Source organism: Bacillus sp. AR13-1, assembly GCF_008042285.1.
Classification (GTDB): Bacteria; Bacillota; Bacilli; order Bacillales; family Bacillaceae_G; genus Bacillus_A; species Bacillus_A mycoides.
In genome coordinates this window covers 1-57,671 of sequence record NZ_QNUA01000034.1, presented here as the reverse complement: position 1 = coordinate 57,671, position 57,671 = coordinate 1, and the positions used below count along the sequence as shown (strand labels likewise).

Genomic DNA, 57,671 nt, shown 5'->3' with positions numbered 1-57,671 from the left:
TGTACCAGCAAAGTATTTCATTGAAATTATTAAGAAAATGCCAAGTGAGATTTTAATAAAAAGTATGAATGAGCAGTTGATTACAATTCAATCAGATGAAATTACTTTAAACTTAAATGGACTCTCGGCAAATGAATTTCCTAATGTACCATTTTTAGACTCACATACAGAAATACAAGTAGAAACGGAACAGCTGATTGAGGTATTCAAACAAACTGTCTTTGCAACTGCTAAAAATGAATCTAGACCAGTTCTTACTGGCGTACATTTCGTTATTGATCATAACAAATTAATTTGTGCTGCTACTGATTCGTACAGACTGGCTTTACGTGAAATACCCATTTCTTCACATGCGAAATTAAATTGCATTGTACCAAGTTCCACTATTAGTGAACTACTAAAATTAATGAGCAGTAATTCAAATTTAGTATACATATATCTTTCAGAGAGTCACATTATTTTTAAATTCGGTACAATTACGTTGTATTCAAGGCTTATTGAAGGGAAATATCCTAATATATCCGGCCTAATTCCAAATGAATCCCAAACGATTATTAATATAGATAGAAAAAAGATTTTACAAGGTGTAGATCGGTCAAGTTTATTGGCTAGTGAATGGGCAAACAACAACGTTAACTTAGAAATCATCGACGAATGCACAATACAAATTTCTTCCAACGCTTCTCAAATTGGTAAAATATCCGAGACACAACAAATAGATGCGATTCACGGTGAAAAGCAATTAAATATATCTTTCGACGGACGATATATGGTCGATACTTTAAAAGCAATAAAAGAAGATAGAGTTACTTTAAGTTTTGGCGGTTCCATGAGACCGATATTAATTGAAGCAGGTGAACAATCTGCAGCAGTATATTTAATATCGCCTGTTAGAACTTATTGAGAACAAAGGAAGGAATTAAATTATGTACAAGCACACTTTATGTTTTATAAAAAGAAATGAAGAAATACTTATGCTAAATAGAGAATATGATCCTGTAAAAGGATTATGGAATGGTGTAGGAGGGAAGATAGAAAAAGGAGAAACACCGTTAGAAAATGCAATTCGTGAAATAAAAGAAGAAACAAATATAGATGTTGAACAAAATCAAATTCAATTTAAAGGCATTATTAAATGGGAGGATTCCTCATATTCTGGTGGCATGTATGTCTATTTAGTAAAGCTACTTAATGAATTTACATATCACACTCCAAAAAAAGTCTCAGAAGGAATTCTAGATTGGAAAGAGGTATCTTGGATTCTAAGTGACTATAATTACGGCGTAGGAGAGATGATACCTAAATTTTTAACTGAAGTACTTTATAATGAATTAATATTAGAGCACTCTTGCGTTTTATCAAATCATAAATTAGTAGAGTATAAGAATAAAGAATTAGCTAAGCAGACCAGCCCAATAGATTCAATACATAAATTAGTGTAAGCAGTAACAGAAAATAGCTAATGTAGTCGAAGTGAAACTAAAGATAAAATTTAACGTGAGGGAGAGTATTTTAAATAGCAGGAAAGCAAATATAGTAAAGTAGTAATTAGGGGAGATTAGTATGTAATAGAAGGAGGAGCTCATGAAAAAAGGAAATCAATTATTTTGGATATATATAACTAGTATTACTATTATAATACCTTTAATTATTTACTTAGCATTGGCAGCCTCTAGCGAAAAAGATACTCTTACTCAAGTGAAAAAAGCTCCCAATATCCCATCGGCTATTCAAGATTCAAACGATATGGAAGACCCTACAGGATATTGGACAACAGAAAAGATGAAAAATGCAATTCCAGTAGATAAAACAAAGAATTTTAATAGATGAGTCATAAATGAATAAAAAGCGAACCATCAATATTAAATTGGTTCGCTTTTTATTATACTTACACTTCTCGCCACCAAGCAGCCGTAGGATAATCTTTAGATTGTAACGTAATAGCTTCACCGATTTGTGGCGTTGCAATATTAACCCCTAAACGATTTGCTTCTTTCGTAACACGTTCAATTGGATCACTCCATTCATGTAATGCTAGCGTAAAAGCACCCCAATGAATAGGAACAAGCAATTCTCCTTTAACGTCAATATGAGCTTGTACTGTTTCTTCTGGCAACATATGAATAGCAGACCATCTCGTATCGTACTGCCCGCATTCCATTAAAGTAAGATCGAATGGACCATATTTCTCACCAATTTCCTTAAAGTGAGGCGCATAACCGCTATCACCGCTAAAGAAGACTTTAGTTTCTTGACCAAGAATAAGCCATGAACACCATAAAGAACGATCTTTATCTGTCATACTTCGTCCAGAGAAATGCCTTGCAGGAGCGCAAACTAACTTAATATTATCAAACGTAATTTCATCCCACCAATTATGTTCACTAATTTTATTAGGTGAAACACCCCATTTAATAAGATAACGCGCAACTCCAATCGGGACATAAAAATGCTTCGCATAATCTTTTAACCGCATAATACTTTTGTAATTTAAATGATCATAGTGATTATGAGAAATGATAATCGCATCAATTTCTTGAAGTTCATCATGTTCTAAAGAAAAAGCACCACTATACCGCTTACTATTAAACACAGGAAATGGGGAAGAGGCATCTCCAAACATAGGGTCTAATAACAATTTTTTACCTTCTATTTTCAAAAGAGAAGCAGAGTGCCCAAACCATGTCACACTCTCTAAAGATTCATTATTTTTATTCGATAAAACAATAGGTAAATTCTTTACAGGACGTAGCTTTGTTTTCATTTTAAAGTAATCAGTCATTAAACCGATAATATCTTTCGGATTAAAACTTACATCAGTCGGAATTTGATTCATATATTTCTTTTTCATTAGTTCTCCTTTTTACGTTTAACAATATACGTATGTTGTTATTGTAGCTAATTGTAGTTTAAACGAAATCATTTTACCTTTCATCTTAAATGCAGTACATTTCATAAATTCTTCAAATTTATTATTTATATATAAAAAATAGAATTCATTTAGCAGCAGCTAAAACTAATATTATGTATTTGTGAATTGTTTTGTTTAAGTACATTCTTTCTTATAAACAACAAAGACCGTATGTTTCTTTATATGTTATAGAAGCAGATAGGTAACTAATTATCCACAGGAAGGAGAGTCTATAAATGCTAGAAGAAAGAAAAAAGAAGTCTAAATATAAACTATTAAATAGCAATAATTAAATAAAGAATTCTAGATAACCTTAGTATAGGTATCAACATAGCTATACTAAGGTTTTTTATTTGAAATCATTAAAGGATACTAATTTTTATTTATAGAACATAGTAAATACATAGGTTTTACAATTAAATTACTAAAAAAGAAGGTATTTTAAAATGCTTGCTAATTATACTCCGGAGAAAATACTTAAAACAACTTATGAGACAAAAATGATTTCATAAGTTGACAATTATCCAACTTTAAAAATAAGCGGAACAAACCTTCAATATTTACTTGTAATGCTCCATCTGGGCATAGAATCAAATACTATAAAAACGAAGCTAAATTGGACTAACGAGGAATTCGAAAAACAAATGCACGCATTAGAACTAGGAGGTTTATTGAATGAGACAGAAGGGAGTTACTATCCAACATGTATGGTTATAACAGCTAATGAAGGAGAAAAACTGTATAACCTATGTGAGCCTCTAATTAAAACTGCACTTAACATAATTGAAAAGCATTCTAATCAAATTGATGCTATGTCTAAAAGAATCGAGACATTTAATCATTTACCTAAAGAATCGTATAGTCTTTTACTATATAGTGGTGTGTTATTAGATTTTGGACAAATAATTAACATTGAGGAAAACTATTTAGAAACAGAACGGCCTTTGAGAAACAATAAAAGATATTATTATGCGATTATAGAACAAGAACAAACAGACAAAGAGTCCTTTGGAATGTATGGTAATACGTATTTGGATTTAGGAGAATATCAAATTGGTCTTTATGGAAACACTCGATATACAACTTTGAATTTAATAACTGCGAATAAAGAAACGTTTGAAGAAAATTTCACGATGCTATTACTGATATTAATTATACAAAAAACAATTAGTTAAAAATTTTGTAGCAGTAGATAGACAAGTAGACTTAAATTCAAATGTATTATACGAAAAATTAGGCTTATATAAAAATTCGCAATGAATTATCCCAGTGTTTAAAGCTAAAGATTTATCTATACTTAACGAAATCGCGAACACAATCAGTAAAGATTTGATCTTATTATGTAAAGAAAATGAGAAACCTTTAAAAGAATACTTTGCAAGCAGCAGATACGCAAAAGAAATAACTTACGAAGAATTTTTTATTTGGTGGTATCACTTTTTCTATACAAAAATAACTGAAGAATTAATAAAACAAGGCATAATTAGTATCAGCACTCAAGAAAATCAAACATATATAATCTATTAAATACCTAATTTTATAAATATAAGCAGCGTATTATAACTCCACATATGTAGCAGAAGGATATGTGAAAAATCATTTGTAAAATAGATATTCATCTAAAATCAAACATGAAGAAAATACGATATAAATAGGGGAGATGCACCTTGCAAAAGAAATTTATCAACCCGGAAACTATGCCAGCAACTTTTGGATACTCACATATTGTTGAGGTTAGTAACGCTACACGGACAATTTACATATCAGGACAAGTAGCGATTAATGTTGATGGTCATATAGTTGGGCATGGAGATTTAGGTACACAAACGCGCCAAGTATTTGAAAATATTAAAGTAGCATTAGAAGCTTCAGAATTAAATTTTAATGATGTAGTAAAATTAACATTTTTCTTAACAGATATTTCTCAAATGGCCATTGTTAGAGGTGTTCGAGATCAATACATTGATACTAAGAATCCACCAGCAAGTTCAGCTGTAGAAGTTAGAAAGTTAATTAACGATAACTTATTAATTGAAATCGAAGCAATTGCTGTAGCAAACTAATTTTAAAAACTTATTCTTAATCATGTCAACGCAATTCGTTCACTTTAAACGAATTGCGTTTTTTATTAACTAAAATATAAATTATACACGGAAACATTCTTATCAATAACACAACATAAATAACTTAAAAAACAAATAACCACACAATCTACAACACATTATGAACCAAATTAAAAAGGGGAGCCTAACAACCATAACTAATATATAATAGGTTTATTACTTTTTACTAGTTAACATAATATATATTATACGAAGTTATATAGAGTAAGTGTTTATCTGTATCAAAAACCAAGTAAACTATACTTAATGAGACGAAACGGGGATTTTTAATGAGATTCACATAAAATCTTATCTAAATGAATTTCTACAGTTTTTATCGTTTATTTTGCTATAAATTAATCACAGCAAATCTTAATCGATTAATTATCGTTTAACGAATCAAAAATAATTTTGATTAGCACGGAATTTTTTTATGCGAAATAAATTTTTCTATACAAATGATAAATTTCATTTTATGTTTTGCTTTATAGATTTATTGCTAATTACATATGTTTTATTATTTTATATTTTTGTTGTTATTTCTTTTATTTACGCTTGACTTTCATTGTATTCTTCATTCTAGTTAACATAACGTTTATTTTTAACGTAAAGAAATCCTCCTCACCTTCAGGAAGATTTCTTTTGCTAGTTAGTAATCCATTTATCTATTTTTAGTAACAATCCCAATTGTAAATAACATTGGAAAAATCTAGATTTAATAAATCGTCTTTCTTTATAAAGAAATTAGCAACACCAGAATCTCCCCACATAATATTTAATGAATCATCTGTATCGATTTGCAGCAATAATATATCATGTTGCTGGTATTTTTCTTCCCATTCCCTTGGATCTGTCTGTGTGAAAAATGGATAACCACCAATTTTATGCCCTTGATCTTTACATAAATCATCATACAGTTCGCCTAATTCTGTATTATTTTCTTCATCAACAATTTCTTCCCAATCAATTTCCTCACTAAACATCTTTTCAAATCGATAATCCCTTGATGTTACGGGCTGATAACCCAATTCAAACTTTAATTTCGCTGCTTCAGGTATGATAAAGTCCTCTAATTCTGAAGTGTTTAAATAACTAAAATCAGTAATAACCTTATTTAAATCTTCTATAATTGTAGAATGATAAATAATTCGAAAGTCTTTTTGGATTGTTGGATGATCAAAATCTGCTCCGTAAAGCTCATCTTCAGCACTTACGAAAAATTGTAGCATACCCTTTTGAGGCATATATTCAACATGCGGCATTTCTTCAAAGCTTAGCTGCGCAAGTAACATCATAGGTTGTCCATTTGAATCTTTAGGATGCTCTTGATCTATAGGTAAATACGGATAACCACCAAATTTACTCTCAAAAAGCGTTGTCTCTGCTAATGTTCCAGACGCTTTAATATAAGGTTTCACACTTTCTTCTAAAATACTACGATACTGCTCTAGTTCTTTCGGAATTTGAAGTTGATACGTATTCTTCATTACATTTACCTCCCCTTAATAATGAATTGAAAATGCCCTACTTAATTATATAGCAACAGATAACTTCATTGAAAATCGTTAAATATCCGTTTTAACCCTCATTTTTTGCGCACTTGGCGGACAAAGTAAATTATGTTCTGAGACCTTTTTATTAATAGTTGTAATTAACATAGCTGCTTCTACATTATCCGTTAGTTCTTTTAAATTTTCTTTTAGATGATCTATTTCCTTTGAAAGTTCAATCCACCTAGACAAAACATGATTATTTTTCAAAGTTCTATAAAGTTGCTTGTCAGGATTATACGAAAGATCTTTATCAAGATTAAGAGGTTTCCCTTTCCCAGGTAAATCATTAAACGCTCCTGTCTTTTCTGCCTGTTTAACGATAGAGCTAATATGATCCTCATACGTGAACGACCAAACTTTTTCATCTTTAACTAAAATTTCTTGTTTTTTAAGTTTTTTATCTAGCTCATCTTGATTCATAGATTCTCTCTCCTTTTTATTTTATAGTGTGGTTTTTGTATATTTTAATGCTTTCAACCCATCAAATAACTTTTCTCGCCACCAAACACCGTCATGACCACCTTGAAACTCTTCATAAGTAATTTGGTATCCTTTTTCTTTTAAAGCTTTATACAGGCGTCTATTAGCCGTTAAAAGAGGTTTGTTTTCAAGTTCTCCTGCTGCTATGTAAAAATGAGGTTGACTCGTATTAGAATCTATAGATGAAATTTGATTTTCAATCCAAGGAATTTGATTTTCATAACCATCCTTTTTCCAATGCACGGATCCAGACATTGACAACACGTTTCCGAAAACATGTGGATTTTGAAGCGCTGCATAAAAAGCTGCTAAGCCACCAAGACTTAAACCAGCAATTGTTGTATGATTCTTTTCTTGATATACGTGATACCTAGCTTGAATCCATGGAAGTAGTTCCTCCGTTAAAAATGTATTCATTTTATCGTTATAAGTTAGCTCTTCTAGTCGATCAACGGGTTCTATTGCAACAGCAATACAAGATGGGATTTCTTTTTCGTATATTAAATAATTGAGTGTTCTTGCGATTGAAAGGTTATTAATGAATGAATTCCCATCAAACACAATGAGAAGTTCTTGAAGATGTGAAGTGTGAGAATAGTCATGAGGCGTATAAATATAAATTTTACGTGTGTCATTTAAAATCGTACTATGAAAAGAATATGTTTCAATTTTTCCAGATGGATAATGATCTGAAGGAAAACGACTGCTATACTGTACTTCCATTCCTATGTTTAACACAGACGCTTTATTGGCATCTTCTCCAAATGTATTTTTATTAAATCGATCTAGTTGGTACTTTTCACTGCGCTTTATCCAATCATTTTCGAAAAAATCGTTTACTGAAAAATAGTACGTTGAAATAAAACTCTCATCCGTCCTAAACGTTACATACCAAATATCTGTCTGTAACAACCGTTGTAGTTGATTTACAGACAGATCCCAACCAGGAAAACTACCGAATACATAAACGTTTTCAGTTTTTTGATCCCCTAACCATATATACGTTATAAGCTTATACTGATTTTCTACAGGACATTGTTCTATTAGTGGCGTATTATTTGACTTTATTTCATGCAAAAAAGTAGAAATTGCTTCTCGTTTCCTTTTTTTAATTGATTATTAAGCTCCTCTAACTTAGGACTAATTATTGAAGTCACCCATCTGCCTCCTTTGTATTTCTTTCTTTTCACTAGATTGCTTTTATAAAATTTAGGATTAGTATGTTATGTATTTAGATGAGTTATTTATTTAGAAGGTTTATCAATTGCCTGAATAGAAAGTTCCAACGCTTTTATTCTTCTTTCTAAAAGTGTTCTTTGAGGACTACCAGCCTTAGACTTATCATAGGCTCTCTCAATTGATGGAAGCAAACCAGCAAGGATATTACAAGCTTCTGCTAACTCTTCTTGGCTATACCGATGACTTTCTTGATTCCACACGTTCTCTAACACTGCTAGCCCTATACAAACGGCTTTAAGCCTTTTTTTCACTAAGGTAGTATTTGCTCCCTTTTGAGTCATCTGTGAAAAAGCATTTTCAAGTTTACGAATTGTCGATTGTAAAGATTTTATTGATTCCAATTTATCTATATTTGACACGTTTTCCATGTTACTATTGTTCCTCCTGGCTTAACTTATTTAATACTGGATATAATAAGTACTTGATTTCACTCGAAATATTTTATCATAAATAACTAACTATATTCGAATTGGATAATGGATTAAAGGAAAACGGTATCTAAACGCCTCTCCCTCCTTTACATCATTCTATATGTACTTCTTTCTTCGTATTAGAATCCCTATATAAACAAGGTATTAAAATTGTATTTTTTATGAACAAAAAAACGCACAAGCAGCATAACTTGTACGTTTTTATTTTTATTCAGTAAGATAATACAGTAATAGTTTCCGGGCCTTCTCATAATTCATGAAATCTCTATACAAAATGGGATACTTCACAATTTCTGTTTCTATAAAACGATATTGCGGAAACCATTCAAAAAACGATTTCTTTAGCCACTTTATTTGATCAAACACAATCTCCTTTTCGTTGTTATTAAGTATGTAACTTAAAGTACCTGCTGTATGCATCCAATAATAATTTAAATCAGCGCTTATGCAATCATCTTCTGTAAACATATTATTAAAATCTTTTCGTATTTTTCGAAGGTCACAATTCGGAATCGGTTTAAGCAGCGGACTATGCATTTTCTGCAATTCATTAAAAATAACCTTTTTACCTAATAGCAACTTTCCACCCCTTTATTTCTCTATCCAATTTAATAATTTTTCATAATGATATTGAGCATCTGTATAGCCAAGATTATATAGGTTAACAAGTTTCTCTTTATTTCTTTCTATTCCGCTTATAGGAAGCTGTGCGCTTGGCTGAATTACATAAAAATTATCTTTTTGTTCGTTGTGATTCATATAAGATACAGTTTCATTATAAAAACGATAATGTTCTACTAAATGCTCTGCGATTTTTGGATATCTTCTATATAAAATTTTAGCTAGTCCAGAAAATTTATTACGCTGCTTCTCGTATCCTTCTGGCTTTGTCATTATAACAACGTTTTTTAAATAACCATCATTTTGCGCTTTAAAAACTGGAATAGGATCTAAAATTCCTCCATCTAACAATTTTCGATTATCATATTCTACAGCAGGTGCTATAAACGGCACAGAGCTTGATGCACGAATAATTTTTAAAATATCATTTCCATGTTCTGTTTTATTATAATAAACTGCCTGTCCTGATTCACAATCAGTCGTTCCGATTACAAACTGTTCATTTGAATTTAGGAATGTTTGAAAATCAAACGGTACAATTTTGTTTGGTACTTCATCAAATAAAAAATCCATTCCAAATAATTCACGTTTTTGAATTAAGTTTCGATAAGATATATATCTGTGATCTGCTACTAGCTCTGTATTCACTTTTTTATTTCTTCCTTTTTGACGTGACAAATATGTTGCTCCCATACACGCTCCGGCGGATACACCGACTACATACGGAAAGAATAAGTCCCTTTCCATAAAATATTCGAGTACTCCTGCAGTATATAATCCTTTCATTCCGCCGCCTTCTAATACTAAACCGATATTTTTCATGCTATATCCCTCTACTTCTGTTTTCTTAATTATATGTTAGCACAAGATTTTAGGATGAGGTTATATAAATTGGTTGCAATAATAACAAAAAACTATTGAAGCAATGTCATAATCTATTAGCCATTCGCATGGTACAATATAAGAAACTCATTCCACATATTATAAAGGAGGAATTTCATATGGGTTTATTTAGTGGTATTTTAGGAAATGCATCAAGTGCGAGTACAGAAAGCGTTGAACGTGATTTAGAAAAGATTATGCTAGACGATGAGAAAGTTGAGCATGCTTATAAATTAATTCGTGATTTAATCGTATTTACAAATCGTCGTCTTATTTTAGTAGATAAACAAGGAATATCAGGTAAAAAAACAGAGTATCATTCTATTCCTTATAAAAGCATTACACAATTTAGCATTGAAACAGCTGGGCATTTTGATTTAGATGCAGAGCTTAAAATTTGGGTATCTAGTATGGATGATCCAATTACGAAAGAATTTAAAGGTGACGATAGTATTTTAAGCATTCAAAAAGCGTTAGTAACATATACGACGAAATAACGCCTTTCCGTATATTTATTCATTATCGAAATTACTAACCCGAGTATTTTGGAAGAATATGCGTTGTTTTTGTATATTCAATCTAAAATAACATGAAAAGGTAAAGCGTATTTCAAATGCTTTACCTTTCTTTTTTGTAATAAATAAGTGTAGTTTTATCATTTAATTTCTTTATTACTTCTGTTCTTTTATACCCCATTTTTTCGTATAGAAAACAATTTCTTTCTTCTTCTAAAATCGTAGCAAGTTCAAAACTCCGTGCTTCTGGAAACATCTCTTCAATTAAAATAAGTACCTTCTTAGCGATTCCTTTCCCTTGATAGATTGGATGAATGAACATTGGACTGATCCAAAATTTATAAGGTCTTTCTTTTTGGGATATACATATCGCTCCAACAAGGTTCGAATCTATTATCATCTTATAAAAGTTGTTGCTCGGATTATTTATTCTTAAAATAGTTTTTTCAATAGATTCATTTGCTGGATTTGTTTCATAGTCTTTATATTTATTTAATAAAGGACTAAATGAGTCTATTTGCATTTGAAATAAAACTGCTGCATCAATTTCTGTCGCCTTCTCTAATGTTACCAATTTAAACGCTCTCTTAAAGAAGTAATATGAGCTGTATGATGACGACCGTGCCATGCATATAGTCCAATTGCAGCAGCAAGTTTTGTTTCTCCTGATTCAGGATGATTAAATGTCTTTTCTAAATCTGCCGGTTCTAAAGAATATAATAAGTTAATCCATCTTTTATGTAATGAATCTAGCATTACAAGTGAAACATCTACTGGTAATTTCGAGTCAGGTAGCTCTGCCCATTTTTCTTCTTTGTACGGTTTAATAGTTGGATTCTTTTCTGTCAGTGCTAATTTAAAGCGTATGTAGCTATTCATATGACTATCAACAACATGATGAACAACTTGGCGAACAGTCCATCCACCGACGCGATACGGTGTATCTAACTGCTTCTGATCTAAATCTTTTATCGCTCTTGCTAGTTCATTAGGTAAATCCTCTATTTCTTGAATCCATTTATCAATTATTTCTTCTGTAATAGTTCCTACGTAAGTAAATTGACCTATTGGATAACGTAAATCCTTCATGTACATGTCCCTCCCTATTATTTTTAACCCTTAGTAGTCCTCCAAATATAATGTACGAAATTTACGTTTTCTCCGTTTAAATCTACAGTAGTTGTCTCCGCTTGCTTTTCACGAGAAAATCCGTTCTTTTCTAATACAATTTGTGAAGCTATGTTATTTGTTGTTGTCATAGCATGTATTTCATTAATTTCATAGACTCTTGCTTGAGCCAAAATCAATTTTACAGATGATGCTGCAACTCCTTTTTTAGTAAACTTCTCTCCAACTCGGTAGCCTAACGACCCAATTCGTTTTTCCTTATCTACATCAACTAAATTGATACGTCCTACAATTTCTTTTTCTGTATTACGTATGAGATGAAAATAAGAAATCCCCTCAGTTTGTTCTTTTAATAGTTCGTCAAGTTGCTTTTGAAAGTATTCATACACGTAATAATTAGAGCCACGACTTGGTACCATTGTTTCAAAAAATGATTTGTTCGTGAGTTCAAAATTAAATAAATCTTCAGCGTCTTGATTCTTTAATTGTTCTATGTATATTTCCATCCCGTTTACCCCTTCTTGATTTACTAACTGTTATACATTCTTTTTTAAACGATAATTTTCCTGCTATTTCTTTCGTCTGAGTAATACAGTAAGTAATACTCTAGGATGAAAAAGATGAAATGGACTACGAATTAAGTTCATAACTCTGACTAACCGAATATAAATATCAGAATCACTTGCAGAAAGTTGATATATTTGTTTCGTATACCATTGCTGAAATTTTTGTTTCGTAGTTAATTCTTTCTGTAACTTAGGATGACGTGCTATCTCCGTTGTGGTCATTTCCCAAGGTGTTTTGATAATCATAGCAGTCTTCCTATAAAACTCTCGAGTTAATGTTTTATCAAGCCTTTTTCTCCCTTGAAGAATTAGTTGCAATTGGTGAGCTTCCATAGCTGCAACTGAAACACCTTGTCCGAAAACTGGATCAAAACGACAATGCGCATCTCCAACTACTAACAATCCTTCAGGCAAATTATTAACTAGATCAAATCGCCTGCGTACTTGATATGGAATTTTGTACGTTTTTATATCGGTAATCGCCTCAGATTTGTTTAGAAACTCTGTAACATTAGTGATTGATAGGTTTTCAGCAAAATCATAAAATTCATCATCTGTTTGCGGTGCTTTTTCATTCGCATATCCACTAAAAGTAACAAAATAACGATCATCTTCAATCGTTTGAATTAGAACACCATAAGGATTCTCAGGAAAACTTGGAGACATAAGCATATTACAGCAGTCTAATTTCTCTTTTTCTTTGAGCCTAAACATTCTAGTTGCGTAAAACAAATCAATTCTTACTTTCTCTTCTTGTACTTCGAAATTGTATTCTTGTAACCAATCTATACTTTTCGAACCAAATCCACTTGCATCAACAACAAGATCTGCATGAAATTCTTCTTTCATTCCTGTTTTCAAACATTTAGCTGTTATTCCATAGACTTTATTAAGTTTGTTATCTACTAGTAATCCTTCAACCAACATTTCATACTTCGAAGTAACATTTGAAACTTGTTCAATTCGTTTTTGAATATGCGATTCTAACAGCAGACGACTTTGTTGAATCATATTTATTTCGCCTTTGAAAGGCTGCTTCCATAGGCCGAACTGATGCCATTTTAAATCGCGAGTAAAGTTATTTACGATGCTACCTGCTTCAATTAATTCATTAGTAATGTTAGGAAACAACTCCTCAAGTGCTTCTTCGCCGCCTTTTAATAACACATGCGGATGATTACTTTGCGGAACTCTTTTTCGCGGACCATTTCCATCCCATTCTTCACCAGCTTCTACAATGATTACTTCTTCAAACGTATTTGATAAAGCCTTTGCGGCGAGTTTTCCTGCGATACTTCCACCAATAACAATAGCCTTAGTAAACATTTTTTCCCCCTTAATGAAAAGAGATCCTGTCGTGTATGAATGGAACAGGATCTTAACTAATAATTCCTTGATAATTATATTTAAAACACCTGTGTGAATTGCAACATTAAAATTAAAATACCTAATCCCCATACGTAATACGCGAATACTTTTAAAGAATGACGTTTTAAATATTGAATCATCCATGAAACTGCTATGTAACCAAAGAACGCTGCTGATAATGTTCCGACAATTAGTGATGTACTAGAAATAGATTCAGCTTTCCCTTGAAAAACATCTGCAAATTGCAAGATGATAGCTCCGACAATAGCTGGTGTTGATAATAAAAAGGAAAAGTACGCCGCTGTTTCGCGGTCTAACTTTCTCCATAATGCAGCGACAATTGTCATTCCAGAACGGGAAATTGCTGGAAATATAGCTACTGCTTGAAATGAACCAATTATGAATGCATCTTTATATGTAATATCATTCATTTTTTTACGACCGTTCTTTTGTTTATCGGCCATATAAAGAAATAAACCCGTCACTAAAAACTCCCAACCTATTGTTATACCTGTTTTTGAAATATCTTCAAAAAAGTCTTTAAATAATAAGCCGATTACAACCGCAGGTATCGTCCCGACAATAAGTAATAGCATAAGCTTTGAAAATGGATTTTTTATTAAATAAATAAATTCTTTTCTATAATAAATAAACACCGCAAGTAACGTCCCTATATGCAGCATCGTATCTAAAAACAAACCTGCCTCATCTAACTGAAAAATATGTCGCCCTAAATATAGGTGACCTGTACTGCTTATAGGTAAAAACTCTGTCAGCCCTTGAATAATTCCTAAAATAAAAGCTTCTAGCCAATTCATGATGATCTCCTTTCTCATTTGCTTGTACCAATATATGATGCTTTAATTTTTGTTATGAAAGAAAATATATTTCTCTTGGGGATTTACTTTAACCTTTATTTAGAAGTTATGGATTGCGATAAAGATGGATATATATGTAAAAAAGGAGGGTTTACATGGAGAAACACACAAAATTAGGCAACATATTACTTTGGATTGGACCAATTCTTGTGTTCTTAGGCTTATGTATGACAAATGTAATTACAGACATACCTTTCTTCGAAGGAAAGCATAAAACTTTTGGAATTATTATGTTATTTATAGGGGTACTTTGTTTAATTACCGCTCATTACTTTAAAATACGAAAAAATTCTGCCGATTAAATAATCTATTCCCTTATAAGGAGGAACAAATGCGAGGAAAATCATTACGGACAAAAATTACAAAGCTATATAAATAAAAACAATCCTAGTGTATGTACTAGGATTGTTTCATTTCGCTAATGTTGTTTATTTATAAAACACTTTATCAACGTTATATTTCGCTTTGTACTTATTAATGATGTATGTTTCGTAAATTTCTCTTTCAGTTGGATCTTCTACGATACATGCATCGATACGGTATACTTCATCACGATTATTTTTGATTGGTGAAACATTATCTTCAAAATGCTTTTTAATACGTTGTCTAATTTTACGAGCTTTACCTACGAAAAGAAGTTCGTCATTAATATTGTAAAACATAAAAATGCCGCCTTTATCTCTAGGGAACAAGTGGAAATCGATAAAACCGTTAATTGGAGTAATTAATGGCTCGTCTCCTTTAATAACTTGGTTACGTTCAGTAATTGAAACATCAGCTTCAGGAATATTAATTTTAATCAAGTTCATTCACGTCCTCTTTTATTATAAAGATAAATAATAGCATAAGTATGTAAGAAAAGCTATGTTAAGAGAGATATTTCATTTTATAATTCAAATATTATAGGTATATCATGTAAACTTTTTTTCCAAATCATATGATCGTTTGATTCGCCCCAATAATCCTTCAGCACATAACTAGGTTTTCCAAACTTTTTTGTCCATATACTTTGTGCTTTTTTGTATCCACTATCTAAACAGCATTCGATTATTCCTCTGCTAAGTAATGTAAGATACATTGTATTTAGTAGTAAACTCCCTATACCTTTTCTTTGATACTCCGGAAGTATAAATACAGTTCCTATTTCATACAAATCCTTAAGTACACCGTCTGTACAACTATTAATCAATGCACTTGCTGGACCGATTTCAATCGTTCCAATGATTTTATCGTTACTTGTATCTATTGCTAATAAAAAGTAACGACTTTCTCCATTACTATCAAAATCATTTTTTAAATATTTCTTTTTCGAGTTAATTTCATTTTCTATGTCATCTAATAGATGTGATAACCCTTCGTTTTTAAATGTATTAGTAATAACAAGACGAAAAAACAAATGTAATTCATCTAAATCATTCGAATTCGGCCTTCTAATTTCAATGTTATACATGGCTTACATCTCCAATTTTTAAAAATATATGAGAAAGTGTATTTGTTCAAAAAGATTTTATGCAATTGCTAAGACCATACTTTATATACTCTATTCATTATTATTCTACACAACTCTGCATAGATCCAGCAGTATAAAAAACTCAGTATAAATATTAATGTAATAACTTTTATATCCATAGTCGTATGAATAGTAGGACCAAGTACAGGAAAACGGAAGATATCGAGAATGATCATAATTCCTATAAGTAGACATATCGCTGAAAAGGAAATTACCCAAATCCTCCTCTTGAATTGTAAAAAGGATACTCCTAACGCTACACCTAATAAGCCTGTAGTAAAGGGAAAGACAATTAGTTCACTTGGCTCAATAATGAATAATAGGAAAATAGTAAGAATATAAGAAAGTACTCCCTCACGAATAGAATAACAAATAGCCAGAAAAATCGGTAGCGTCGCGAAAGGACTAATAAATAACCCAATTCCAGGGATTAAGTTCCCCGCAGATTGAAAAATAGCAGCAAATGAACCGAGTAATGCTGTAATGACTAACCTACTTGCAGGCGTCACCTTTCTTTTATGAACAAAATTCACATCCTGCTCTATCATCCATTGATACCAATAGCTTCTAAAGCGATTCATCAAATTCCCCCTAAAGAGACTTAATTCAACACTTTCTATTTTTATTCAAATACTTATTGGTTATGTTTTACTTTCTGCTTGTTAGGAATCACTATACAATAGATGTTTATCCATAGAAGGTTTTTTAAGAGGCGCTAAGTCGTGCGTTTGAAAAAGTATGAATTCCATATATTTTTAGACTAAGAGTTTATACCGTATCATGGAACAATTTCAAAAATAGTACCTTTGTTAAATTCAGTTACTTTCATAGAACCATAAACTCCTAAATATAATCTAGTTTGATCTAAGTTTGTTCCTAAACTAACATAATAAGCTGCTTGAGTCCCAAAATCATAAGTGGTTTCAATAACATGAAAATCATTACGTTTCCCGTCTAGAGCTGCTCTAGTAAAAGCTAACACTCCCTTTACTGGAGATTGAAATTCTTCTTTCTTAGCAAGATCAGTAAACACGATACTACCAGTTAAACTAGGAATTGTAGTTCCCATATATGGTTGTACTCCTGTAAGTGAGGTTCCTCCAAACTTATCTGCTCTGGAATCTTTATGAAAATAACTAATTAGGGGCTGTATGCGCCTCACTGATGTTTCTATTGTTTCATTATAATAAGCCATTGTTCTCTCATCCAAAGTAGGATTCTCAGAACAGTGCCTTATAAAAGAAGTAGGAAATTCTCCTTCCCATCCTCGCCAACCAAAATTAATAAATCCATCTTGATTGGGAGTGGATCTCATTAAATGCGTTTGAACAAGTTCGGTAACCGGTATGGGTTTATAATAAACAAACGAAAAAATAGACTCTACAATATCCTGCCCGACATTTCCAGCATTTTTGATATATTGATTATAAAACCTTTGAAATGAAATACCTGTTATATTCCGAACTCCTTTCGCAATTACTGTAAGTGTTTCTTGTATAGATAAAGGAAACTCATTAAAGCGTGTAACTACTGGAGGGTTATTTATGAATGTATTTTTACTTACATCAATTTCAATTATTTTGCCCGCTATTTCTAAATCATCCTGGCTTAAATTAAATGGATCATAACCCGATCCACCATCTCCATTTGTAAAAACAAGTTTTCCACTCTCAGGTGAAAAGTTTAAACTATTGACTCCGTTATGATTAAAAAAGGGCCTTCTTATGTTAAGTAATGTCCGTCGTTTTTGAGGTTGACTATGTGATTGTAAAATCCATTCCTCAACCGTATCAATATGATCATATTGAGTATCTCTATTTACCCACTTTAAGTTTAAAGTTTTCGGATCACACGGATTAGGTTTAAAAGGTTCAGAAAGGGCACCCGGACCTTGAGTGCCAGCTACTGAATAATGAAGGTAAAATAAACCGTTTTGATAAAATTGTGGATGAAACGCTAGTCCTAGCAATCCTCGTTCATCATAACCGCTACTAGAGACACCTTCTTCAAACGTGCCTAATTTGATAATTCGCGGGCGAATATCTAAAAAAGTCCTTATAACTCCGTCTCCTATGTAAAAGATTTCTCCTACCTGGGTTGCAATAAATAACCTTTCAATTGAGTCACCTGGTAGTATAGTTGTTTTCAAAACAGTAGGTAAATTGAACTTACTTGCAATGGGTCGTAAACTAACCTTAACTTTTGTCAACTTACTTTACACCCCTTTAATTGCGTTTTATTAAAAGAATATGATTAGAACTGTTCAATTAGTATCCAATTAGGGACTAGGGAATTGGATACTAGTTCTGACTGCGCTGCTTTTCCTGCTTCTCCATATAACTACGCATCCGTCGCATATATTCAGGTGCGTCCATTCGATTCCCTGCGATCATTTCAATAATACAGAGTCTTTTGGCGCTTTCCTTTTCAGCATGGATTATAGCCTGATCAAGCTCTCCATAGGTCCGGACCGTAACGGTAAACGCGTTACCTCCAAAAGCTTCGGCTAGCTTGGTGTAAGACCATTGAGGGATTTCGTTGTACTTTTGATCCTCTGTTTTGACATTTAAATATCTCTCGATTGTATAACCATCGTTGTTCAAAACAAAGATTATAGGCTTGCAGCCGTAATAGAGCATAGAACTGATTTCCTGTGCCGTTAGCTGCAGGGCACCGTCACCTGTAAACACCAATACTCGGCGTTCCGGCGCGGCCATAATAGCACCTAACGCCGAAGGGATTGCGTAACCGATAGACTGCCATCCACCTTGTCCAATATATGTTACATTGCCCGGCAGTCTGACCTCTCCCATTCCATAATAAAGCGTTCCGGTCTCGGCGATTACAATATCCTCCTCTTTCAGCATGCGCTGAAAACGTGGATAATAGCCGTCCGCCATTAGAGGTCCGTCGGCAATAGTTGTGAATTGCTCATAAGGGAATGACAATTTTTTTGTCAAACCTTTGCCTGTATAACTCAACTTCTGCACAGCAAGTAGCATGTCGGCTGCAAGAACATTCGGATATTCCGCCTCAGCGATTTTAACTATATCTGGTTGAATATTGACAGTTATCAGTGGGTTCAGCTTTGCGGTAAAACTTGCGGTGTTTGTATCCGCCCATACCATACCAATCGCAATGATACAATCTGCATTCTCCACTGTACTTTGGACTTCAGTCCTCCCGAAAGAGCCTAAATACATTCCGATATAATTTGGATGGTTCTCGTCGAATCCGCCCTTCCCGTACATCATCGTTACAACAGGCACATTCATTGCATCGGCTAGCTGCCGAGTCGCTGTCTGAAGGCCGAATCGCATCGTTTTCACATCCACCAAGATAACTGGTCGGTGGGAACGTTCCAAAAGCAGACGGACATTATTCACTGCAGCCTGAAGGGTATTCGGGTTGGATGTTGGACGTGGTGGTGCCGGTTCTGTCCAGACTTTAATCGGCTTGATCACTAAATCATTAGCCACAACCAGGTATACCGGCTTTTTCTTTTCCTTAGCAATGCGAATCGCAGTCTGAATCTCAATCTTGGCATTTTCTGGTGTAAGCACGGCAGTATAAGCCGTTATCTGCTCATACACCTTGCGAAAGATGTCAAAATTTCCATCCATTAAGGTGTGGTGCATCAGCTTATGCTCTTTTTGATCCTTCTCAGGAGGGGCACCCACAATGTGTATTATTGGCACATGCTCGCTGTTGGCTCCCGCTATCGCATTGCATGCACTGAGCTCCCCGACCCCAAATGTCGTAATAAGAGCCGATATTCCTTTGATTCTTGCATAGCCATCTGCAGCGTAGCCCGAGTTTAGTTCATTTCGTCCTTCTATAAAACGGATGCCGTTATAACATTCCAAAGTATCAAGAAGTGTAAAATTATAGTCCCCTGCGACACCAAAAATTTCGGTTATGCCCTCCAGTTTCAGGCAATCGAACAAATACTGGCCAACCGTTTTTTGATCAGGTCCCCTTTGTAAACCAAAGCTGCCCGTATTAATCATGTTGTCCATCGCTTGCTCACTCCTTATCTATTTCTTTGGCTTGTTCTATTTTATAGTACCCTTTTTGATAATTCCCTTTAATTAAACCGGTTATCCGTTGTGCAACAATTAATGGAGAAGAAATAATCATTATCTCTGGAGAAAGTCATAAAACAGGAGAAGGAGAAGAAATACTAAAACATTACAGAATTTACGATACGGGAAAGCCCACGCAGGACTTTAGTCCGTCTTTAGACGTGGGATGAAAGCATCGTTTGTACATAGCAAAACATGGTATACTTTATTCATAGTCATGCAAAAGACGTAAAAACATTTGAGAACCTACAATCTGTACGGTATGGTAACAGTACCGTAGCCCACGAACCTATATGGTCTGTTGTGGGAGTGGTGATGACACACCGCAATCTTGCACGTCAACGATACCAGAAATGGGCTTCGCCTTTGGCCTTTGGTAGCAAGAATCCCGCTGACGTTAGTCAGCTGGCCCCTTTAGGGGTGGGAGTGTCAAACTGGACAAGATTCCTTACATCGGTGAAATCACCTCTGGTCAAAAGAATGTATTAATTAATACTCTAATGCTTTCTTTAACTCTTCTCGATCACTTTTAGCCCACTTTGTTTTACGGTGAAGATTTTTGTACAACCATATATTACAACTACATTCTTCGTATTTTATATATTATCAATAAAGAGTTCAGAAAACCCATAAATAAAAAAACGAGTGCTGTGAAGAAACGCACTCATTGAAAGAAATTTACCAATCTCGACGATTATCGCAATCACAGTCACGATCATGATTACGTCTACGACGACATTCATCACAATCACAGTCGCGGTCACGTCTACAACGACGGTTATCACAATCTCTATGTCTGCGTCTGCAAAACATTAAATCATCCCAAAATCTATCACAATCTCGGAAACGTCTGAAATTACCATTACATCCCATAAATATAATTACCTCCTCTTAACTTTAGGATTCATCATATTCTATGCTAAAAAACAAAAATAGCTTGTTTACTAGCCTGCTTTCTGCATTTTAAAGTAATAATATTATTATCTAATCTTTAAGTTTCAAATCTATTTCATCCCTTAACAACAAACAAGACGCTAAACCGATCACGGCAGCGCCTAAAACAGTAAATATAAATTTAATCAAAAATCATTTATCCTCGCATTTACTTATTCCTTTACTTCCATAGCTCATTCATGAAGTCAGCTGTATTACTAGGAACGCTATATTTCTCATTCTTTTGCTTAGCCTTTTTCTTCAGCCTTTTCTCTTCTTGAAAAGCTTGCAAATATCATGCTCCTCACTCTGTTTTGCAAATGTCTAGCTTACTTTTAAAAACTTTGTAACAGAACCTTAAAAATGATAAAAACCCACGAAGAAAATGCATTTTCTTCGTGGGTTTAGTTATTTAAATGGACTTTCACCTAACTCAAGAAGCATCCGCACCTTCAAACTGACTATTATAAAGCGAAGCATAGAAACCATCAGCTTTCAATAACTCTTCATGATTACCTTGTTCTACAATATCTCCGTCTTTCATGACAAGGATTAAATCTGCATCACGTATTGTTGATAATCTATGAGCGATAATGAAGCTTGTTCTACCTTCCATAAGGTTTTCCATCGCTTTTTGAATCAGTACTTCTGTACGAGTGTCAATGGAGCTTGTTGCTTCATCGAGTATTAATATTTTCGGATCCGCTATAAGGGCACGTGCAATTGTTAGTAGTTGCTTTTGTCCTTGGGATACGTTGCTTGCTTCTTCGTTTAGTTCCATTTGATATTTATTTGGTAATGTTTTTACGAAGTTGTGAACGTGAGCTGCTTTCGCTGCTTCAATTACTTCTTCGTCTGTAGCATCGAGTCTACCGTAACGTATATTTTCCATGATGGAGCCGTTAAATAGCCAAGTGTCTTGAAGTACCATACCAAACATGTTGCGCAGGTCTTCTCGCGTGAAGTCTTTTATATCGTGACCGTCGATACATATTGCACCGCTGTTTATGTCATAGAAACGCATTAACAGTTTTACAATCGTTGTTTTACCAGCTCCGGTTGGTCCGACGATTGCTACCTTTTGTCCAGGTTTAATGTTAGATGAGAAATTATTGATGATGATTTTATCTGGATTGTATCCAAATTGAACATCTTGGAAGGTAACTTCTCCTTGAACTTTTTGCAGCTTCACTGGATTTTCTGCTTCTGGTACTTCCTCTTCTTCTTCTAAAAATTCGAAGACTCTTTCTGCAGCAGCTGCAGTAGATTGAAGTACGTTCGCGATTTGTGCTACTTGAGCGATTGGTTGCGTAAAGCTTCTAACATATTGCACAAAGGCTAAAATGTCTCCAACTGCGATGGTTCTCTTTACCGCAAGCCACCCGCCTAAAATAGATACAGCGACGTAACCGATATTACCGATAAATGTCATAATCGGCATCATCATTCCAGATAAAAATTGAGATTTCCATGCGGAATGGTAAAGGGTATCATTTACATTTTCGAATTTTTTCACTTCTTCTTCTTCTTTGTTGAAGGCTTTTACGATATTGTGACCACTATAAATTTCTTCGACCTGACCGTTTACGTGTCCTAAATATTCTTGCTGGGATTTGAAGTATTTTTGTGATCGTTTTACGACTGCCATGATGAGAATCATCGATACTGGCAATATTAAAAGCGCCACTAATGTCATTTGCCAGCTGATTGATAACATCATGATAAGTACACCGATGATTGTAATAACGGATGTGATGATTTGCGACATACTTTGGTTTAAAGTTTGGCTCACCGTATCTACGTCATTTGTAATTCTCGATAATACTTCGCCGTGCGTTGTTTTATCAAAGTATTTCAGCGGCATACGGTTAATTTTTTCATCGATTTCTTTTCTGAAGTTATAAGATACTTTTTGAGCTACTCCAGAAATAATGTACCCCTGGATAATACCAAACACAGTGCTCAGTATATATAATCCAAGGAGTAAAATGACAATGTTTCCGATATAGGTAAAATCAATGGCCGCACCGGGTGCTCCTGATACTTTGCTTACGAGTCCTTCGAAAAGTTTTGTTGTCGCGTTTCCTAAAATTTTTGGACCAACGATTGTAAAGGCTGCACTGCCGATTGCGAAAAGGATAACGATTAAGATTGATAATTTATAGGGCTTCAAGTATTGAAGGAGTTTATTCATCGTTCCTTTGAAGTTTTTTGCTTTCTCAATCTTTCTCATGCCGCCGCCCATAGGACCGCCACCGCCACCGCCAGGACCAGGGCCGCTTTGTTTTCTATTTTCTATTTTTCTATCACTCATGATGACAACTCCTCTCTTGAAAGTTGTGATAAAGCAATTTGCTTATAAACTTCACAGTTTTCCATAAGCTCTTCATGAGTACCAGTTCCAATTATTTTTCCTTCGTCAAGTACAATAATCTTATCGGCATTCATGATTGTACTGATTCTTTGGGCAATAAGTAAAATAGTACTTCCTGTAATCTCATTGTTTAAAGCTCTGCGCAATGCTGCGTCTGTCTTAAAGTCAAGAGCTGAGAAACTATCATCGAATATGAAGATTTCCGATTTTTTCGTAAGAGCACGCGCAATAGAAAGTCTTTGTTTTTGACCACCGGAAACGTTCGTACCACCTTGTGATATTTCTGTGCGGAAGCTTTCAGGTTTCGCGTTAATAAATTCCATAGCTTGCGCGATTTCCGCCGCTTTTTTGAGTTCTTCTTCAGTCGCTTCTTTTTTACCATATTTTAAATTACTCTCGATTGTACCCGAGAAGAGAACTCCTTTTTGCGGTACATAACCAATTTTCTCTCTTAATTCCTTCTGAGATACTTCTCTAATATCCGTGCCATCTATTAATATTTGGCCACTTGTGACATCGTAAAAGCGTGGAATTAAGTTGATTAATGTTGATTTACCACTACCTGTACTTCCGATGAAAGCTGTCGTTTCACCAGGTTTTGCAGTAAAGGTGATATTGGAAAGCACATCTTCTTCTGCACCTGGGTATCTAAAGCCAACATTTTTAAATTCAACGTAACCTTTCTTGTCTGAAGCAAATGTTTTCGGCTCTTTTACATCACTAATGGTAATGTCAGTATCTAAAACTTCTGCGATACGTTGTGCGGAAACTGAAGCACGTGGAACCATAATAGATACCATTGAAATCATTAAGAAGGCCATGATGATTTGCATTGTATATTGCATAAATGCCATCAAATCACCAACTTGCATATGTCCCATATCCACTTGGTGTGATCCAACCCAAATAATAAGTACAGTAACGGCATTCATGATAAACATCATCATTGGCATCATAAATGACATTAAACGGCTTACAAATAAATTTGTTTTTGTTAAATCTTGATTTCCTTTTTCAAATTTCTTTTCTTCATGTTTTTGAGTATTAAAAGCACGAATAACTAGCATACCGGTTAAAGATTCACGAGTGATTAAGTTAATTTTATCTACTAACTTTTGGATACGCTTAAACTTAGGAATCGCGATGCTAAATAAACCAATGACTAGGCTTAAAATCGCAATTACCGCAACTGCGATAATCCATCCCATTGAAAGGTCTGTAGTAAGTACTTTAATAATGCCGCCGATACCTAAAATTGGTGCATAGAATACAATGCGAAGCATCATAACCATAAGTGTTTGAACTTGTTGGATATCATTTGTACTTCTTGTGATTAGAGATGCAGTGGAAAACTTATCAAACTCCGCATTCGAGAAGTTTGTAACTTTCCGGAATACTTTCTTTCTAAGGTCTCTGCCGAGTCCTGCAGCTACTTTTGCAGCAAGTAAACTCACGATAACGGTAGCTGCCATACTTACTAAGGATAAAAGTAGCATTTTCCCGCCGGAAGTAAGGATGAAATTGGATTGAAGCTTATCTATATTGATACCGATCTTTTTATACTCATTCTCAATGAATGAAACGGCTGATTGAGTTATCATGCTGCCTGGCATATTCTTAAACTTTTCATCTGCCTTTTCTTTCATTGCATTGATTTGATCTTGAGGAAGTTTCGCAATGATTGCAAAAGGATCTGTATTTGGCGGAAGTTTCGCTGGTGTGTTGTTGTCACCTGTCGCAGCAGGAGAGAAAGCAGATGAGCCACCTTTTTCAATTCCTTGTGTAATTAACATTGGTTTCCCAAAGATATCGTTAAGTTCGTTAATTATTTTTTTATCTTCTGTATGTAACTTATAAAGTGGCTCTTTATCAAGCTGCGGATAATCTTTTAAGTCATTTTTTAGTTCACTTTGAGAGAGGCTGTTCTTATCTAAATGTACATAGTTGTCAGCAACTTTTTTCTTCTCATTTTCATTCATAAAGAGCGTAAGTTTATCCATTTCACTTTTACGAATAACCTCAGGTACTGCATTTTCTAGACCTTTTTGTTGAATCCCTACATTGACAATGTTAGACATGTAGTCTGGCAGTGATAGATCGCATACTGCCTGTACAGTTAAAAGACATACAACTGCAATGATGGAAGCAATAAATGGTTTTAAATGTTTGATGATCTTTAACATTTAGTTCATCTCTCCATTTTCTTTGTCTAATTTTTTTAGTTTTTACTCCGCTTCTCTCCTTTATTCTTCGTATTCTCAGTAATTCATTCTAGCAGCTCTTTACGTATTTTCGACTACAGATTAATTTTATGACTATATGAAGATATGATGCACCGAAAATAGGCTCTTTTTTTCAAAAACGTTTTTTATATTCGGCAAATTAGCAGTAATAGACTTACCTTTGATCAAACATGTTTATAAACCAACATAACGTACAGGAAATCGACTTTTCTCTTGTCGAAATTTACTTAGCATACAGTGGTCATATATTTTCAAGAATAACGGAAGAATATATAGAAAATGCTACGATCAACTTAGGGGGGACAACCTTGTTCAATCAAATAGTAAAAGCTGTACCCAATTTATTTACGATTGGAAATTTATTGTGCGGTGTTTTTTCAATTACCATGAATATGAGTGACTATTTGGAAGTAGCCTCCATTTTTATTTTCTTTTCAGCTGTTTTAGATCTCCTTGATGGAAGAATTGCGAGAAAATTAAAAGTGAACAGTGAGTTTGGTGTACAATTGGATTCCTTAGCTGATATTGTTAGTTTCGGAGTTGCTCCTGCACTTTTATTTCATTCGATAGCAACACCATCTATTTTAACTTCTTTGGCATTTATCCTTTTCCCAACGATGGGTGCTTTAAGATTAGCTAAATTTAGTGTAAAACCAACCATTGGATATTTTAAGGGATTACCTATTCCAGCTGCTGGATTACCATTGGCCGGTATGGGATTGTTTTCATATAGCAATGCATGGATTACATTAATCCTCGCTCTCTTAATGGTAAGTCCAATTAGGTTTAAAAAACTTTAATTGGGATCCCGTCTATCGCTTTAATTTCATTTGTGGAACGGTTCGCTAATATCCATCAAGTTGAGGGTTTTGATGTTATTCATCATTTTACGAATGCAGCGATGGGACAGACTTTAAAGAGCTTACCTATTGTAATTGCTCATAATAGATTGTGAAATTGAATAGCCTCCAGTTTTTGAGGCTATTGTTTATATTTCTGATATGTATTTCCGCCTCTATATTGAACGAATCCACCTTTCTTCTCTAATACCTCAAACGATAAAAATGCTCTTCGTTGCTATAAAGGGAAAAAAATTTTCGTTTTGTGGGTTATCTATTTTCTTAGCTTGATAACGATGTGGTGGTACCCCTTGTTTAAAAGAACTCCTACCTCCCAAAATACTTAGTTACGCCCAAATAACATAACAAAAAGACTAGGAAATCACTCCTAATCTTTTTGTTTATTACTATTCCATTGCCCCAGCAACATTATAATCATTTAAATCTAATTCAATCGGTTGCCCTAACGCAAGTTTCGCAAGTTCTGATCCTAAGTATGGACCTGCTGTTAATCCTGAAGCACCTAATCCGTTTGCAATGAGTATGCCTTCAAAATTAGGGAGTGGGCCAATAACAGGTAAGAATCCTGGCGTAAATGGCCTGAAGCCAACTCTAGTTTCAAGCATTGTACCATCTTCTAAACCAGGCGCTACTGTTAACGCTTTATGGAATACTTCATGTAAACCACCAGCTGTTACACGGTGATCGAAACCAATATCATTCTCATGCGTTGCACCAATTACAACATGGCCATTCTCAAATGTTAAAATATATTGATCGTTCGGCGGCATAACAACTGGCATATTTTCTGTTGCTGTATTTTCCATTTGCAAATGAACAATTTGTCCTTTTTGGAACGTAACTAAGAAATTAATTCCTAATGGATTCAAGATTTCGTTCGCCCATGCGCCTGCAGTTACCATTACCTTTTCCGCTACAATTGTTTCGTCATTTACTTTAACTCCCGTAATATGATTCCCTTCACGGACTAATACTGCATCACCTTTTATGAAAGTTGCACCATGTTTTTTCGCAGCGCTTATTAATGCGTTGCGTAATAATCTTCCATTTACTCGTGCAGCGCCACTAATATGAACAGAACTATATTCTTCCGATAATGCTGGGAATAATTTTTTCGTTTCTTCAGCTGATAAGCGAGTGATTTCACCAATCTCTGGTGCATCTTCACGGCGTTTATACGCTCGCTCTTCCATTTGATCTAGTTTTTTCTCATCAGTATGTAAACTAATTGCACCTACACGGTTGTAACCTGTATCCGTTTCACCGTCTTCTTCTAATTGCTGAATTAACGAAGAATAGTAACGTGCACCGCCTTTAACGATTTTATACCATGCTTTATTACGACGTTGCGACAGCCACGGACAGACAATACCTGCTGCTGCATCAGTTGCTTGACCTAAATCTTGACGATCTACAATAGTAACCTTCGCACCAGCCTTAGCAAGATGATAGGCAGTAGATGCCCCTAAAATTCCAGATCCAACTACAATATACGATTTCATTTCAAACACCTTTTCTCTTTTGCTAATTATTTAAATATAAGAACATACTTTAGTATACTGAAAGGAATCCTTTTTTCAATGTGCAAAGTGTAATTAATTGTTGCATCATTGTGACGTTCCTAATCATTATTTTTTCTTCTTACGGAATAATTCAATTGTTTTATAGCCTTGTGAAAGGATTTCAATCATTTTCTCAAGACGTTTATCGCGTGTTTTTTCTTGTTTCACAGAAAATAAATTACGTGCCCAATCTTTTTGATAACCAGGAGTTAAACTTTGATAAAACTTAAGTTCAGCTGGATGATTAGCCAATAATGCTTCAACATCTTGAATACGGTCTGCATAATCAGCAACACATTGACTCGCTGCAGGTGTTTTCTTCGCTTTTTTCTTTTCACGTTTTAAACCTACAACTGTAAAGACATCATCCATACTTACCATTCGCGCAAATTTAATTTCACTTTCCCCCACATATCCATCATCTCCAACGTTTAATGCCGGAAACATCTCATCACGGTGAATAAACGTACTGTAACGAGCATTACCTTTTTTCGGATATGCGAAAAACACGTAACCTTTTTCAATTAGTAATTCTTCATTACTAATAATAAAATTCGTTTGTTTCACCATTTCATCAAGTGTTTCAACAAAAATAAAAATAGCATCATGTTCTTTTGAAAATGAGGTTTCTTTACCTGTGAAAATGTCATAATCACTTGGTTCGTTAATTACGACCATATTTGTATACTTATTTAGTTTCAATTTATCAATAACTGACATTATAATCTTCCTTTGCATCCAATATTCATTTTATATACTTCTTTATACTGTTCTAGTGTATTATATCTATTAAGAAAATTAAACTTGAAATCGTATCATTCTGTTTCAATAGACCATAATTTTTTACTATAAGTAGTGGTTTTATGCCGTATGTAATCCGAGATGAAGGGCTAGTTTTGCAAGGAGATAATCTTTCATACATATGAAGAAGCTGAGGAAACGTTAAAAACGTTAACTATACCGCAGTTTCCGAAACATATTAGACGAAAACCATTTAAACCAAAAATAATAAAAATAGCCGATTCTGAATAAGAACCGGCTATTTTTATATTCACAACTCAATAGCAAATAAAGTATATAAAAGCTCTTTATATTGATTTTCTGTAATTTCACGCTTCGTTTTTTCTCCATAAATAATTTCAGTTAAAATAGTATTCGTTAATGAGACATGGCCAAAGTTCGTCAATTTTACTGCAATGGGTCCTTTATTGAAAATAGATTTCTCATCTTCTATCACTCTTCTTTGAACATCGTTTACTACTGTCTCATCAATAATATGTTTATAAAAAGCATGACAAACTTTCCATTCTCCATCAACATCTATTCTTTCTAGAACATAGTTTCCTTTACTCGTATCTTTTTGTCTTACTCGATACGAACCGTTTTTAGAAGAAACAAGTTCGCCAGTAAACGGTACTGGCACAAGAGGTACTAATGAAGCAATACCTACATCAATTAAGTACCTTACGTTTTCGTAATTTAAAATAATTGTTATATGCCCATCTTCAAGTGCCCAAGCGTTTATATCATTTTTATATACGGTACCTAGTGCGAGTTGTACATCATAACCACTATCTTTTAAAAAATAGTAAAAAAGAGTATTTAATTCATAACAAAGCCCACCTCGAGAACTAGTTAAAATTTTCTCTTGTAAGTTTTTCATAGAAATTGTATTCGCATTACTTGCTATTACATTTAAATTCTCAAACGGGATTGTGTGGGCAAATACAAAGAGTATTGTACTTAATTCTTCAAATTTTATTTCAGTACGTTTTTCAAGGTTTAATCTTGTGAAAAGTTGATCTTGTAACTTTGTCATATTCAGCACCCCTTAATAAGTTATAAATTAAAATAATATATGCTGATTGTAAATTTGAAGGGATATAGTAACAATGTACATTTGCAGTTACTGTACCGGTACAAAATTTAAATTTGAAAAACATATTTATATAAAAATACAAATAAGAGGCACCTTCACGGATGCCTCTTTCGAATTACATTTTATATCTTTATTTCAATGAGCTTAATTTTTCAATTGCTTGTTGCTCAGTTGCTAAGAAAAAAATATCCTTACCTTTATTACATTCATAAATGAAATCTTTTAGGCTTTTACTAGTGTACATAGAAAAATCCCCGATGATAGCAATTTTCACGCTGTAATTAATAAACTTTTGAAGAATATCACCCGCAAGACGTGTTTTTAAGTCAAAGAAACTTTCACTTATTAATGATTTATTGATAGCAATCCGCTTTGAATCCGCTTCATATTGAACTGTTGCCATGAGATCTAATGCAGATTGAACGTCGGATATTAATACTGTATCGTTTCTGACGACGGCAATATTTATTCCGCCAATTACTACTTTCTTTATTTCCATAGTCTCACCCCTCTATAATTTATAAAGTATATATTAAACATGCTGTGTAGATCTTCATTAACACACATAAATGATTTGCCCCTGGCTCGATAACCTCTATTTCATCGTAAATAAATATTGTTTTAAAACTTCTCATACGGTCAATGAAATTAAGGGTAATCTATCTTTTTACTATTTTTGGAAATTTATCTCTCCACAATAACTTAATAAATTATCAAAAGAAGTAATCTCGGCATATGGTTTAGTATCGGTATTATTCTTAATCATATTAGGATTGAACCATATGCCCTTTATATTTGCATTTTGACAACCAGCAATATCCTTTTCTAAGTCATCTCCAACAAATAGTACATCTTCTGATTGTACATTTAGCTTATTTAATGCTAATTCAAATATGAGTTTGTCAGGTTTACTAAATCCCGCTTCTTCAAAAATAATGATTGTATCAAAATAACGATTCAAATTCGTGTTAATTATTTTTTCTTTTTGCCTCTGAGTTGAGCCATTTGTTATAATTCCAACTTTAATATGTGACTTTATAGTATTTATGATATTAATAGTTTTTTGGTTTATAGAAAAACATTTCGGGAAATTATTATTCCAAAAGTCTTGAATGTAATTGCGTGGTAATCTATATTTCGGTGGGAATTCATCAAAAAACGATTCCAAAACCTTTACTTTATCACTATGACCATAGCTTTTTTTATCATATCCCTTGAATTTCTGTAACATTTCGTTTTTTACTGCATGTTGTTCAACATCCCCATAAAACTCCTCTAAAATAATGGAAAACAGTTTATCTACTGCCTTATCCCTATCAAGTAACGTATCATCTAAATCAAATAGCATAGCTTTATAACTCCTCAAATAATTTCACAACCTTTCTCACATGATTTAAATAATCCCTTGTTCGCACCTTAGGCCTTTACTAAATTAGCAAAAAAACTACAAAGTTTGTGGCGTACGCTCTAGAATTTCGCTGGCCTCTTTTATATTTAAATTCATCTCCCTTTCCCCTTCTAGTAAAGTATCGAAAGTATATTATCAAACAGTTAAAAAAAACTACATACAATTTACATTATTATACATTATTTTTTTGTAAATATTAATCGTTCAGCTTTTTATATGATAAGTTTTTTCAAGCACACAAATATTTCTCCATAAAAAAGGAATATGGGTAATAATCCTTTTTTACGGAGAATACACAATCTTGAAAAGGGAGTTAATACGTTAAACGTCCTATGAAGTTTCCTACTGTATCTCCACATAAACTCCAGATAGTAAGGCTATAATGACTACCAGAGGTGATATTATGAAAAACTATCATATTCTCGTGGTAGAAGACGATCAAGAAATTCAGGAATTAATTAAACAATTTTTAATGACACAACAGTATACAGTTGTAGTTGCATCAGATGGATTAGAGGGTATGACACAATTTAATAAGCAATCCTTTGATTTAATTCTTCTAGATGTAATGATGCCCAATCTTAATGGATTTGAAGTATCCAAGATGATTCGAAGTCAGTCAAACGTACCAATTATTATGCTAACTGCATTGGAAGAAGAGGAAGATCAAATGAAAGGGTTCGATCTTGGAATCGATGATTATATAACAAAACCCTTTTCGTTTCATGTTTTGATTAGACGAGTCGAAGCTGTACTTAGAAGAAGTTATGATAAAAATGTAAATAATCATTTGGTATTTAAAGAAGTGCGTATCGATGTTGATGCATATAGAGTATATGTAAATGACGTTGAAATTTTATTAACGACAAAAGAGTTTGAAATTCTACAACTACTATTTCAAAATGAGAGAAAAGTACTCACAAGAGAAAATATCGTAGAAAAAGTTTGGGGGTACGATTATTTTGGAGAAACACGAATAATTGATACACATATTAAAAACCTACGTAAAAAGTTAGCTATCCCTTATATTAAAACAATAAAGGGTATTGGTTATAAAATTGATGAATAGTATTGTGAAAATCATGAAGATGAAGCAAATTACTTATAAACTCTTTATGACTACCTCTCTCATTTTGTTATCCTTTGCAGTATTGATTTATTTAACTTTATACTTCTTTCTCCCTACGTTTTATGAGCAATACAAAACAGATCAACTTCAAACAGGGATAAAAGAAATCATTGATAAATCTAAAGATCTTACGTTTCAAGATGCGATACCACTTTTTGATGAATATGCAAAAAAAAATAATGCGATGCTTTATCTTCAAAATAATGAGGGAATAATTAAATACTCTCCTTCATTTTCTTTTACTCAAAATGGTTCGCAAACAACAGTAGTTACTAGAGCCACACGGTTCGAGAATGCAGGTACCCTTAGTAATTCATATAACGTTACGAAACCAATTCAATTCCAAGATGGTAGTTTAACGCTTATAGTCTTTGCTACATTTCAACCAATTGATGAAGCTTCACAGGTTTTAGTACGCTTTCTCCCCTATATTAGTATCATTGTACTCATAATTGGTGTAGGGAGTGCTTATTTCTATTCCAGGTTTATTACAAAACCACTTATTTATATTAATGAGGGTGCACAAAAGATGGCAAATTTAGATTTCTCCGAAAAAATTGAGGTTCGCTCTACAGATGAGTTAGGAGAATTATCTAATAGTTTGAATGACATGTCTATTAACTTACAACAAGCTATGTTTGATTTAAAAAAAGCAAATCAACAATTAAAAAATGATATTGAAAAAGAACGAGAAATAGAAACAAAACGCAGAGAGTTTTTTGCGATTGTAGCACATGAATTAAAGACCCCTCTTACTGTAATGAAAGGATACTTAGAAGGGATGATATACAATATTGGCCCTTATCAAAATCGTGATCAATATTTAAAGAAAAATCATCAAATTATTGAAAGTATGGAACAATTAGTTCGTGAAATTTTAAGCATGTCGAAATTAGAACAACACACCTTTAAACTAAAAGTAGAAGAAGTTAATCTTTCGAAGTTAATAGATACAATCACAAAAGATCTCGAATTTTTTGCTTCTCAAAAAAGCATCCAAATAATAAAAGAAATTGATTCTGATCTTTCTGTTTATACAGATCGTGTTCTTTTTGAAAAAGCATGTAAAAATATTATCCATAATGCGGTTATGTATTCACCACATAATGAAAAAGTCTATATAAAGTTAAGTGAGGATTCTAAACAAGGTCAAATCAAAATGCAAATTATGAATACAGGTGTCAATATTAAAGAAGAGGATATACAACAAATTTTCAAACCATTTTATCGAATTGAAAAATCAAGGAATCGAAATACTGGAGGAAGTGGTTTGGGGCTATATATTGTTAAACAAATTCTTGAAACGTTAGATATAAAGTATTCTATAAAGAATATGGAACGTAGTGTACAATTTAGCATGAACATTCCATTATCTAAACAAAAAACAAACAAACTCCCCTCTTAGTAGGACGAGTTTGTTTGTTTTTTGTAATTTTAGTATTGATATTTTTCGAGTTACTTTTTAAGCAATATTGGGATTAGCTTTTTTACCAATCCACATACCTAAGCCCACCATGCCAAGCCAACAGCAAATTGCTAACATAAACATCAATCGTTGTACGGATAACCCTTCAATCTGCATTTGACCCTTCCCAACAATTGTTTGGAAAAGTTGCGACCATTCGACATCGTAAAACACCCCTACTCCCACAATCACAATCAATGTAAAAAATTGTAAAAATATATTCCCCATATTTCTCCATGTTGTGTAAATGAGTAAAGAAAGCTCTCTATGTGTAGCATTCACCATATATACTTTCATATTATTTTGAGAAGAAATACTATTAATGGCATAGCTTCCAAATGTAACGCTAAGGACTATAAATATTGGAGAATAAAACCCGAATATCATGATTAAAGTACTTACTAAAAACAAATGGATTGGATTAACTTTCTTAGCAGCTTTGATATCTAAAAATATGGACATCAAAATCCCTAATAGGTATGGTCCAACTACAATGAAAATACAGGTTAACATGTTATAGAAAGTAAAACTATAAAAAATACCCATCAAAAATAAATATCCATTTCCTAATCCAAGTAAAAATGATTCTGCCTTTAAGCGGATTGGTAAAGAAGATGAAAGTTTATGAAAGAACTTTCCTTTCAACAAACTCAAAAACATGAAACAAATAAGCGCTATAGAAAGTAGAAAAAAATAAAAAATATATTGTTCATTATTTATGTTACGACTTGTTCGAATCAAAAGAATAAGCATTGAGACAAAAAGAAACTTTCCTACAACCGATACGATGGATATAGGTAAAAGCCCTTTGGCTAACTCTGTTCTCGGCATTTTTTTTATAGCAAAAAGGATACTGATTAAACAAATCCCATATATGCATGTTATCAGCGGCGGCGATAAAAAACTAATCGCTAACAAAACGATTATTAGTAAAAGAAAAACGATACCAATAATAATCGCTTGTTGATTTTTATTATAAACCTTTCCCCCGCCTTCCACATGTAGAAACAATAAAGTACTCGTCATGGTAGAAATTGTACTAACTGCAAAACCAGAAACTAACGCACTTATTTCTAGCCATCTTGAACTCCATCCAAAGAAAGTAACACTAAGTAATGATACTATCAGAATAGAAACAGTCCAATATAAGGAGCGGTGAATCCCAGCCTTATTCACAATAGGTATCCAGATAAACACACCCGTCATATAAGTTGTATAAAACAGGATTGATGGCCAGTATCCCTCAAAGCCTTTCGAAATCTGTAATCCATAAACAATGTAAATAAGCATGGGTGTAAAGATAGTCGTTATTAGTAGACTAAATGTAGTTATACTTTGCACCACAAGTCTTTTTTGCTTTGTCGTATGTATCGTATAACACCTCACTTAAAATGAAATCAGTAGTTGTTATTACTTATTCTGTCCGGAACGAGGTTGTTATATATGCGCAATCCAATTGAAATTCCCATTACGAGGTAAACTCAATCTAAATCCACATTAAATTAAGTGGCGTGCAAAAAAGATGGATTTTGTGATTCTTATAAATAAAATTAATGGATATATTCAAAACCTTAATCATAAATGGAACAAATGTGTTACTTAGATTGTCTATTACGTATAAAAAAGGTGCTTTTGGTAGTTCTCTCATTTTGTAATGCAAGAAACACAAGATGAGTGCTATCCTGTGCATTTGTTAATTGTATAGGTATGTAAAATACCTATACAAAATCCATATATTCTTGAAAGAGGTTGAAAATGTATGATAGTTTCAAAGAAGTTTTTTCACATCGCACATTATAAAAAGATGCTCCCTGTAGTATTACTTTCATGTGCAACGCTTATAGGCTGTTCCAATAGTAATATTCAATCCGCACCACCGAAACAAACCAAACAAGAAAATACAAGTAATCATTCTTTTGTAAAGCTGGAAAAAGAATATGATGCTAAACTTGGTATTTATGCATTAGACACAGGTACGAATCAAACCGTTACTTATCGTTCAGATGAACGGTTTGCATACGCATCTACCCACAAAGCCCTTGCTGTGGGAGCACTGTTACAAAAGAAATCAATAGAAGATTTAGATCAAAGAATTAAGTATACTAGCAAAGATCTTGTGAATTACAATCCAATTACTGAAAAATATGTAGATACAGGTATGACTCTGAAAGAGCTTGCGGATGCTTCCATTCGATATAGTGATAATACTGCACAAAATCTTATTCTTAAACAATTAGGTGGGCCAAGTGAATTCAAAAAATCACTGAGAGAAATAGGAGATACTGTCACAAATCCTGAACGTTTTGAACCAGAATTAAACGAAGTGCAGCCAGGAGACACTCGTGATACTAGTACCCCAAAGGCATTAGCTACTAGTCTTCAAGCATACGCGCTAGGCGATATACTTTCAGTTGAGAAACGGAACTTTTTAATAGATTTGATGAAAAGAAATACAACGGGGGACAACTTAATTCGTGCTGGAGTTCCAGGAGAATGGGAAGTAGCCGATAAGACCGGCTCTGGGTCTTATGGAACAAGGAATGATATTGCAATCATTTGGCCACCAAATAAAAAGCCAATTATTCTTGCGATACTTTCTAATCATGCGAAAGAAGATGCGAAATACGATGATAAACTTATTGCAAATGCAACTAAAATAGTGTTAGACGCTTTAAAAGTAACAAATAAATCATAGTAATGAATTTAAGCTGCTCCTACTTTACGGCACATATAGTTTTAAATACTTGTACTTAATCTAAACGCTAAGAAATGTAAGCGTGTTTTCAGGCAAAGAAGGAGGCAAAAGCCTCCCTCTTCTCCTAATCGAACTCTCATCCCATTCCTAAAGAAGACGACGCCACATCGTAGTGGTCTTTCAAGTTCGAATCTCCTATTTAGAGTTAATATTTTACGTTTCCTTTCATCTTCAACCATTCTAATGCTCAATCATATTACGCATATTTTTAGATTTTCCATTTGTAGCTATATTAATCGAGACATTTAAATCTAATTCTTTATTTTGAAGGGATATCCCCCCCTCTTTTTTATATCGTTTCCACAATTTGGAATTCTGCCGATATAAGGAATGTGATAACTGATACGTGTCAATCCCTCTTTCGATTCCTTTTCGGTACGTTTTTTTAATTTCTTTTTCAACTTGGTCCTCTGCAATTTTTTTAATATCATTTACAGGCATAGAATTTATTAATTGAAAAATATCAGCATCGAAATGGATGTTCATAAGCATACGTAACTTTCCATTTTTAATAAAATGCTTTGTATCTATCTTTGGATTTTTTAATACTATATGTCCAATGATTTTCTTGTTAAATTTTAATAGTAATGGAGCTCGTTTGGTATTTTCATCCGTCCATCGAACCCCAGCAATATCATGGCTGTTTAAATGATTTATATAGGATTTATCGTTTATAAAACCATAACCACTAAATTTTAACATTGGAAATGATGTATGTCCTTTTTTCCAATATGTTTTAGTCGTAGCTAAGAATGGAATGCGAGTTGTCATCCCAGGTTCATAATAATTTCTTTGGAATTTATATAAAGGTAAAGGATCTATTATTGTATATTGCTTGGTTATCTCTTTTGGTAAATTAATGATTGTATATAATTGAGAAATATTTAATATATTATTGTTCGCTAATATATTTTCTAAAGGCTCCTTAGTTCCAAATATCCACATAGTATCTCGAAATTGAAAAAACCGAGAAAAAAAATCATTAAATTGATTTAAGTCACCATGTTTTAGAAATCTCTCTGTTACAACAATTGTTTTGAGATGCTCCCATGAGATTTCTTGTTGAGCACCCTTATAAAAATCAAATGCTGCCTCATCTAAAATGGGGCCTTTTCCCTTTCCGATATAGGCCTGGCTGTAATTACGGGTAGTGCTCCCTTCTTGTTTAGCTATGTTAGAAAAATTAATAAATTGCGGACGGATGATATAGTTATTATCTTTAAAATCGATACCTAGACTATTTATATACAAAACGTGATGCAACTCTCTTTGATCCCAACACCCTGTTAGAAACGTACACATCATAAAAAGAAATATAACTATTCTTTTATTTTTCTTCATCGGTACTCTCTCTTTTCCTTGTATTATCTTGCGTATGCAATTCTTTAGGTCTTTTTTTCATATACGTGAAAGGAAGTCTAAATGTGGCTGCTAACATACTTTTAAACACAGGGGGTGAATATGGTGTAAAGAATGGAACTCCAAAAGAGCGTAAATTTACTACATGTATCACCATCACAAGGACACAAAAGATAAATCCTACTATGCCTAATAAAGAAGATACTAAGAATACTACATACCGCAATATACTTATTATTCCTGTTACTGACTGATTAGTTAAAGCAAATGTCGAAACAACCGAGATTGCTATTATAATGACCATAGATGCTGAAACAATTCCTGCACTAATAGCAGCTTGTCCAATAATTAATCCCCCTACAACAGATAATGTTTGACCGAATACGGCAGGAACACGCAATCCTGCTTGTCTCAAAATTTCAAATAAGGTCATCATAATTATCCCCTCTAAAGGAGCTGGAAAAGGAATCCCTTCTCTTGATAAGCTTAATGTAGCTAGCAACGTATAGGGAATCTGATCTGGATGATATGTAATTAGTGCTATCCAAATTCCTGGAAGAAATATAGAAATTGCTATCCCCAAAAGACTTACAAGTCGTACAAAGCTACCGAATATGTAGAAAAGATCTTGATCTTCAGATGTATTCACAAAAAAAGGAAATGTAACTGGTGCAATTGTCGCTGTTGGTGACCCTTCAACCAGTAAAATAAAACGCCCATATAGCAAACAATTCACAGTATAATCAGGGCGCCCTGTATATTCAACTAAAGGAAATACACTAAATTGATTGTTTGTGATTAACTCTTCAATTTGTGCACTTGAAACAACCCCGTCTATTTTAATTTGTCTTAATTTTAATCGAACTTGATTAATGATATCTTGGGATGCGACATCTTTTAAATACAGGAGTGCTACTTTAGTTTGTGTTCTTTCTCCAATAATAAATTCTTCATAACTAAGAGAACTCGTTTTTAGTCTTTTTCTAATTAATCCTATATTTGTGTTTAACTCTTCAACAAATCCATCACGTCCACCACGAATGGTCATCTCTGTATTTGTTTGTTCAACCGATCTGGTAGGTATTTGGGCAATATCAACTATATATCCATGTTTAGATTCTTCAAAAATAATAAGGAGGTTACCTTCAAATATAATCTGAGAGATAGTTTCATTCGAATTTACCATATCTAATTTCTTTACTGATAACTGGGGAATTAATGTTGAGAGGTTAAACTCTTCTATTGAATTACTTGAAAGCTCTTTGCAAACATGGGATGATGTGGCTTGTTTTAATTTTGTATTGTCAATTAAGTTTTGACAATACATAAACAATACTGAATTCCTTTTTTCTTTCTCATCCAATTCACGCTTTATTACTTTTACATCGTTGCATCCTTCAAACCACTCTAGTATTATCTTCTCATTTATTTCTACTTGTTTGTTCATCTACGTTGTCTCCTTCAAACTCAGCAACCTTATATAAAATACATCCCCATACTCTTTTAAGAGCTTTTCTTAAATTTAGCAACCCATACAAACACTATTAGTAAGATAGAAAACAAAAATAGCCCTAAAGCTGAAACTGGTAAAATAATTTGAGATACAAACCAATAGAAACTAGAGTCACTGATGGGTAGTATACTTATTAATAAAATACATGAAAGTATTGCAAACATAATCCCATTTCTCGTTTTTTGATTTGTAATTGATAACAAATCTGGTATAAGAAAAACAACAAGTGATAGACGAATAAAGATCCCTACAAGCCACTGATACACGGAGAGAAAGTCTAAATTTTCAATGTACCTTCCTATTGACACAAGTCTCCATTCTTCAAATGCCGGATACCGTTGGTTTGCTGCTACGAAAGGTCCAAATTCTATAATAGCTGCCATAACTGGGCCTATTGTGATACCGATAATAACCATTCCCAAAGCGATCAGTTGATATAATTTGACTTTTGAACAAATGTGATGCTGTAAGAAAAGAATAAAAATCAACTCTAAAAATCCTGCTGCAGGATAAACCATTCCCTTTAATACTGGCTTCATTCCATTTTCCATCATTGGCTGAAGTAAAGAATAATCTTTATGCGGAACATTTGCAAACATTACAAAAAAACCAAGTAGAAATACAATAGGTAACAAAACACCTGTTGTAAGTGCAATAGATTGAATTCCTCTTGTAGCATTATAGAGACAAATCATTGAAAAAAGTATTCCTAATACAAAGTGAGGTGTTTCTGGTAAATAAAAAGAGAAAAAAGTTAATGTTTCTTTTAGTGCAACGACACCAATTGTTATTAAATAAATCACAACTATGAATATGATTGGATATACACTGAGTTTCCCAAAATTATTTTTTAACCACGAAAACAAGTGTTCATTTTTTATGTTTCTATATATGATGAATATTAATGAAATCCAAATCAAGTATATAATGCTTACTAATATGATAGAGATCCACGAATCTCTACCTGAGGTATCTAATAACATAGGAATCATAATGACATGATTAATTATCCCAATACTACCAATGAGTATCATAGAAACTTGAAATAAAGTAATTGTTTGCTTAGTCATACATACCACCATATTTTGTAATGAATAAATATTACATAGTATAACTGATACATTGCATCTTTATTCCAAATGGTTAGTGCTTAGAGCCATGGACAATTAAACGCTCTTATTTATAAAATCTATCACATGAGATGTAAGCTAGTTCCTTTTTACAGATAAATAATTAAACGGGACAGTATTTAGATCATACACCTAAATACTGTCCCGTTTTTTATATGCAATTCTTCAATGATATAGTAAACCGATCATAACAAAAAGAACCTGTAGAATATACTACAAGTTCTTTTTCAAAAATTGTTAAAAAGGGAATAACAAACTATCTTAACATTCAATACAGGGAGACCATTTTAATTATGGCTTGGTTATATTGTATATCAAATATAAATATTTGAAGAAACTAATTTCGAAAATTATGTGAATTAAAAAACTAGGGTGTTTATATTAAATTTCGTTTACTACCAACTTCTTTTTACTTAAATAGACTGCACGGTCTGATTTTTTAGCAACTTCCTGTGAGTGCGTCACAACAATAATACATTTATTTTCTTTATGTGCAAGTTCTTGAAACAGTTCTATTATATCCATTGCCGTTTCTTCGTCGAGGTTTCCTGTCGGCTCATCCGCAATCAGTAAATCAACATTACAAGATAACGCTCGAGCGATTGCAACACGCTGCTGTTGCCCGCCACTTAGTTGCAGAACATTTCGTTTCGCTTCTACTTCTGTAAGTCCTACTTTCTCTAATAATTCTAATGCCCTTGCCGTTTTATTTTGCACTTTAACACCTGTAATTTCCATTGCTGTTAAGACATTTTGAAGAGCACTCATATAGGTAATCAAATTATAAGATTGGAAAATTACCGATACATTTTGATTACGGTACCGATCCAAACCAATTTTTCGAATATCCTTTCCATTAAATAGTACATAACCATTTTTAGGTATATCTAGCCCACAACCTAAGCTAAGCGTAGTGGTTTTACCAGATCCGGATGGTCCTAGAATCGTGTAGAAATGTCCTTTTTGAAAAGAAAAGTTAACATTTTCTAGTATCGCTACTTTTTTTCCGTTACTTTCATAATAATAATCTAAGTTTTTAAATTGTAAAATCGTCTCCATATCGAGCCTCCTTATTCATCTTTTAAAAGAATTTGTTTTGGATTCAGGCGTAGAATAGATAATGCTGGAAGAAGCGTTGCTAATATAGCAATAGCTAGTCCAATCCCCCCCATTTTCCCTACATCTTCGCCTTTTACACTTACATTAATTTTATCAATTGGATCCTCTTTTTGATTTTGTACAGTTCCACCAGGTCCAGCTACCATTACAGTTCCATTTTGTGAGGTGTTTGTTTCTTCTCCTGCTGTAGCAATTTCACTCGAAAGTAAATTATTCCCTATGAATTGAGAAATTTTTGCTCCTGTTGTTATGGATAATCCAAATGCTAAAATAGCGATACATACTACTTCTACTACGAACTGCGCCATCAGTTTCCACTTTTTCTCTCCAATGGACAATAGAATCCCCATTTCCTTACGACGTGCTTTAATCGATAACATAATGATTAACCCTAAAATAATCGCACCTGCAATTGATACAATATAAATAATCATTTGAGAAGTTGATGAGATATTTTCGATAGGCCCAATCATTTGTTTATACAACGAATCATGTGCATCTAATTTATAATAATTAAAATCAATATCAGATTTTTTTGCTTCTTCTTTAAATGCTTCAATGTTTTGTGGATCTTTCAAGAAATACACGACTTGAATGCTACTTATACCTTGATCTATTTCTAATTTTTTCATAGTTGAATGCGGCATATATAGTTTATTAGCTGGATCCATTATAGGAGGAGCTTGTTGCCCCATTGCTTGCTCATTCGTTTCGTAAATACCGATAATTTCAACCTCCAGGGTTTCCTTCTTATCCCCTGATTGCACTTTAACTTTGTCTCCTACTTTCAAGTTGTTTAATTCCGCTAATCGTTTTTCCATTAAAGCTACATTCTGATCTTTCATCTGTTCTGTAATTGGTTTCCCATCAGTGATTTTACTTTTTCCATTCTTAAAGCTTTCTTGTAATGCAGTTTTGCGAACTCCCTCAATCATAAAAGAAGAATTCATATCTATTTCTGTACCGGAGCCTGAACCGCCTCGTACAGCCGCCATTCCCGCCTTACCTTTTCCTTCTTCTTCTCCTTCTGAAGCTCCTACTAGTTTAAGTCCGTCAGAAATTCCGAGAGTGCTAGTTATGTAATTATAGTCTTTTACATACTTTGACTTCGCTAATTGATCTGCTTCTTTTGTATTAAGCTTCGGTGGATTAGGCATCTCTCCAGTTTCCCTAGCTTGTTGACCTAATTTGTCAAAATCAAGACTTAAAGTAACATCTGCACCGAGTTTTTTTCTTGCTGCATCAGCAGCTTTTTTTGATGCATTTTGGATTGTGAATCCTGCCAACACCAAATTTGTAACAATTAGGAAAATCGCCATCAAAATTAATGATGTTCCTACTCTTTTTTTCATACTGAGAATTGCTCGTTTCATAAAGTTCATTTTTTCTTACCTCCTTGATAACTTGTATTCTATATAGGTTATCTAGAGTCTATATGGAGCTAATCGGTAGTTTATCTAGAGATATAAGGAGTTTATGTGTAGTTATTCATTGACCTGGTCAAGAAAGATCGGAACACATATTCAAAAACGTAATCGTTTTTGAATATTGGCAAGGAAGTTATGGCTTTAGATAGCATTGAATGAGAGCATACAAATCCATGCTTATTACGTAATTTCTATACAACAAATAAAAACCACCCTATTTGAATGGTTCTATGTGTGCTTGTTAAATATGAAAATTCATTAAAGAATATGGAGGTTTTTTGAAGTTGGTCGGATTTTCTAATAATAATATTGTGTTAAAAAGCCTAAATTATAATTTTATAAGTTAGGCTTTTATGCTATCTATAAGAAAAAGTTATAGAGACTCATAATATTTTATAATTTAACCTATTGTATTTAAACAAGTAAAATAAAAGTAACAAGTGCATACATTAAGGAGGTTTTTTGATAGTGACAGAAACTATAACATTTAGGATTGCAACGGCAGATGATTTAGATGAAATTGTAAAAATGCTTGCTGATGATGTTTTAGGAAATAAAAGAGAGCGCTATGAAACACCACTCCCTGATAGTTATATAAGAGCATTTCATGCTATTGATTGTGATCCAAATAACGAGTTGATTGTAGCGTGTGATGGGACGGAGATTGTCGGTATTCAACAAATTACATTTACGCCTTACATTGTACGTCAAGGGGGTTGGAGAGCTACAATTGAGGGTGTACGGACAGCCTCATCAAAACGTGGTAAAGGTATAGGAAGTAAACTTATTAAATGGGCTATTCAACGTGCTAAATTACGGGGATGTCATTTAGTACAGTTAACAACAGATAAAGAACGACAAGAAGCTTTACACTTTTATAAGAAATTAGGTTTTAAAGATTCTCATGAAGGATTAAAACTCTTTCTCTAATGAATATAGCTATTTATATACCAAAAAGACGTATATTGTAAGGTTAATTAACTATAGGCTTCGAAAATTATGGTAACTATCACTGTATTAAATATACAAATTGACACATTGTCTTTCATATAAATTACGTCACTTCAAAAGGTGTACCTTTTGATACGAAAATAAGCAAGTTAATGTTCTCTTTTATGAATGAGAATATTAACTTGCTTTTTAGGTTTTTGTAAAAGATATTTATAGTTTTATTTTATTGATAGCTTTATAATATAATATACAAATTCCCCACCTGTTTTATAATTCAAGCATCTACTATTAGGAAAAGAGAATATTTTACAATTAATTTACAGCATAAATTTTGTCCATCTTTTAGACGATATGTATTTTGGAGGAGGTTAATTTGATTTTTTCAAAACTCATTGATCGATACGCCTTGTATGATTTGCACAAAAAAAGAAGTGTAAAGTTTCAGTATACTTCTCTTTCTAACACCTCACTATATATAAAGGACATAGAATTTTTTTATAAAGTAAAACCATCTCATATTCATTTTAACATTAAGCATTTAAAACAAGAAAAGGAATACATGGTTGGACAATTCAAATATAAAAGCTCGGTTCAATCTGGTGATTCACGCAACGATTCTGTCACTAGAGAATTATTTTTACATAAAAATGAAAATGCACCTCATGTCATCTTTGTTCACGGTTGGAGAATGGATTCTAACGAACGTGTAAAAAAAATATTCCACGACCATATGACCAACTTGAAGTGGAATATGTATTATTTCACTTTACCATATCATTTTGACAGAAAACCGAACCAATCCCTATACAGTGGAGAGTACATGGTAAGTGCCAATGTTGAACGAACTGTAGAAGCAACTAGACAAGCGGTAGCTGATTTACGAACTTTGATCAAATGGATAAAAGAAAATAAAAATGGTCCCTTGATTTTAATAGGAATCAGTTTAGGTGGAGTTATTACTAACTTAACATCTCTTGTTGAACCAGAAATTGATGTGTTAGCATCCATTTTCTACGCGAATCGACTCTCATATTCAATTTGGAAGACAAATCCAGGTAATTTTATTAGAGAAGATTTGGAACATCATGGTGTTACGTATGATGATTTAATAGCTTATTGGAAAATCACTGAACCGAGTCAAGCGTTACCAAAAGTAAAAAAAGAAAATATTTTATTAATTTCAGGTAAGCACGATCTATATGTGCACTCTGAGGATACGGACTATTTGTGGGAATCCTGGGAAAGACCTACACGATATATTTATACATGCGGACATGCCGGGATTGTTCTTAAACGTAAAAAAATTGCAACTGATACTATCAATTTTATTCAGAATCGATTGAACTCCTCACACTTCCCCAAAGACATACCTTAAAGTGAGGGATTACTAAGTATAGAATCTTATACTTGTAATCTTTCATTTTATACCAAGTTCATTTCATATGGAAAAGGGTTACTCATCATTTTCACCAGGGGCTTATTTTTATAAAAAGAAATTATTGTTGTTTACCCTTTATATGCAATATTACATATAAAAATCTTTAATTGTTCTGTTATAATTTTAAGAGTAAATTATGCATCCATTAATTTACACCATCCATATCTACAGTTATGGAAACCCTAATTACATATAAAAAAGAGAAGAACTTTGGTGAGTTCTTCTCTTTTTTATATTTTTTTAAGATTACTATCCAAAGTAATTATTGCAATTACTTTAAGCTGGCTTTTGAATTATAAATTCTGATTTTCATACTTCTTCATGAGTCTAGATAAGAAAAAAGAATCTACTCCTTTTCTAGCCAAATAAAAGAATTTTTTTTAAACAGTTATTTTAATTTGTACTGTTTTCCTATATTAATGCCTGCCCATGAGTATTTCCCTGAATTATATATTAAGGAATGAAAATGGATTAATTCTTTCCGAGTATGAATTCGAATAGGTATCACTTGCAATATGTCATTAAAATAAAAAGGATTATCACTTGGTTTAATTAGAAGACTAAGTGTACATAAATACAACGACATGAAAACACTTTGCTCCTAAATCCACTACTTGTATTATTGGTTGTGTGAAACTCCTTCTTGAGAAAGGCTTTAATTTCCGAATATTCTGTTGACTGTTATCGCATATCCAATTTACAATTTAATTGTGATATTTTTTCACAATTAAACTACTTAGAATACACTTCATTTATTCGAAAACAATTACAAATAGAGGTGCTAAAATGAAAACAAGAGTAAATCCAGAGTTATTACAAGGGTTAGAGATGTTTCCAAATCTCGATTTACACCCGGAAAACTTGCAATCAATCAGAGAAGGAATAGCTCAAATGAGACCACCTACCGTTGTTGATGAATCCCTTTCGTTAACAGATGAAGTCATTGTTGGACCTGATGATAATCCGTTACCATTAAGAATTTATCGTCCAAAATCAAATAATGAACCTTTACCTGTCTTATTATGGATACATGGTGGTGGTTATATCTTAGGGTCTATAGATGATAACGATGATACTTGTATGAGGTTTGCAAAAGAAGCTGGCTGTGTGGTCGTGTCTGTAGACTACCGCTTAGCACCTGAACACCCTTACCCAGCACCAATTGAGGATTGTTATTCAGCTTTAAAATGGATTGCTGATAATGCGAAGTCATTAAACATTGATTCGAATCGAATTGGGGTTGCAGGAGTAAGCGCTGGAGGTGGACTAACAGCAGCATTATCATTATTAGCCCGAGATCGAAAATATCCTTCAATTTGTTTACAGATGCCACTCTATCCAATGATTGATGACCGAAATAATACACCTTCAGCGAATGAAATTAAAGAAGGATTTGTTTGGAATCAAAAGGCAAATGAAGCCGGTTGGAAAATGTATTTAGGAGAAATGTATGGAACAGATCAAATCCCTGTCTATGCAGCGCCTTCTCGAGCAGAGGATTATAGTGATTTACCATATACTTACACATTTGTTGGTCAATTAGATCCATTCCGCAGTGAAACATTAACCTATGTAAGCAAACTAGCGCAAGCTGGTGTTGATGTCGAGTTTCATTTATATCCAAATGCCTATCACTGGTTTGAAGGGTTAAATCCAAATGCCGATGTATCTATTTACGCTGTAAACGAAATGGTACAAGCAGTAAAGACTGGTTTCAAAAGAGTCTCTAAGGTTGAGGCTTAATCCCTTTACAAGAAAAACACTCGTAAATAGTATAATAGCCGATTCTCATTTAGAATCGGCTATTAATATGTAAAATTCACCTAATATATCAAGGTTGAGAAACAGATATAAGATGTTTAGGCGATGTGTTTATTTCCTCTGCCAACGCCTTAATGCTCATCATGATTTGAAGTATTTCTTCTAATGTTGTCCTCGGGTTGATAGAGCAAAGTCGAATTACTACTTTTTCTTTTAATTTAGTCGTACTTAGCATAGCAAATCCTCTTTGATTAATTTCTTCCACCAGTTTTTTGTTTATTTCATGAATTGTTTCTGTAGACGTTCGCTTACAAGGAATATAACGAAAAGTAACAATTCCTAATTGGGCAGGTGTTACTACTTCCCAATCTTTTTCTTTCCTTAAAAACTCTTCAACTTGTTCAGCCAACATAATGCCATGATCTATTGCCTCACGAAAAGCTGTGACTCCAAATGCTTTAAAAGAAAGCCATACCTTTAATGCCCTAAATCTACGAGAAAGTTCAATTCCACGCTCCCCAAAATTCACTTTTTCTTCTATATTAGTTTCTGTATCCTTAATATACTCTGGGATCATACGGAACGTTTTACTTAAATATTGGCTATTGCGAATGAGTACACAACCAACATCATAAGGCTGAAAAAGCCATTTATGCGGGTCTAACGTCAAAGAATCAGCACGATGAATTCCTCTTAACACCTCCCTTCCTTTTTCACTGAGAATTGCTGCAGCCCCATAAGCACCATCCGCGTGTAGCCATACATCTTCATCACCACATAGATCAGCCAATTCATCGAGGGAGTCCACCGCTCCGCAATTCGTTGTCCCTGCATTAGCAATAACACAAAATGGTTTTTTCCCTTTTAATCGATCTTCTTTTATTTGCTTTCTTAAAGTACTAACTGAAATTCTTAAATCTTCATCTGTTTCAATTCGGCAAATTTGATGATGTTTAAAACCTAATACTTTAAGTGCTCGATCTACAGAAAAATGAGTTTGGTTAGAAAAATACACAACCGCATTTTCTATGTCATTATTCAGCTTGACCTGTCTCGCTACAGTAAGTGCAGTCAAATTAGCCATGGAACCGCCACTGACAAATAGCCCTTCAGCTGAATCAGGGAATCCTAGCATTGATTTTAACCAGTTGATTGTCGTTAATTCAATTTGTTCAGCACCTGCACCTACTATCCAAGCTGTAGGAAATACATTAAACCCACTTGCTAAAAAATCTGCTATTACACCAACATAATTATTAGGACCTGGCACAAAAGCCATAAAATGAGGATGATCCACATGAGTAATTTGATTAAACACATTGTTATTAAGAAAATGAAGTAACTCTTTTGGATTGGATCCGTTTTCTGGAATCGTTTCAATTAGCTTGTCTCTAAAAATATTACTATCAATCGTTTCCGAAACTGGTTTACTTTTTAAATGATTCATATGATCAACAATCAAGTCCACCGCTTGATATCCTAACTGACGCATCTCTTCGGCTGATAACTGCAAGTTTTTTGTCATTTGGTTTACTCCTATTCTATTTAAAAAGGCGAGTTCTTGCTCGCCTTTTCATTTTTTATAATTTGTAATCACCGATTGCCTGTATTGGATTTTGAAGAATCATGTTGATTAACTGATGGATGTGATTCAATATTTCCTGTATTTTCTCCGCTTCATATACGGTTTGATCATATCCAAACTTTATTGTAAGTTTCTCTTCAGGGAAGCACATAATTCCATACTTTACATGAGGCTCATCAACAACTTCGTAATCTGTGATGGCAAAATTTCTGTTTTCATTTGAAGAAAAGATAGCTGAGTTAGTCGGATAGTTTTCAAAAACCCAAAGATGGTCAGTCAACTCAGTTTTTAATTCACTTTGTTTTTGTATATCAACAAATGAATAGTATGCATACTCATTACATTTCAATGTTTCTAGTTGTACTTTTTGCAGGAAGTCCACAAAAGATTGCGTTTCTGTCCATGCTAGTCGGATAGGCAAAATATTTGTGAACAGACCGAACATATTTTCAATCCCTTCTACTTCGGGAGGTCTGACTGATACTAGATTAGGTAATACTACTTCTCTCATTCCGTTGTATTTGCCAAGCAATATTCCCCATACAGCTAGTAATGCCGAATTCATAGTTATATTGTTTTTAGTTACAAATGTCTGTAACTGATTAGTCAAATCCTTATCTAATGTTAAATCCATAAATGTGAAATTTAACCCTTCACTTTGAGTTGGTACTTTCTTTTTAGGAATACTAATTTTCCGATTGTATCCTGATAAATAATCCCGCCAAAAATGACGTGCTTTCTCATGATCTCGTGCTACAGTCCAATCTATGAATGTCTCAAAAGGTTTCACTATAGGTAACTCTGCCGTAGTTCCCGCATTTATTGTTTCATAGAGCTGGAATAATTCGTCTATCAAAATGCTGACGCTCCAACCATCACATAATAGATGATGGGAACTCCAAACCACCCTATGCTCGTTATTTTCTAGTTGGAATATACAAAGACGGGTCATGAGTTCATCATTTTTGAATCCTTGACTTAAATTTTCATTCATCCACTGGTCTAGGAATTCTTGCTGTTCTTGTTTCGTCATCTCAATCAAGTTTTTTATCTCTGAAATCATTTGAACATCATGTAGAACAGCTTGCCAAGGTTGTGCTTGTTCATCTTGCACAATTATCGTTCTTAAAGAATCATGACGATCAACTAATTGTTGGAAACACTGAATAAAGAGATTAATATCCAGCTCCCCCTCAAGTGCCCAAATTGTTTGTTCGAAATATGCATTTGTATCAGGTTCAGTCGCAGCATGTTCATAAATAACTTCCTGGAAAGGTGCCAATGGGTAAATACGTTCTATTTTTATTTCTGGCATTTTTTCTTGTATTTTGATAAGTGTATGTTGATTAAGTTGTTTATCTTTAACATTTAGTACTGTAACTTTATTATCGTTCATTTTGTTTACATCACTTGTTTGCGAATTTGGAAGATGATCAAGCTTTTTAACAAATTGAACCATGTCTCCTAATATAGGAAATGAAAATAAATTTTTTGGCTCCAGCTCAAATCCTTGTCTATACAGTCTGACGGAAACTTGAATCGCTTTTATCGAATCTCCACCTAAGGCAAAGAAATGATCATTTACTCCAATCCGATTTACTTTGAGTACTTCTTGCCAAACACTAGTTAATATTTTTTCCATTTCCGTTTTTGGAGCAATAAATACTTCATTTGTTTGTTTCTCCGGAGTAGGGAGCGCTTTTCTATCTAATTTCCCGTTTGGAGTCAAGGGCAATTGTTCCAAATAAACAAAATAAGAAGGAATCATGTAACCTGGCAAGTGATCTCGCAAATGCTTTCGAAGTTCTGTTGTGCTAATATTTTTCTCAGTTACCACATATGCGACTAAAAACTTTATACCATACTCATCTGTCTGATCAATCACTACTGCATGTTCGACTTGTTTGTAAGTGAGAAGACAATGGGCGATTTCTTCTAACTCTACTCGATATCCTTGAATTTTGACTTGATAATCTTGGCGGCCTAAAAATTCAATATATCCCTCAGGATGCATTTTTCCACAGTCTCCTGTCTTGTAAATAAGACCAAAATCAGGATGTGATACAAATGCTTCATTTGTTTTCTGTTCATCATTTAAATATCCTTTAGCAAGGCCCACTCCCCCGATATATAAATCTCCAATTACACCAACAGGGCACATTTTCTTTTCATAGTTCAACACATAATACGTTTGGTTTGCCAAAGGAATCCCGTATGGAATACTTTTCCAATGCGATTCCACCTGTTTGACCGGATAATAAATTGACCAAATCGATGCTTCTGTTGCTCCTCCGAGTGAAACTACTTCCGCAATCGGAAAATGTCGTTTTATTTTTTCTGGTAAAGAAAGTGGAATCCAATCTCCACTATGTAAAACTAAACGCAAGGAAGAATGTTCAAAATGAGAACCTACTTGATCTAATGCCAAATCCATAATTGCAGGTACTGTATTCCAAATTGTAATTCCTCTACGTTCGACAGTACGGATTAATTCTTGCATGTCTCTTGGGTCACGAATCATTACCAACATTGCACCTGTGCTTAACGTTCCGAAAATATCGTATACAGATAAGTCAAAACACATAGAAGAAATACCAATAATACGATCATCTTCATTTACCTGATATTTTTGATTAATATCTTGAATGGTATTTGCAACCGCTTGGTGAGTAATAATTACTCCTTTCGGTTTTCCTGTACTTCCTGAAGTGTAGATAATATAGGCAAGATCTTCCGGACCAGCAATAGCAGGCATATCTTCTGTTGTGTATAATGACAAGCGGTTTTCTGCATAAAGACTAGGTTCTAATAAAAGTTTGCATGAGCTATTTTCTAAAATATATGTTTGGCGATCTGAAGGATGGTCGGGATCAATCGGAACATAAGCGGCACCTGCTTTTAAAATACCTATCATATTAACAATTGTGTCAACTCGTCTTTGTGCTAAAAGACCAACCTTGTCACCTAGACCAATTCCTTGTTCTTTTAAAAAGTGCGCAACTTGATTGGAGCGCTTATGAAGCTCCGAGTATGTTAAGTAGTCTTGTTCAAAAACTACTGCTACTTCATCCGGTGTACGTTTTACTTGGTCTGTAAATAATTGATTTAAAGTAGTCGACGGTATTTTTTCTGTTGTCTCATTGTATTGCTCAATTAAAGCATGGTCTAACTCTTTCATTTGCAAAGATGTTACGTCACTTTGTTTCACTAATTGTTCCAATAAGTCAACAAATTGGTGAAACATCGCTTCTATCACATCAACATCAAACAATTCTTCAACATAGTTCCAGCTAATTAATAACTCTCCATTTTTTTCAATTACCACATTATCCAAATGCACTTGTGGAGTCCGAGCATGAATATGGCGAAGTGAACCAAGTTGTTCCCAAGCAAAAGCCCCCGCACCTGCTAGCATCGAAGTGAAAACAATTGGCATAACTGCTTTTGGCGTCATTTGATGATATCGAGTAAAATCTCGAATGAAATTAACTCCATCGTAATGGCGATGTTCGAGACCATCTAATAAAGTAGATTGCGTTTCTTTTACTCTAGTAAAGAAAGATTGATCTGGATTCACATCAACATCCAACAAGATGAGTGAAGTGAAATCTCCCACAATTTGCTCTACTTCTTCATGAACAGGATAACGGTTAAATACAGTCAAATTAATTGCCAATCGACGTTGATTACTCCAATATGCCAATACATCACTATATATTGTACAAAGCAGAGCCGAAGGAGTTACTTCTTTCTCTTGTGCTAACTTTCGTAGCTTTGTCCATATTTCATTGTCCAGGATCTTATTAAGTGATTGGAACTTAGGAGTAGCAATCTCTGCCGGATCCTTTTTTAACAGCAAAGAAGGCGCAAACGGAAAGTCAGGAAGCTTACTTGTCCAATAATCTTTTGCTGTTTTATATTCTGTACTTTGTTCCAGTTCATCATAGATAAACATGTAATCTTGAAAATCAAAAGATAGAGGTTCTAACCTTTGCTCTGGTTTATAATAATAATGAAACAAATCCTGTCCAACGATGTTCATGCTTGCTCCGTCCATTAATAAAGCATCGTATCGAAAACATAATAAATACGTGTCTTCTTTTAAAAGAAAGGCTTTTAATTCAAACAAAGGCCATTGCCCTAAAGGAAATACATGATTAGTCATTCGAGAACGTTCTTCTTGTAAGCGAGCATTTTGATTCCTATCATCTAAATCTATGAGACTTACTATTTCAATCTCGTAATCAGGAACGCTTTGTAATATTTGCTGTTCTCCCTCTGGTAAAATTACAGCTCGTAACATCGGATGACGTTGAATTACCTTTTGAAAACTTTTTGAAAGACGATTGATATTCAATTCTGTTTCATATTCAAAATAAGTTTGAGGTGAAATACCACTTAATTCAAACTGTGAATTCCGTCCTAACATGTACGCTGTCTGAACCTCTGTTAAGGGAAATGGCTTAGACAAATCTTTAACATGGGTTGGTCTATTTTCAAAGTTTTCCGTTTTATGCTCTAACTTTACACAAGTACTAAGTTGAGCAATCGTGGGATGCTTAAAAAAATCTGTTGTACTTATTTTTAAGCAGTCTTTTCTTAATAGATTAATTACCTGAAGTGCTTTAATCGATTCTCCTTTTAAAGCAAAAAAATTATCATGAATACCGATTCCCTCAATCTCCATAACTTTTTCCCATGCATGCACCAATTTTTGTTCAATTTCATTGCGCGGGGCAACGTATGGAATTGATACATAATCTGTTTGTGTTATATCTAATAACCTTTTCCTATCTACTTTCCCATTTGGATTCAACGGAATCTCTTCCACCTGAATCATTTTTTCAGGAATCATAAACTCAGGTAATTTATCACTTAAATATTTTCTGATTTCATCAAAAGAGACCTTATTATCCGATACATAGTACGCAGCTAATAATTTCCTATTTCCATATACTTGATCAACAACGATAGCTTGGTTTATTTCTGGATATTCCCTTAACTGGCTTTCGATCTCTCTTAATTCAATCCGATATCCCCGAATTTTTACTTGATGATCCATTCGACCTAGATATTCAAGTTCTCCATTAGGCAACCAACGAACGAGATCACCCGTATGATACATCATTTCTCCTGCCGTAAAGGGACTCGGTACAAACTTTTCATCTGTCAGTTTAGATTTCCCAAGATACCCTCGTGCTACCGCCACGCCACCAATGCAGAGTTCACCCGGAATTCCAAATGGTTTTAATTGACCATACTTATTCAATATATAGGAATGATAATTCGGGTTGGGACTTCCAATCGTAACTTCTTTGGCAGAGCTCAAATCCTTTACTGTTGCACAAATGGTTGTTTCTGTAGGACCATAAATATTTAAAATTGTCGCTTCACTGATGCATCGGATTTTTTCAACCAAATCAATGGAAAATGCTTCTCCTGCTAACAAAATAGATTTTAAATCTTTTAGAAAATTTGCCCCTTCTGGATCACTCAAAATCACTTCCATTCGCGATGGCGTTGATTCCCATAAATCCACCTTATGTTCTTTGACCAAATAAGCTAATTCTTTTGTTGCGAACTGATCCTCTGTAGCAATAACTACTTTCGAACCTTGTGTTAAAGGCAGACATATTTCTAACAAGGAGATATCAAAAGATACACTAGCAAGAAACAAGAATGACTGATTATCTTTTACTTTTTCTCTCATTACACTTAAAAAATGGACAAGAGATTTCTGTTCTACCATTACCCCTTTTGGATTCCCTGTCGATCCCGATGTGTAAATAACATAAGCTAAATCATTAGGATAACTTTCTCGAACTAAATTACTTTCCTCACCTTGGAAGAGATATTCCTCATCAAGATACAGCACTTCACCCGCAAATTGCGGCAATTCTACTTCTGTTCGCTTGCTCAGTAAACATTTCGCTTGACTATCTTGTAACATATATTCAATTCGTTCATTTGGATAGTTAGGATCGATTGGTAAATACGCTGCTCCTGCTTTTAAAATCCCCACCATGCCAATGATCATTTCCAATGACCGATCTACCATAACCCCAATAATACTTTCTTTGGAAACACCTTTACTTTGAAGAATAGAGGCCAATTGATTTGCTTTCTTATTCAATTCTCTATATGTCAAAGATTGATCATTACAAACAACAGCAATTTGATCTGGGGTTTTTAACACTTGTTCCTCAAACAAATTTTGAAATGATTGAGACAATTCTATGTCCGCCTGACCTTGATTCAATTCTTCTAGCAACTCTTTCTCTTCTTCTGAAATGATACAAATATCTTTCACAGCCAAATTCGAATTTGTTGACACTTGCTTTAAAACATAAAGATATGAATTTGCAAACTGTTGCAAAGAAGAGAATGAATGAGACTTGAAAGAAATTTGAATTTCAAATTCATTATGTATTTCATTCCATTCTCTTTGTATCCAGATGGCTAAATTATTCTCTGCATATTCTTCTATCAAATTTTTATTATGTAATCCTTCCATCCCAATAACAATTTGAAAAGGAGTTAAATGGTGTTTCGCTAATAATTCAGAGAGTGGATAACTCTGATTGTCATACCCGAATAAAGTCGTTTGTTCAATCTGATTTACTACTTGTTTAAAGCTGTGATGCGGATAGATTTCACTTCCTAAAGGAATCAACTTATTAAGATTCTCGCTTTGTTCAATATTCTTTTCAATTACAGGAATACCAATAGTAATCCTTTCTTGATCTGTATAGTGTGCCAAACAAATCCTTAACGCGGCCTGTAACCAGCTAAATAATAATAAATCTTGAGACTTAATTACTTTTTGTATACTTTTACTAAACTCTACATTCATTATGACTTGAACGTGCTCGTAAGGATTTTCTTTATTTAGTTGGTAACCGCTATTAAATACAGAAAAATCGAGAACCTCGGAAGATAACTGCTCTTTCCAAAACGCCTCTACCCCTTTATTTTCATGAATCGAACTTCGATCTTTAATGTGCATTTTTATCTTTATCCCCCTAATATTCATTTCATCTATTCGTTAATTTTCAAGCCAACTTCAAGCCCATGGAGAAATACTTGATGGTTATCCAAACATAAAAATTGCTGAATCTCTTCAAATTTCATATGACCAACTGAACAAACGCCTAAATTCAATGTCTCAGCCACCATATTTAAGGTAGCAGTGATAATACCAGACTCAATACAAGCAAATAAATATCCATCTGAACCGTATTTCGGGATGGAAGCGTTCGCATTATAAACCAAATAAACTGAAAAGGCAGACTGAGTAAATAAATCTTGGTTAATTAACTCATGATCACTTTTGATTACTTGATCAATATTATTTACAATCACAAGACAGTTTTTTGCTGGGTTATAATAATAAAACCCAGCTTTCATACCTTCTATACGTTTTGGTTTTATATAAATAAAGATATCAATAGGGTAGAGTCCGCCTGCACTTGCGTAATGATAGTATATATGTTCTTTCCTAACCTGTTTTAGAGTTGATATGAATTGGGAAAATTCTAAAAAACTAATATGTTTTTTCATATCAAATTGGCGACAAGACCTACGTTCCTTGATTATAGTGGGTAACTCATTTGTTGTTTCAAGTTGAATTTCGGTTGACCGCACAGCATGGTGTGTTCGATTCAATTGTTCACTCATATACTTATCTAAATCTTCTTTAGAAAAGCGAATCTGGTTGCTATATGGATTCGGAAAAATCTTTTCTTGTGTGGAAAATACTTCTCTTGGGTGTAATATGTTACTTACTAACACACGATTTTTTATCATAAGCTCTACTGTTTTTTGTGTCTCTTCTACATTTCCTAACGAAAAGTGCTCTACTAGTTCACTAATTTTCACACCTTTTTGAGTAAAAAAATAAAACTCAGGAAACCACTCAGACAAAACGCCTGTAAATCTTGTTTCTCCTATCAAAATTTCATTATGCAACTTCTCCCAATGCTTAATAGGAGACCAGTAATAAATTTGCTCGCTCATATAACCCTCCATAAACGTTTTACTTATTTTTAAAATACAATTTTCTAATCTACAAAAATAGTCCTTAGATTCTGCCCTTTGTTTCATAGTGATTATAAATACATGTACTTCAACGTAACTTGAGAATAATGAAATAACTTTTTCTTCATTGAAATTTTTTATTTCGTCATAAAAAATGATTTTTTATTAGACATTTTACATCCTTTCCCATAGTAATCCTATAAGGTATAAACCATTTGGAACATTGAGAATTTCCATGTATTTTCAATGTGAAATTATTGTAATGGATTGGAAAGCAGATGGAAATAGTTATTAAACAAAATAATATTGAGAAAGTTTTATTTGTTATAGCGATAAAATTTTCTAATGAGATTTATTACAAATAGATTAAGAAAAGAATTTGAAATTTTTCTTTAGAAGTTAGTGTAAAAATGCACATACTATTACATACAAGTGAGTTATTAACATATCGTATTTAAAATAGAGAAAAGACAC

At 33.5% G+C, this 57,671-nt stretch carries 47 protein-coding genes and 2 pseudogenes (1 of these 49 running past the window's edge); 15 read left to right on the top strand and 34 right to left on the bottom strand.

The genetic code is table 11. The annotated features are described in order from the left end of the window. From dnaN to DN408_RS21930, 3 genes are all read left to right on the top strand, one after another. A protein-coding gene (gene dnaN, locus DN408_RS21940; protein ID WP_078179169.1) for a DNA polymerase III subunit beta crosses the window boundary here: on the top strand, positions 1-904 show its 3' portion. 227 nt of this gene lie to the left of the window's left edge; the window shows 904 of its 1,131 coding nt (coding positions 228-1,131); the start codon falls outside the window, past its left edge; it ends in the stop codon at positions 902-904. Between the two features lie 22 nt (positions 905-926). Then, the gene (locus DN408_RS21935; RefSeq protein WP_003189593.1) at positions 927-1,442 is read left to right on the top strand and encodes an NUDIX hydrolase; all 516 of its coding nucleotides are present in this window, start codon (positions 927-929) and stop codon (positions 1,440-1,442) included. A 142-nt stretch (positions 1,443-1,584) separates the two neighbouring features. Continuing rightward, positions 1,585-1,830, top strand: coding sequence for a hypothetical protein (locus DN408_RS21930; RefSeq protein ID WP_002127608.1), 246 nt, complete (start codon positions 1,585-1,587; stop codon positions 1,828-1,830). Positions 1,831-1,888: 58 nt separating this feature from the next. Here the strand turns inward: DN408_RS21930 and DN408_RS21925 are convergent, their stop codons facing one another. Then, the gene (locus DN408_RS21925) at positions 1,889-2,851 is read right to left on the bottom strand and encodes an MBL fold metallo-hydrolase (protein WP_002127606.1); all 963 of its coding nucleotides are present in this window, start codon (positions 2,849-2,851) and stop codon (positions 1,889-1,891) included. Between the two features lie 629 nt (positions 2,852-3,480). Between DN408_RS21925 and DN408_RS32190 the strand changes: the two are divergent. Further along, positions 3,481-4,438, top strand: a pseudogene (locus DN408_RS32190) (hypothetical protein). A 140-nt stretch (positions 4,439-4,578) separates the two neighbouring features. Continuing rightward, entirely contained in the window at positions 4,579-4,974 is a 396-nt protein-coding gene (locus DN408_RS21915; protein WP_002127604.1) for a RidA family protein, read from the top strand. Between the two features lie 710 nt (positions 4,975-5,684). Here the strand turns inward: DN408_RS21915 and DN408_RS21910 are convergent. The 6 genes and pseudogenes from DN408_RS21910 to DN408_RS21885 all read right to left on the bottom strand — a co-directional run bounded on the left by DN408_RS21910 (position 5,685) and on the right by DN408_RS21885 (position 10,159). After that, positions 5,685-6,500, bottom strand: a complete 816-nt coding sequence (locus DN408_RS21910) for a YwqG family protein (protein ID WP_078179059.1) — start codon at positions 6,498-6,500, stop codon at positions 5,685-5,687. Between the two features lie 78 nt (positions 6,501-6,578). Beyond that, complete coding sequence (locus DN408_RS21905) at positions 6,579-6,986, bottom strand: DnaJ family domain-containing protein (protein ID WP_050000460.1); 408 nt, start codon at positions 6,984-6,986, stop codon at positions 6,579-6,581. Positions 6,987-7,007: 21 nt separating this feature from the next. Further along, a pseudogene (locus tag DN408_RS21900) lies at positions 7,008-8,203 on the bottom strand (alpha/beta hydrolase-fold protein). 87 nt (positions 8,204-8,290) lie between these two features. After that, complete coding sequence (locus tag DN408_RS21895; protein ID WP_078179061.1) at positions 8,291-8,653, bottom strand: hypothetical protein; 363 nt, start codon at positions 8,651-8,653, stop codon at positions 8,291-8,293. Positions 8,654-8,923: 270 nt separating this feature from the next. Next, positions 8,924-9,295 carry a YxiJ-like family protein gene (locus DN408_RS21890; protein ID WP_078179062.1) on the bottom strand — a complete coding sequence of 124 codons (372 nt, stop codon included), beginning with the start codon at positions 9,293-9,295 and terminating at the stop codon, positions 8,924-8,926. Between the two features lie 12 nt (positions 9,296-9,307). After that, positions 9,308-10,159, bottom strand: coding sequence for a patatin-like phospholipase family protein (locus DN408_RS21885; protein WP_078179063.1), 852 nt, complete (start codon positions 10,157-10,159; stop codon positions 9,308-9,310). Positions 10,160-10,338: 179 nt separating this feature from the next. On the opposite strand from DN408_RS21885, the gene DN408_RS21880 reads away from it, so the two are divergent. Next, positions 10,339-10,716, top strand: a complete 378-nt coding sequence (locus DN408_RS21880; RefSeq protein WP_002065713.1) for a PH domain-containing protein — start codon at positions 10,339-10,341, stop codon at positions 10,714-10,716. 121 nt (positions 10,717-10,837) lie between these two features. On the opposite strand, the gene DN408_RS21875 is transcribed toward DN408_RS21880, so the two are convergent. From DN408_RS21875 to DN408_RS21855, 5 genes are all read right to left on the bottom strand, one after another. Continuing rightward, a complete protein-coding gene (locus tag DN408_RS21875) occupies positions 10,838-11,362 on the bottom strand; it encodes a GNAT family N-acetyltransferase (RefSeq protein ID WP_002085328.1) in 525 nt (174 codons plus the stop codon). Continuing rightward, the gene (locus DN408_RS21870; protein ID WP_002013255.1) at positions 11,302-11,823 is read right to left on the bottom strand and encodes a YfiT family bacillithiol transferase; all 522 of its coding nucleotides are present in this window, start codon (positions 11,821-11,823) and stop codon (positions 11,302-11,304) included. Before DN408_RS21870 ends, DN408_RS21875 begins: the two co-directional genes overlap by 61 nt. A 23-nt stretch (positions 11,824-11,846) precedes the next feature. Then, positions 11,847-12,368: a GNAT family N-acetyltransferase gene (locus DN408_RS21865; protein ID WP_050000463.1), complete on the bottom strand. Its 522-nt coding sequence runs from the start codon at positions 12,366-12,368 to the stop codon at positions 11,847-11,849. 63 nt (positions 12,369-12,431) lie between these two features. Continuing rightward, complete coding sequence (locus tag DN408_RS21860; protein ID WP_002013257.1) at positions 12,432-13,754, bottom strand: FAD-dependent oxidoreductase; 1,323 nt, start codon at positions 13,752-13,754, stop codon at positions 12,432-12,434. An 80-nt stretch (positions 13,755-13,834) separates the two neighbouring features. After that, a complete protein-coding gene (locus DN408_RS21855; protein ID WP_002013258.1) occupies positions 13,835-14,614 on the bottom strand; it encodes an undecaprenyl-diphosphate phosphatase in 780 nt (259 codons plus the stop codon). A gap of 155 nt (positions 14,615-14,769) precedes the next feature. Here DN408_RS21855 and DN408_RS21850 point away from each other — a divergent pair, with 155 nt between their 5' ends. Then, on the top strand, positions 14,770-14,976 hold the full coding sequence (locus tag DN408_RS21850; RefSeq protein ID WP_016127054.1) for a hypothetical protein: 207 nt from the start codon (positions 14,770-14,772) through the stop codon (positions 14,974-14,976). 126 nt (positions 14,977-15,102) lie between these two features. On the opposite strand, the gene DN408_RS21845 is transcribed toward DN408_RS21850, so the two are convergent. The 8 genes from DN408_RS21845 to DN408_RS21810 form a co-directional block, all read right to left on the bottom strand. Further along, a complete protein-coding gene (locus DN408_RS21845) occupies positions 15,103-15,483 on the bottom strand; it encodes a nucleotide excision repair endonuclease (protein WP_002013261.1) in 381 nt (126 codons plus the stop codon). Between the two features lie 77 nt (positions 15,484-15,560). Then, positions 15,561-16,124 (bottom strand): GNAT family N-acetyltransferase, encoded by a 564-nt coding sequence (locus tag DN408_RS21840; RefSeq protein ID WP_016127053.1) that lies wholly within the window; start codon positions 16,122-16,124, stop codon positions 15,561-15,563. 68 nt (positions 16,125-16,192) lie between these two features. Then, positions 16,193-16,765 (bottom strand): YybS family protein, encoded by a 573-nt coding sequence (locus DN408_RS21835; protein ID WP_016127052.1) that lies wholly within the window; start codon positions 16,763-16,765, stop codon positions 16,193-16,195. 197 nt (positions 16,766-16,962) lie between these two features. Beyond that, a complete protein-coding gene (locus DN408_RS21830) occupies positions 16,963-18,393 on the bottom strand; it encodes a PQQ-dependent sugar dehydrogenase (RefSeq protein WP_147740396.1) in 1,431 nt (476 codons plus the stop codon). A gap of 91 nt (positions 18,394-18,484) precedes the next feature. Beyond that, the gene (locus DN408_RS21825) at positions 18,485-20,203 is read right to left on the bottom strand and encodes an alpha-keto acid decarboxylase family protein (RefSeq protein WP_050000464.1); all 1,719 of its coding nucleotides are present in this window, start codon (positions 20,201-20,203) and stop codon (positions 18,485-18,487) included. Between the two features lie 744 nt (positions 20,204-20,947). Continuing rightward, positions 20,948-21,142: a hypothetical protein gene (locus tag DN408_RS21820; protein WP_002099904.1), complete on the bottom strand. Its 195-nt coding sequence runs from the start codon at positions 21,140-21,142 to the stop codon at positions 20,948-20,950. Between the two features lie 493 nt (positions 21,143-21,635). Beyond that, positions 21,636-23,516: an ABC transporter ATP-binding protein gene (locus tag DN408_RS21815; RefSeq protein WP_078178931.1), complete on the bottom strand. Its 1,881-nt coding sequence runs from the start codon at positions 23,514-23,516 to the stop codon at positions 21,636-21,638. Next, on the bottom strand, positions 23,513-25,759 hold the full coding sequence (locus DN408_RS21810) for an ABC transporter ATP-binding protein (RefSeq protein ID WP_147740395.1): 2,247 nt from the start codon (positions 25,757-25,759) through the stop codon (positions 23,513-23,515). The genes DN408_RS21815 and DN408_RS21810 overlap by 4 nt, the downstream gene beginning before the upstream one ends. Before the next feature lie 368 nt (positions 25,760-26,127). On the opposite strand from DN408_RS21810, the gene pssA reads away from it, so the two are divergent. Together pssA and DN408_RS31765 are read left to right on the top strand one after the other, a co-directional pair. Further along, entirely contained in the window at positions 26,128-26,619 is a 492-nt protein-coding gene (gene pssA / locus DN408_RS21805) for a CDP-diacylglycerol--serine O-phosphatidyltransferase (protein ID WP_002085344.1), read from the top strand. 32 nt (positions 26,620-26,651) lie between these two features. After that, entirely contained in the window at positions 26,652-26,774 is a 123-nt protein-coding gene (locus tag DN408_RS31765) for a hypothetical protein (RefSeq protein ID WP_002032342.1), read from the top strand. A gap of 291 nt (positions 26,775-27,065) precedes the next feature. On the opposite strand, the gene DN408_RS21800 is transcribed toward DN408_RS31765, so the two are convergent. The 5 genes from DN408_RS21800 to DN408_RS21780 all read right to left on the bottom strand — a co-directional run bounded on the left by DN408_RS21800 (position 27,066) and on the right by DN408_RS21780 (position 31,468). Continuing rightward, positions 27,066-28,181, bottom strand: coding sequence for an NAD(P)/FAD-dependent oxidoreductase (locus DN408_RS21800; protein WP_078178933.1), 1,116 nt, complete (start codon positions 28,179-28,181; stop codon positions 27,066-27,068). A 126-nt stretch (positions 28,182-28,307) separates the two neighbouring features. Beyond that, positions 28,308-28,961, bottom strand: coding sequence for a YdeI/OmpD-associated family protein (locus DN408_RS21795; protein WP_002085348.1), 654 nt, complete (start codon positions 28,959-28,961; stop codon positions 28,308-28,310). 331 nt (positions 28,962-29,292) lie between these two features. Then, positions 29,293-30,060 carry an arylamine N-acetyltransferase family protein gene (locus DN408_RS21790; RefSeq protein WP_016127048.1) on the bottom strand — a complete coding sequence of 256 codons (768 nt, stop codon included), beginning with the start codon at positions 30,058-30,060 and terminating at the stop codon, positions 29,293-29,295. Positions 30,061-30,250: 190 nt separating this feature from the next. Then, positions 30,251-30,619 carry a DUF4180 domain-containing protein gene (locus tag DN408_RS21785; protein ID WP_002127579.1) on the bottom strand — a complete coding sequence of 123 codons (369 nt, stop codon included), beginning with the start codon at positions 30,617-30,619 and terminating at the stop codon, positions 30,251-30,253. A gap of 171 nt (positions 30,620-30,790) precedes the next feature. Beyond that, a complete protein-coding gene (locus tag DN408_RS21780; protein WP_147740394.1) occupies positions 30,791-31,468 on the bottom strand; it encodes an HAD-IA family hydrolase in 678 nt (225 codons plus the stop codon). Positions 31,469-31,931: 463 nt separating this feature from the next. Between DN408_RS21780 and DN408_RS21775 the strand changes: the two genes are divergently transcribed. Together DN408_RS21775 and DN408_RS21770 are read left to right on the top strand one after the other, a co-directional pair. Next, the gene (locus DN408_RS21775; protein WP_000800741.1) at positions 31,932-32,597 is read left to right on the top strand and encodes a response regulator transcription factor; all 666 of its coding nucleotides are present in this window, start codon (positions 31,932-31,934) and stop codon (positions 32,595-32,597) included. Next, entirely contained in the window at positions 32,590-34,062 is a 1,473-nt protein-coding gene (locus DN408_RS21770; RefSeq protein WP_002168308.1) for a sensor histidine kinase, read from the top strand. Before DN408_RS21775 ends, DN408_RS21770 begins: the two co-directional genes overlap by 8 nt. A gap of 57 nt (positions 34,063-34,119) precedes the next feature. Here the strand turns inward: DN408_RS21770 and DN408_RS21765 are convergent, their stop codons facing one another. After that, positions 34,120-35,412, bottom strand: a complete 1,293-nt coding sequence (locus DN408_RS21765; RefSeq protein WP_078179087.1) for a hypothetical protein — start codon at positions 35,410-35,412, stop codon at positions 34,120-34,122. 469 nt (positions 35,413-35,881) lie between these two features. Between DN408_RS21765 and bla the strand changes: the two genes are divergently transcribed. Continuing rightward, the gene (gene bla / locus DN408_RS21760; RefSeq protein WP_016127046.1) at positions 35,882-36,817 is read left to right on the top strand and encodes a class A beta-lactamase; all 936 of its coding nucleotides are present in this window, start codon (positions 35,882-35,884) and stop codon (positions 36,815-36,817) included. A gap of 240 nt (positions 36,818-37,057) precedes the next feature. Here the strand turns inward: bla and gerXC are convergent, their stop codons facing one another. The 5 genes from gerXC to DN408_RS21735 all read right to left on the bottom strand — a co-directional run bounded on the left by gerXC (position 37,058) and on the right by DN408_RS21735 (position 43,380). Further along, positions 37,058-38,218, bottom strand: a complete 1,161-nt coding sequence (gene gerXC / locus DN408_RS21755; protein ID WP_016127045.1) for a spore germination protein GerXC — start codon at positions 38,216-38,218, stop codon at positions 37,058-37,060. Next, a complete protein-coding gene (gene gerXA, locus DN408_RS21750) occupies positions 38,205-39,683 on the bottom strand; it encodes a spore germination protein GerXA (RefSeq protein WP_016127044.1) in 1,479 nt (492 codons plus the stop codon). Before gerXA ends, gerXC begins: the two co-directional genes overlap by 14 nt. A 56-nt stretch (positions 39,684-39,739) precedes the next feature. Continuing rightward, positions 39,740-40,819, bottom strand: coding sequence for a spore germination protein GerXB (gerXB, locus tag DN408_RS21745; RefSeq protein WP_016127043.1), 1,080 nt, complete (start codon positions 40,817-40,819; stop codon positions 39,740-39,742). 441 nt (positions 40,820-41,260) lie between these two features. Next, entirely contained in the window at positions 41,261-41,938 is a 678-nt protein-coding gene (locus DN408_RS21740; RefSeq protein ID WP_003189466.1) for an ABC transporter ATP-binding protein, read from the bottom strand. An 11-nt stretch (positions 41,939-41,949) separates the two neighbouring features. After that, on the bottom strand, positions 41,950-43,380 hold the full coding sequence (locus tag DN408_RS21735; protein ID WP_147740393.1) for an ABC transporter permease: 1,431 nt from the start codon (positions 43,378-43,380) through the stop codon (positions 41,950-41,952). Between the two features lie 513 nt (positions 43,381-43,893). On the opposite strand from DN408_RS21735, the gene DN408_RS21730 reads away from it, so the two are divergent. The 3 genes from DN408_RS21730 (at position 43,894) to DN408_RS21715 (ending at position 47,557) form a co-directional block, all read left to right on the top strand. Continuing rightward, positions 43,894-44,355, top strand: a complete 462-nt coding sequence (locus tag DN408_RS21730) for a GNAT family N-acetyltransferase (protein ID WP_002032325.1) — start codon at positions 43,894-43,896, stop codon at positions 44,353-44,355. Positions 44,356-44,749: 394 nt separating this feature from the next. After that, positions 44,750-45,751, top strand: coding sequence for an alpha/beta hydrolase (locus DN408_RS21725; protein ID WP_078179280.1), 1,002 nt, complete (start codon positions 44,750-44,752; stop codon positions 45,749-45,751). Between the two features lie 849 nt (positions 45,752-46,600). Next, on the top strand, positions 46,601-47,557 hold the full coding sequence (locus DN408_RS21715; RefSeq protein ID WP_002127565.1) for an alpha/beta hydrolase: 957 nt from the start codon (positions 46,601-46,603) through the stop codon (positions 47,555-47,557). A gap of 88 nt (positions 47,558-47,645) precedes the next feature. On the opposite strand, the gene DN408_RS21710 is transcribed toward DN408_RS21715, so the two are convergent. The 3 genes from DN408_RS21710 to DN408_RS21700 are packed head-to-tail and all read right to left on the bottom strand — an operon-like array spanning position 47,646 to position 57,176. Beyond that, positions 47,646-49,100 (bottom strand): pyridoxal phosphate-dependent decarboxylase family protein, encoded by a 1,455-nt coding sequence (locus DN408_RS21710; protein WP_002127563.1) that lies wholly within the window; start codon positions 49,098-49,100, stop codon positions 47,646-47,648. Between the two features lie 55 nt (positions 49,101-49,155). Beyond that, on the bottom strand, positions 49,156-56,166 hold the full coding sequence (locus DN408_RS21705) for a non-ribosomal peptide synthetase (protein WP_003189455.1): 7,011 nt from the start codon (positions 56,164-56,166) through the stop codon (positions 49,156-49,158). A 32-nt stretch (positions 56,167-56,198) separates the two neighbouring features. Further along, on the bottom strand, positions 56,199-57,176 hold the full coding sequence (locus DN408_RS21700; protein ID WP_016101928.1) for a SagB/ThcOx family dehydrogenase: 978 nt from the start codon (positions 57,174-57,176) through the stop codon (positions 56,199-56,201). Between the last annotated feature and the right edge of the window lie 495 nt (positions 57,177-57,671).

Excerpts from the sequence above, each read along its gene's own strand:
- gerXC (WP_016127045.1), bottom strand. The coding sequence starts at position 38,218 with ATGAAGAAAAATAAAAGAATAGTTATATTTCTTTTTATGATGTGTACG.
- DN408_RS21795 (WP_002085348.1), bottom strand. The coding sequence starts at position 28,961 with ATGTCAGTTATTGATAAATTGAAACTAAATAAGTATACAAATATGGTC.
- DN408_RS21780 (WP_147740394.1), bottom strand. The coding sequence starts at position 31,468 with ATGCTATTTGATTTAGATGATACGTTACTTGATAGGGATAAGGCAGTA.
- DN408_RS21765 (WP_078179087.1), bottom strand. The coding sequence starts at position 35,412 with ATGCTTATTTACATTGTTTATGGATTACAGATTTCGAAAGGCTTTGAG.
- DN408_RS21865 (WP_050000463.1), bottom strand. The coding sequence starts at position 12,368 with ATGGAAATATACATAGAACAATTAAAGAATCAAGACGCTGAAGATTTA.
- DN408_RS21790 (WP_016127048.1), bottom strand. The coding sequence starts at position 30,060 with ATGACAAAGTTACAAGATCAACTTTTCACAAGATTAAACCTTGAAAAA.
- DN408_RS21770 (WP_002168308.1), top strand. The coding sequence starts at position 32,590 with ATGAATAGTATTGTGAAAATCATGAAGATGAAGCAAATTACTTATAAA.
- DN408_RS21825 (WP_050000464.1), bottom strand. The coding sequence starts at position 20,203 with ATGGACAACATGATTAATACGGGCAGCTTTGGTTTACAAAGGGGACCT.
- DN408_RS21785 (WP_002127579.1), bottom strand. The coding sequence starts at position 30,619 with ATGGAAATAAAGAAAGTAGTAATTGGCGGAATAAATATTGCCGTCGTC.
- DN408_RS21700 (WP_016101928.1), bottom strand. The coding sequence starts at position 57,176 with ATGAGCGAGCAAATTTATTACTGGTCTCCTATTAAGCATTGGGAGAAG.
- DN408_RS21930 (WP_002127608.1), top strand. The coding sequence starts at position 1,585 with ATGAAAAAAGGAAATCAATTATTTTGGATATATATAACTAGTATTACT.
- DN408_RS21925 (WP_002127606.1), bottom strand. The coding sequence starts at position 2,851 with ATGAAAAAGAAATATATGAATCAAATTCCGACTGATGTAAGTTTTAAT.
- DN408_RS21855 (WP_002013258.1), bottom strand. The coding sequence starts at position 14,614 with ATGAATTGGCTAGAAGCTTTTATTTTAGGAATTATTCAAGGGCTGACA.
- DN408_RS21845 (WP_002013261.1), bottom strand. The coding sequence starts at position 15,483 with ATGAACTTGATTAAAATTAATATTCCTGAAGCTGATGTTTCAATTACT.
- gerXA (WP_016127044.1), bottom strand. The coding sequence starts at position 39,683 with ATGAACAAACAAGTAGAAATAAATGAGAAGATAATACTAGAGTGGTTT.
- DN408_RS21775 (WP_000800741.1), top strand. The coding sequence starts at position 31,932 with ATGAAAAACTATCATATTCTCGTGGTAGAAGACGATCAAGAAATTCAG.
- DN408_RS21905 (WP_050000460.1), bottom strand. The coding sequence starts at position 6,986 with ATGAATCAAGATGAGCTAGATAAAAAACTTAAAAAACAAGAAATTTTA.
- DN408_RS21885 (WP_078179063.1), bottom strand. The coding sequence starts at position 10,159 with ATGAAAAATATCGGTTTAGTATTAGAAGGCGGCGGAATGAAAGGATTA.
- DN408_RS21840 (WP_016127053.1), bottom strand. The coding sequence starts at position 16,124 with ATGTATAACATTGAAATTAGAAGGCCGAATTCGAATGATTTAGATGAA.
- bla (WP_016127046.1), top strand. The coding sequence starts at position 35,882 with ATGATAGTTTCAAAGAAGTTTTTTCACATCGCACATTATAAAAAGATG.
- DN408_RS21815 (WP_078178931.1), bottom strand. The coding sequence starts at position 23,516 with ATGAGTGATAGAAAAATAGAAAATAGAAAACAAAGCGGCCCTGGTCCT.
- DN408_RS21705 (WP_003189455.1), bottom strand. The coding sequence starts at position 56,166 with ATGCACATTAAAGATCGAAGTTCGATTCATGAAAATAAAGGGGTAGAG.
- DN408_RS21835 (WP_016127052.1), bottom strand. The coding sequence starts at position 16,765 with ATGAATCGCTTTAGAAGCTATTGGTATCAATGGATGATAGAGCAGGAT.
- DN408_RS21850 (WP_016127054.1), top strand. The coding sequence starts at position 14,770 with ATGGAGAAACACACAAAATTAGGCAACATATTACTTTGGATTGGACCA.
- DN408_RS21880 (WP_002065713.1), top strand. The coding sequence starts at position 10,339 with ATGGGTTTATTTAGTGGTATTTTAGGAAATGCATCAAGTGCGAGTACA.
- DN408_RS21715 (WP_002127565.1), top strand. The coding sequence starts at position 46,601 with ATGAAAACAAGAGTAAATCCAGAGTTATTACAAGGGTTAGAGATGTTT.
- DN408_RS21870 (WP_002013255.1), bottom strand. The coding sequence starts at position 11,823 with ATGAAGGATTTACGTTATCCAATAGGTCAATTTACTTACGTAGGAACT.
- DN408_RS21895 (WP_078179061.1), bottom strand. The coding sequence starts at position 8,653 with ATGGAAAACGTGTCAAATATAGATAAATTGGAATCAATAAAATCTTTA.
- DN408_RS21810 (WP_147740395.1), bottom strand. The coding sequence starts at position 25,759 with ATGTTAAAGATCATCAAACATTTAAAACCATTTATTGCTTCCATCATT.
- DN408_RS21710 (WP_002127563.1), bottom strand. The coding sequence starts at position 49,100 with ATGACAAAAAACTTGCAGTTATCAGCCGAAGAGATGCGTCAGTTAGGA.
- gerXB (WP_016127043.1), bottom strand. The coding sequence starts at position 40,819 with ATGACTAAGCAAACAATTACTTTATTTCAAGTTTCTATGATACTCATT.
- DN408_RS21740 (WP_003189466.1), bottom strand. The coding sequence starts at position 41,938 with ATGGAGACGATTTTACAATTTAAAAACTTAGATTATTATTATGAAAGT.
- DN408_RS21935 (WP_003189593.1), top strand. The coding sequence starts at position 927 with ATGTACAAGCACACTTTATGTTTTATAAAAAGAAATGAAGAAATACTT.
- DN408_RS21800 (WP_078178933.1), bottom strand. The coding sequence starts at position 28,181 with ATGAAATCGTATATTGTAGTTGGATCTGGAATTTTAGGGGCATCTACT.
- DN408_RS21820 (WP_002099904.1), bottom strand. The coding sequence starts at position 21,142 with ATGGGATGTAATGGTAATTTCAGACGTTTCCGAGATTGTGATAGATTT.
- DN408_RS21735 (WP_147740393.1), bottom strand. The coding sequence starts at position 43,380 with ATGAACTTTATGAAACGAGCAATTCTCAGTATGAAAAAAAGAGTAGGA.
- DN408_RS21860 (WP_002013257.1), bottom strand. The coding sequence starts at position 13,754 with ATGTTTACTAAGGCTATTGTTATTGGTGGAAGTATCGCAGGAAAACTC.
- DN408_RS21875 (WP_002085328.1), bottom strand. The coding sequence starts at position 11,362 with ATGGCACGGTCGTCATCATACAGCTCATATTACTTCTTTAAGAGAGCG.
- DN408_RS21910 (WP_078179059.1), bottom strand. The coding sequence starts at position 6,500 with ATGAAGAATACGTATCAACTTCAAATTCCGAAAGAACTAGAGCAGTAT.